We start from the raw sequence: 57,485 nt of genomic DNA, 5'->3' as shown, positions 1-57,485 counted from the left end.
TAAAAATAGTGGCTGGTTGTTAGATGCTATTGGCTATTTTAAAAAGGTAGATGGTATAACTACACAAAGCCAAAGCTTCACCACTAAATACGAATTTGCAAAGGAAAAAGGCAATTATGATGCCTTTGGATTGGAATTCTTATGCCGAAAATCATTCGGAAATTTTAATAGTTGGCTAAGCTACTCTTACATCAATAACACCTATACATTTGAAGCGCTTGAGGATAGAATTTTTCCAAGTAATTTTGATATTACCCACTCAATTACTCTAGGTACAACATTCAGCAACAAATCTTGGAACATTTCTGCTGGCGTTAATTATAGAGTAGGAAAACCAACATCAGTACCGCTAGATGGTAACGAAATCGTCGATGATGCCATAAATTTTGATATCGCTAATAATGAAAGGCTCCTAGACTATTTAAGAATAGATGCTTCCGCCTTATATAAATTTAAAATAAGTAACGCTTTAAGGTCAGAGGTTGGAGCTTCTGTATGGAATATTTCCGATAGAGAAAACGCCATTAACAATTATTATCGGATTAACAACAATGATGTGGTTGACAAATTTTCGAGATTTTCTCTTGGGCTAACGACTAATGCTGTTGTGAGGGTTTACTTTTAGGCTACAATTATCTTAAACCACTTAACACCAATACAGGCATTGTTGTGCTATGAAAATCTTTTTTAAGAATTGTATTTTTTTCCCACAGCTTATTAAAAAATCCTCGCTTACGTCTTATGACACAAAGTAAATCTGGATTGTGGTCTTTGTAGTGCTCTAAAACACCTTGGAACGTTGTAGGTGCTTCGACATTTTCAGCATTAGTTATAAGCGCTTTAAGTTCTTCATTAACCTCAAAATCACCTTCGTTATAATATGGTGTTTTAACAAGCAGTAAATTTATAATTGATTTAAACTGCTCTTTAATAGACTTTAATGGCTGTAACGCTTCACTTTTCTCTAAAGCCACTGATTTTGCTGCCATAAGTATTTTTACAATTGGCTTATAAGCATAACCTTCTGGCACAATTAAGGCTGGTATTTGCGTTTGTTTTATAATCTTACCAGAAGTTTTACCTAAAAAGACTTCTTCTTTTATAGAGTTTGTTCTCGGCTCTAAAAGGATTAGATCTACTTTAAGTGCCTTGCAGGCCAGTCCTATAGTATCAACCAAATTTCCTTTAAAAACTCTAGTAACGACCTCAACACCTTTCTTGTCCACAGATGCAACATGTTCATCGAGAAAAGCCTGACTTTCGCGTTCTAGAATATGGTCTATCTTAATCATAGTTCCTGCTTTGGTATAAACATTATATATTTGAACCACGTAAACTTTAGCGCCAAACGCTTTTGCAAAATCAATGGCGTACTGTAAATGACTTTTTGCATTTTTTGAGGAACCAACAGGGACTAAAATATTTTTCATGTCACTAGAATTTAACACAAAAGTACACATAATTAATGATTCGAAAAGGGAGATTATCGGATATTGAATCGATTATAAAAATGACAAAATCTTGTGCCAGACACATGATTTCTAAAGGAATTTTTCAATGGAACGAGTACTACCCAAATAAAGACGCCTTTATTACGGATGTAAATCGTGGTGAGCTTTACGTATTAGAAATAGATAATGCAATTGCTGGTACTATTGTAATTTCCACAATTATGGATGATGAATATATACCCATTAATTGGCTAACCGAAACTAAAAATAACATCTACATCCATAGATTGGCTGTTGACCCTAAGCATCAAGGAAAAGGCTATGCGCAACAACTTATGGATTTTGCTGAAGGCTTTGCCATAGAAAATAACTATACATCCATACGATTAGATACCTTCTCAGGGAACAAAAGAAATCAAAAGTTTTACGAACTTCGCGGCTATAAACGATTAGGTGATATTTTCTTTCCAAAACAAAGCGAATCGCCTTTTCATTGTTACGAGCTAATCTTAACATAGTAATATTCCACTATTTGCGAAATAAAAATCCACAAATAGTGGAATATTAAAAAATTTATCATATATTTACACTTAAATAAACAATTAATTAATCCATTAAATTAAACATTATGAAAAACTATTTTCCTTCAAAGCGAAGAGCAACAGAGTATTTAAACAATTTAGTACAGAATGAAAAAATCACTACTAGAGAAGTTAGTAATACTTGTCGAAGAACAAGTAGAGAAAGCTGAAACCGAGAAAGAAAGAACTGAAAATATTCAGCTTCTTAAAGAATTAACAGAAGAACAAAAAAACAAAAAACAAAACTTTAGCGACCATTTACTTTGGTCTTTATTAAAAAATTTAGCTACTCATGAAGCCATTGAAGCTATTAAAAGCTTTTTGAGTGGGTAAACTCAAAACTTATGAATATTGGTAAAGCCTTAAGAGATATAAGAAAAGGCAAAAAAATTACTCAAAAAGAGTTAGCAGAGACGGTTGGTATATCAAATACTTACTTGTCTGAAATCGAAAATAACTCAAGAAGACCTAGTATAGATATACTTAAAAAGATTTCAGACAGTCTCGGTGTCAACATATTATATCTTATATTGAAATCATTAGAAGAGAATGATTTAAAAAATGAAAACAAAGCTGAATTCTTAAACAAAGTCAATTCAGAACTTGATAATTTTTCATTTAATTTATAAATCTTCAATCATCTTTCGTTCCTTTGTGATAAATATTTTTTTGTCACAAATTAGCTCCATCTCTTTAAAACATATTAATAAATTAGCCATTCCAGCCTTAATTTCTGGAATTTCAGAGCCTATTTTATCATTAACGGATGCGGCAATAATTGGTAACATGTCATTGAACGCAACGGAGTCTTTGGCGGCGGTAGGTATTGTTTCCACATTTTTATCAATGCTTATTTGGGTTTTAGGGCAAACGCGTAGCGCTATATCTTCTATTGTATCGCAGTATTTAGGTGCTGGCAATGTAGGTGCCGTTAAAAATTTACCCGCACAAGCTATTTTTCTTATTACGGCTTTAAGTGTATTAATCATAGCTTTTACCTATCCATTTGCATCACAGATTTTTAAACTGTACAATGCTTCAAACGTTATACTAGATTACAGTGTTGATTATTATCAAATACGTGTTTTCGGCTTTCCATTTACCTTGTTTACTATTGCAGTATTTGGAACGTTTAGAGGACTTCAAAACACTTATCAGCCAATGCTTATTGCACTAGCAGGTACACTAGCAAACATAGTTTTCGATGTTATACTCGTTTACGGTATTACCGATATAATTCCTGCAATGCACATTAAAGGTGCTGCTTATGCCAGTGTTATTGCTCAAATTCTTATGGCCATATTATCTGCTATTTACCTATTAAAAAAGACGGATATTCCTCTGCTTGTTAAATTCCCGTTTAACCCTGAGATAAAGCGTTTTATTCTTATGATTATTAATTTATTTATAAGAACTATTGCCTTAAATGTTGCACTGTATTTTGCCACTAGTTTTGCGACGTCTTATGGACCTAAATATATTGCCGCTTATACAATTGCAATAAATCTCTGGTTTTTAGGGGCATTTTTAATAGACGGATATGCCAGTGCAGGAAATATCTTATCTGGTAAATTACTTGGCGCAAAAGACTACAAAAACCTTATAGATTTAAGTACCAAACTTATTAAATATGGCATCTTCGTTGGCTTACTTATGGCAGCAGTAGGTGGTTTACTTTATTTTCCAATAGGCCAAATTTTTAGTAATGATTCTGAAGTTTTGAATGCCTTTTACGACGTGTTTTGGATAGTACTCCTTATGCAACCCTTGTGCGCTTTAGCCTTTATATTCGACGGTGTTTTTAAAGGCCTCGGTCGCATGAAATACCTTAGAAATCTTCTCTTGTTTTCAACACTACTGGTCTTTATCCCAGTGATTGTTTACACAGATAGTTTAGACCTAAAGCTACATGGTATTTTTATTGCATTTACCCTTTGGATTTTAGCGCGAGGTCTACCATTAATCATAAAATTTAGGAAAACCTTTAGTCCACTTGCTCAAAACTCTTAAATTTGAGCGATATATCGCGATTTGGCATGCGGTTAATTACAAACGACTATTTTAATGAAACTTTTCATTGCCTTATTACAAAGTACAGACATTGACCAAAAGCTTAAGGAGGCTCCGGATAGCGGTTACGCTATAGGTGTTTTTATAGGAACACTATTACCCTTTTTGGTTTTAGTAGTTATTGCCTATGCTATATACAGAAGCAGAAAGAAAAGATTAAAAGACAATTAAATGGATATCTTAAGTTTTTTTAGTGGAAACGGATTGTTTCTTTTATTAGGTTTGGTACTAGTCATTGTTTATTTTGTAAATAAAAGAAAAGGACGTAGATAACGTTTTATCTGGTTTTTAACCAACCCGTAATGCTCAATCTCGGCGTGTTTACAGGTTTTACCTCGTGCTCTAGTTCTTGGCTCTCAAAAATAACAACCTTTCCAGGAAAAGGATAAATAACCTTTTCTTCATCTTTTAAATACAAGACAAGCTCACCTCCATTTTCTGGTTTCCAGTCTTCACTATTTAAATAACAAACAAAAGACAAGCGCCTTCTATCGTCATTCATAAACGTATCTAAATGCCTTTTGTAATAGGTGTCTTTTGGATAAATAGCGTAGTGAAATTCTTTCTGATTAATACCCAGAAAACAAGTACGGTTAAGATATGTTTTTAGGTCATTAATTTTATTAAAAAACATGAGCTCTGCGGAATTAGCGGAATACTCGTCTATCCATAAAATAATATCGCCACGGATAGATTTTTTTACAACCTCATTGGTTTTGTTGCCAATTGCAGACTTTCTAAATGTATCTTCTTCATACTTCAGAAGTAAGGATTCTCTTAGCGCTAAAACTTCATCTTGCATGAAAAAATCATCAACAATACTATACTTCTGACTCCAAATATCTGCTATAATTTTTTCGTATAACGGATTTTCAGAAAACGGAATAGCTTCAAACAAGCTACTCACCTTAGGTAATACTAAATTTAAAACAACTCATTCTTTCCTATATTTAAAAAAAGTGAGCAAATGTAATCTAAAAAGCAATTCTTTTTACATTTATAATATCTTTGCAGCATTATATTTACGGGCATGAGCAATATTCGCATTACTAAACAATTTTCTTTTGAAACTGGCCATGCGCTTTACGGTTATGATGGTAAGTGCAAAAACGTTCATGGGCATAGCTACAGACTAGATGTCACGGTAATTGGTACGCCTATTTCGGATAACACTAACGTAAAATTTGGGATGGTTATCGATTTTGGTGACCTTAAAAAAATTGTAAAAGCAGAAATCGTTGACGTTTTTGATCATGCTACAGTATTTAACAAAAATACGCCACATGTAGAATTGGCTAAAGAATTAGCGGACCGAGGCCATAATGTCTTGCTTGTAGATTACCAACCAACAAGCGAAATGATGGTTATTGATTTTGCCGAAAAAATAAAGAAACATTTACCAGAAAATATAAAGCTTCATTCTCTAAAATTACAAGAAACTGCTACTAGTTTTGCAGAATGGTTTGCTTCGGATAATTGACGCTTTCGTCATGCTGTCCCGACGCTTCGGGAGTGTTTCAGCATATTAAATATGACTAATAAAATTCAACACATAAAAATCCCTACAGGTAAAAAAATCTATTTTGCTTCAGACAACCATTTAGGTGCACCAACTATAGAAGCTTCTCGCCCTCGCGAAAAGAAGTTTGTAGCTTGGTTAGATGAGGTAAAGCATGATGCTGCTGCAATATTTTTACTTGGCGATTTGTTCGATTTTTGGTTTGAATATAAAACCGTAATACCAAAAGGTTTTACACGAACACTTGGCAAGCTAGCCGAAATTGCAGATTCCGGAATCCCAATCCATTATTTTGTAGGTAATCACGACTTATGGATGAATGGCTATTTTGAAGATGAACTCGGTATTCCTGTATATCATAAACCCAAAGAGTTTAAACTCGGAAATAAAGATTTTTTCATCGGTCACGGTGATGGTCTTGGTCCTGGCGATAAAGGCTACAAACGCATGAAAAAGGTGTTTAAGAGTCCTTTTTTTAATTGGTTATTTAGATGGGGGCATCCAGACATTGGGATGCGTATTGCTCAGTATTTTTCTGTAAAGAACAAACTTATTTCAGGAGACGATGATGCTAAATTTCTTGGCGAAGATATTGAGTGGTTAGCTATTTACAGTAAAAAGAAATTACAGGAAAGACACCGTGATTATTTTGTATTTGGTCATAGACATCTGCCATTGGAAATCCAATTGAATGAAAATTCTAAGTACATTAATCTTGGCGATTGGATTCAGTATTTTACTTATGGTGAATTTGATGGTGAAGACTTCAAACTAAAGGAATATTAGTTCGCTTCACTTTCGTGAATATCTATATCCTCTTGTAAATCCAAATTTCGTAAAGGCTTATTTTTTAAACCCATTACAGCTACGGTAATTAGTGTTACTGTACCACCTAACATTACTGCTAAAGGCGCTCCAAATAACTTAGCTGCGATACCGCTTTCTAATGCGCCAAGTTCGTTAGAAGAGCCAACAAACATGGAGTTTACGGCGCCAACTCTACCACGCATATCATCCGGAGTTTTTAACTGAAGAATGGTTTGGCGTACCACCATAGAAATTCCATCAAAAACACCAGAAAAGAATAATGCTAAAACACTTAACCACATTAATTTTGAAGCACCAAATATTATCATACAAACGCCAAACCCAAATACAGAAACCAAAAGTTTCTTTCCTGTATTTTTTGTAATAGGTATATAGGTTGTCGCCAACATAGTAATAATGCTGCCAGATGATAGCGCCGCATTTAAAAGTCCGAAACCTTTTGGTCCAGCATCTAAAATATCCTTAGCAAATACAGCAAAAATGGCGACGGCACCTCCAAATAACACCGCAATCATATCTAAGGTTAAGGCACCTAGAATAACTTTGTCGTTAAACACAAAGCGGATACCTTTTTCCAAACTCTCTTTTACAGATTCGTTAGTCACCTTATTTAAAATTGGCTTTTTATTAATTTGAAATACCAGCACTAATGCTATCATAACTAATAAAAAAATAATCCCTAGCGTATAGTGTACACCTATCCAAGCGATTAAGAATCCTCCAAATAAAGCACCAAAGACATTAGCACCTTTCCAAGTACTACTGCTCCAAGTTGCTGCATTTGGGTACGCTCTTTTAGGAACAATTAAAGCTATAAGAGAAAAAATGGTTGGGCCAAAAAAGGCACGTAACACGCCTCCAAAAAACACTAAACTATAAATACCGTACAACACAGTATTTGTGCGCCATGTAGATTCTATGGCGTCCGAAGTCAACCAAAACAGACCAAAGCTAATTAAAGAGAACAAAGCAATACACAACATAAACAGGTTTCGCTTTTCTTTTTTATCGACAATATGTCCAGCAAAAGGTGCTAGTAAAAAAGCAGGGAGAAATTCGCATAAGCCTATAATCCCAAGACTTAGCTCATCATTTGTCATAGAATAGACTTGCCACTCAATTACCACAAACTGCATAGACCAACCAAAGACGAGTGCAAAACGAAGTAGAAGAAAAATATTGAATTCTCTAAAGCGCAATGCTGCATATGGGTCGTTCTTTACCAAAGTTTATGCTTTTATATCTTTAAGTTTTAGCTGAAGGCTTACGCTTCCATTCCAATGATTCTCATCAATGGTATAAGCGGCACTGAATGATTGTCTGTCTTTTATGATATCTAACTTATCTCCCAAGCCAAAGCCAATACAAACAAACTTTTCATTAGTGTTCTGTGTCGCCGTAAATCGTAAATGCTTATCATCTTCGCCTACACATTTTCCCCAACCTGTATCTTTTAAATCTTGTGTCATAAACACAGGTGTCATATTTCCTGGGCCAAAAGGTGCAAACTGTTTTAAGATTCGCCATAGTTTTTCATCAATTTGGTTCAAATTGATTTCTAAATCTACTCTGAGTTCTGGAGTCAACAGTTTAGGGTCTATAGTTTCTTTAACAACGGCTTCAAATTTTGCTTTAAATGCGTCGTAATTTTCTGGAAGTAACGTTAAACCTGCAGCATATTTGTGGCCTCCAAATTGCTCGATGTGTTCTGAGCAAGCTTCAAGTGCGTTGTAAACATCAAAACCTTTTACAGAACGTGCCGAAGCCGCTAATTTATCGCCACTTTTTGTAAATACAAGCGTTGGTCGGTAATAGGTTTCTGTTAATCTCGAAGCAACAATACCAATAACGCCTTTGTGCCAGCTTTCGTCATAAACCACTGTAGTGAAACGGTCTTTTTCGTTATTTTCTTCAACCTGAATTAAAGCTTCTTCTGTGATGCGTTGGTCTGCTTCTCGCCTATCAGTATTATATTGGTCGATATCAACGGCATATTCTGCAGCGAGATTAAAATCGGTTTCCGTGAGTAAAGTAACAGCGTGGTTTCCGTGTTTCATTCGGCCAGCAGCATTAATACGTGGTGCTATAATAAAAACAACATCGGTTATGGTTAATTCATCCTTCTTAACCTCAGCGATAATAGCCTTCATTCCTGGTCTTGGATTACTATTAATCACTTGTAATCCAAAATACGCTAATGCTCTATTCTCTCCTACAATAGGTACAATATCAGCTCCAATTGCCATAGCGACTAAATCTAAATATTCGACTAAATCTTCAGGTGATTTTCCGTCTCTCTCGGCTAAAGCCGAAATTAACTTAAACCCAACACCACAACCACAAAGTTCTTTAAATGGATAATCACAATCGCTTCGTTTTGGGTCTAAAACTGCAACAGCATCTGGAATTTTATCGCCTGGTCTGTGATGGTCACAAATAATAAAATCAATACCCTTTTGCTTAGCGTAAGCTACTTTATCAATAGCTTTTATACCACAATCAAGGGCGATAATTAAAGAGAAATCATTGTCCTCGGCAAAATCAATACCCTTGTAAGAAATACCGTAACCTTCATCATATCTATCTGGAATATATGTGGCAACATTTTCGGTTTTTGTTTTTAAATAAGAAGACATTAAAGCTACTGAAGTCGTACCATCGACATCATAATCACCATAAACCAAAATATTTTTACCATTAGAAATGGCGGCTTCAATTCGGGCAACAGCTTTATCCATATCTTTCATTAGAAATGGGTCATGCAAATCGTCGAAACTTGGTCTAAAAAATGTTTTAGCATCTTCAAAAGTTTCGATACCGCGTTGTAACAACAAAGTCGCTACAATATCATCTACTTGTAGTGCTTCTTTAAGCGTTTTTATTTTTTCAGAATCTGGTTTTGGTTTTATGGTCCAACGCATATGATAAATTAGGTGTTGCGTTTTGTTGCAATATGAAAATGATTATAAGTCTCGATTTTGGCGAATTGTCTAAACATTTCCATAACGCCACAATATTTATCAATGGATAATTTAACAGCACGCTCGCACTTGGCTTTATCTAAATCTGAACCGTAAAAATGATAATCAACCCTTACAGAGTGATAATATTTGGGATGCTCATCGGTAAGTTCGCCAGACACTTCAATCTTAAAATCATCGATTGGCGATTTCATCTTATCTAAAATTGAAATCACATCTAAAGCCGAACAGCCAGCCAAAGATGATAACATCATCGCTTTGGGAGATAGGCCAAAACGCTCTTCTTGACCTTCGATACTAGTATCCATTACTACCGTTTTTCCGCTAGGATTGTCAGATTCAAAAGTTAAACCGCCTTTCCAGTGTGTTGTGATTTTATCTGCCATCTTACTAAAGTTGATGAGTTATAAGTGTCTAAAATACTTAAAGTGCCTTTGCAAAACAAACCTATTGCAAAGTGTTTTGATTACGGATTAACTTGTTAACTTTAGACACTCAAAACTCTAAGTACTTAAAAAATGGCATTAGTAACTCCATTATCTCCAGAACACGATTTAGAAACTAAGGAACTAGCAGAATTCTTTAACGAAACCCTAGGGTTTTGCCCTAATTCTGTTTTAACCATGCAGCGCAGACCGGCAATTTCTAAAGCGTTTATAAATTTAAATAAAGCTGTTATGGCCAATGAAGGCCGTGTGACTTCGGCACTAAAACGTATGATTGCTTGGGTAAGTAGTAATTCTACTGGTTGCCGGTATTGCCAAGCGCATGCTATTAGAGCCGCTGAACGTTATGGTGCTGAGCAGGAGCAATTAGATAATATTTGGGAATACCGTACGCATCCAGCATTTTCTGAAGCGGAGCGTGCTGCTTTAGACTTTTCTTTACAAGCTTCAATGGTGCCAAATGCTGTTGATGCCGAAATTAAAGAGCGTCTTTACAAATATTGGGATGAAGGCGAAATCGTAGAAATGCTCGGTGTTATTTCGCTTTTCGGCTATCTTAACCGTTGGAATGATTCTATGGGAACAACCATGGAAGAAGGCGCTATAGAAAGTGGAAATCAATACTTAGGAAAGCATGGTTTTGAGGTTGGGAAGCATGATGGGTCTAGATATTAAATTTGGAAATTACACCTTAAAATGTGCATATTTGCAACAACAATGAGAAAAACTATAGTACATATTGCAGCTAAATCACTGCTTTGTCAGTGGGATTATCCGGGAAATAGTAATGAATTATTTCACCGACAAGGACGCTATGTATCTATTTTTAATCATTAATCATATATGATTTAAACACAAAAACTATAAATAGTAAGAGCGTCCAAGAAATTGGGCGCTTTTTTTATGAAAAAAAATTGAAAAATTTGAAACTAGACTTTAAAAAATAAAATAGCACGTATTGAAGACTAAGCAATTGGAAAACAGAAGCTTAAAGAAACCTTCAAGAATCTACATTAAGTGGACAGGAATTTCTATGCCTGAAATAAAGTGTAAGTTATTGATTTTCAGCAAATTAAATTAAATTTTTATTTGTTTTTTTAAAAATAGTTTTCATCTTTGCACAGCAGAATTACATTAATGATTCGCAATTATATAATTAGTAATAAAACAAGAAGCCATGCTAAAACATAGAGTAGCAATTCAAAATTTAAGTTATGACATCATGTCATTTACAAGGCTTCGGTATTTTCTGTAGATAATTTATTCCTCAGAGAAGAATCCGAAGCAAGCCAACTGTTTCGGATTTTTTAGTTCAAAAAATTTACGATTACAAAAATCTGAACAGCTTAAAAAAGCAACACTTACCATGTTGTATTTAAAACAATGTTGAACAGTAAATTAAAATTATCATGGAAAATAATTTACATAATACATATTTATTCAAAGCGATAGAAGCCTATCCTTATGAATTAGAAAAAGCAGTCGAAGCATTAAACTATGCCTTGTCTTATGACCCCGAAAACACAAAGGCTTTGCATTTAATGGCAAAAGTGCACTATGAGCAATTGGGCGATTACGAAAAGGCAAAAACATATTTTGAACGAGCTTTAGCAGTAAGATTAGACGTACCTGATATATATCCCGATTACATCAGATTGTTAATTAATAATCATGATTTTGACGAGGCTCAGAAATTAATCGATTATGCTAAAACAGTAAAAGGTATCGATAAAGCTGGCATCGCTTTAACACAGGGTCAGTTATATGAAAGCTTGATGTTATTCGCTGAAGCGGAGAAGGTTCTCAAAGATGCGAAGCACTTAGCCTTAAACAATGATTTTATCTTCTATGTTGATGATATTTTATCTCGAATAAAGAAGAAAAAGAAGATTCAAGAAAACGAAAATAGAATCATAGAAAATCAAGCTAAGCAAGAGGCTGAAACCAAACCTAAAACGTGGTTTCAGAATAGGTTAAATAATTTATTATAATTAAAAAGAAAGGAGCATTAAAAATCGGCAAATCTAGGTTTGCCGATTTTATTTTAATTGTTGCTAAAGGTTATTGTAAAATATCAAATATTACTCTATTTAACTTTGGCACAACCAACTCCTCAAACCAAGGATTCTTCGTGCGCCAAAAGCGATTTGTTGGTGATGGATGTGGAATGGGGAAATTTTCGGCTACCTTAACCTTTGGAAAGATTCTATGGGAACAACTATGGAAGAAGGCGCTATAGAAAGTGGCAACCAATACCTTGGTAGGGACGGTTTTGAGGTTGGGAAGCATGATGGGTCGAAATATTAGAAGTTAGAACATAGAGAATAGACCGCCGCGTTGCTACTTTTAGATGAAATAGATTAAACCTTGCCAGAAATGACGAGTTTTTATATAATTATTGTCAAAATGTAAAGTTTTATTTACATTTGTAAAAAACGAATTACTATGAATATTCAAATTTTTCCGAACAAGTTTAAAAAAATAGGTTTGATATTGTCTGTAATTGGATTTTTAATCAGCCTACGCTTCAATATTATTCTTCCAGGAATTTCTGTTAATGAATTGAATGAAAATTATAACCCTCAATTCAATTCAACCACTGATATTTTGACCGCATACAGCGGAGGCATTTATACGATTAGTTTATTTCTATTTCAGATAGTTTCTATGTTTGGCGTTGTAATTTACATGATGTCAAAAGAAAAAATTGAAGACGATTACATAAATAAAATTCGTCTCGAAGCTTTTCAATTAACAACTTTGATATTTGTAGTATTTACAATTTTACTACATTCATTATACCCTTATTTGACCTTCACTTTCAATATAATTTTTCTTTTTATGTGGACTTATCTTATAATCTTTTTCTTAAAAAAGAAATTTCATTTATGAAGAATCTGGTAAAAGTTGAACGCGCAAGATATAATCTGACTCAAGCAGAATTAGCTGAAAAATTAAATGTCTCAAGACAAACAATACATGCTATTGAAAAAGGAAAGTTTAATCCTTCAGTCATCTTAGCTATAAAAATGGCACGTTTATTTAAAGTAACAGTTGAGTATTTATTTGAAGTTGAGGATTAGATTATCTCATTAACTTTCTCTTGCAACTTCGCCACAACTAACTCCTCAAACCAAGGATTTTTAGCACGCCAAAACCGATTTGTTGGTGATGGATGCGGAATTGGGAAATACTTAGGCAAATAGTCTTCAAAATTTGAAACAGTTTCTGTTAAATTTCGTTTCATACTCTCTTTTAAATAGTAGTTCTGAGCATAACTTCCTATTAAAATGTTGAGCTTTACATGTTTAAGCGTGCTTAAAATGGTATCATGCCATAACGGTGCACATTCTTGTCGTGGCGGTAAATCGCCTGTTGTTGCTTTTCCAGGATAGCAAAACCCAATGGGTAAAATGGCAAAGTTATCTGGGTTATAAAACTGTGTTTCGGTAACACCGAGCCATTCCCTTAGTTTTTTACCACTTGGGTCGTCCCAAGCTTTTGACTTTTCATGGGCAATTCTACCTGGTGCTTGGCTAAGGAGAATAATTTTTGATTCTGGCGTAAAACTTACAATCGGATTTGCTCCCAATGGTAAATGCGGCTCACACACTTTACATTGCTTGATATCTTTCAAAAGATATTTCATTTAAAAACTATGACCAATTAGTGAGATTTCTCGACTAGCTCGAAATGACAATTATTTATTCTTTCCCGCAACTACAATAACTATTTCACCTTTTGGTGGTTTGCTAGTATAATGTTGAAGTACCTCTTTTGCCGTTCCTCGAACAGTCTCTTCGTAAAGTTTAGTTAACTCTCTCGATACAGAAACTTGTCGGTCTTCACCAAAATATTCGACAAAATGACCTAAAGTCTTTACCAATTTATGCGGGCTCTCGTAAAAAATCATCGTTCGGGTTTCTTCGGCTAAAAGTAATAATCGGGTTTGGCGGCCTTTTTTTACAGGCAAAAAGCCTTCAAAAACAAACTTGTCGTTTGGCAATCCGCTATTAACTAAAGCTGGTACAAATGCTGTTGCTCCCGGTAAACATTCGATTTCTATGTTGTTTTCTACAGCGGCACGTGTGAGTAAAAATCCTGGGTCAGAAATGGCTGGTGTGCCTGCATCGCTGATAATAGCAATAGACATACCCGATTTTAATTTTTCAATTAAGTTACTTACTGTCTTATGCTCATTATGCATATGGTGGCTTTGCATTTGCGTGGTAATTTCAAAATGCTTGAGGAGCTTTCCAGATGTGCGCGTGTCTTCAGCAAGTATTAAATCGACTTCGTTTAAAACCTCGACAGCTCTAAAGGTCATGTCTTTTAAGTTTCCTATTGGTGTGGGTACGAGGTAGAGTTTAGACATACTAATCGCGGATATATTTACCTAAAAAATAGGATGGAAACAAGGCAATTAGAGCGTATAATGAAAAGCCTATAATACCATCGCCTGCATAATAATGCGCCGCAGTTGCCAAGACCAAATCGAAAAAGAACCCTGCATACGCCCATTCTGTAAGCCATTGGCTTTTTCGCCATAAAATCATAATAACACCAAGTACTTTCAAGACGGCTAACGGAATTACAAAATAGGTTGGGTAATTCATACTTTTAAAATAACCTTCGACCATCTCGGTATTTCTAAAATATAGTTGCGCAGAATAGAGCATAATGCAACAAAGGACAGCTGTTGCCACCCAATAAATGATTTTTTTGGTCAGCATATTTTTAGTCGAATTTTCCCTCAACGATTTCTAGAAAACGCGCTTCATAGTCTTCTTTACCTTCCCAGTTGTTGTAGTCTGGTTTAACCAACTGGTGGATAAAATCTTCGGCCTCTTGAAGTGAGGTAGCCGTATTTATCTGAGAAATAACACGGTCGTAGTCTTCGCTTTTACCATCAAATAAGTGTTTTGTAAACGCAATTTTGTCATTAAGTCCAATTTGTAGTCCGCCAGATTTTAGCTTATCGTTTAAAGATTTTACTTTTGCTTCAGCTTCACGCTTTTTAGCCTCTTCGATAGGTTCAAACTCTGGCAAATTAGCAAAGTCTTGGGTGATATTCTCAAACTCTACTTTCTGGGTTTGTCCGTTGGACTCAACTTTTGCAGATTCCTCTACAGTTTCCGGCTCTGGCATAAATTCTACCATGTCTTTAATCTTATTCATTACAGGCTCCATTATCCCATCATCTTCACGCTCGTCCATGTTAACATAGACTTTGTTTTCAACCTCAATATTATCGCTAATTTTATTGTTGAATGCTGTATCTAACATGCCAAAGAATGAAGAATCGTTACCAATGGTTGGCAAGTCGTCTTCAAAATTCTCTTGTGCAAATTTTAAAACTGTGAGCTTTTCATATAGGGCCGCGACTTCTTCATGCATGCGATTAACATCCTCTTTCCCTGTGAGTTTTAGAATCCTATGCGCTATGCTTATTAATTCTGATTCTAATTTCTTTTTCATGAGTTTATTTTTAATATTTTCTAAGTTAGACGCACTTTCGTTGCGCTATAATACTTATTTCGGCGATTTATTAATAAATGTTTCGTAAGTTTTGCTTTTGATTTTTAATAAATTTGCGCCACCTTTATACAAACGAAAAAATTGTTTCGTTTAGTGCTAAAATTACAAAATGTTTCTCGAAAATACGGTAAATCATAAAGAACAATTTGGATGGATTGAAGTCATCTGCGGATCAATGTTTTCTGGTAAAACTGAAGAATTAATCCGAAGATTAAAACGTGCCCAATTTGCCCGTCAAAAAGTTGAAATCTTTAAACCAGCCGTCGATGTGCGTTACGATGAAGAAAAAGTAGTCTCGCACGATGCTAATGAGATTCGCTCAACGCCGGTTCCTGCGGCAGCTAATATTCCTATTTTGGCAGATGGTTGTGACGTTGTGGGTATTGATGAAGCGCAGTTTTTTGATGATGAAATCGTGAGTGTTTGTAACGATTTAGCCAATAAAGGTATACGTGTTATTGTGGCTGGTTTGGATATGGATTTTAAAGGCAATCCGTTTGGGCCAATGCCAAATCTTATGGCAACAGCAGAGTATGTCACTAAAGTACACGCCGTTTGTACAAAAACAGGGAATTTAGCTCAATACTCTTACAGAAAAGCCAAGAGCGATGATTTGGTTTTATTGGGTGAAGTGGACGAATACGAGCCTTTAAGTAGAGCTGCTTACTATAAATGTATGCTTCGCGAAAAAGTGCGCCAAATGAAGGTAAAAGATGCTGAGGAAATAACCTCGAAAGACAAAAATTCTGATGTCTAAAGCTCAAGAAACCATCTTAGAACTTCACTTAGATGCGCTAACGCATAACTATAACTATTTAAAATCTAAGCTAAAACCAGAAACCAAATTCTTGGCGGTTGTTAAAGCCTTTGCCTACGGAAGTGACTCAATCGAAGTGGCTAAACATTTAGAAAAACTTGCTGTGGACTACTTTGCTGTGGCTTACGCAAGCGAAGGTGTAGCCCTAAGGGACGCAGGTATTACAACACCCATTTTGGTGTTGCATCCTCAGGTGGTTAATTTTAAAACGATTATAGAGCGTTGCCTAGAGCCAAGCATATACAGTCCACGTATTCTAAAGGCATTCATAGCCGTTGCAGAACAAGAAAAACAAAGTAATTATCCGGTTCATATTAAATTTAATACAGGGTTAAATCGTTTAGGTTTTTGGCATAACGATATTGAATTTATAGTTAATCAGCTAAAGAGCACCTCATCTATTGCAGCTAAATCGTTGTTTTCGCATTTGGCAGCAAGTGAAGATGAAAATGAAAAAGATTTCACCTTAAAACAAATTGAAGATTTTAAAAACATTGCCTCAAATTTTGAAACTCAAATAGGTTACCAACCATGGCTTCATCTATGTAATACCTCTGGCGTTATAAATTATCCTGAAGCGCATTTTAATATGGTACGTTGTGGTATTGGTTTATACGGCTTTGGGAACTCTGCAATAGAAGACCAAAATCTAAAACCAATTGCCAAATTAAAGTCGGTCGTTTCTCAAATTCATCAAATAGAAAAAGGCGAAACCGTAGGTTACAACAGGGCTTATGCCGCAAAATATTTTGAAAAAACAGCAACAATCCCCATTGGTCACGCCGACGGAATTTCAAGGCAATTCGGTAACAAAAAAGGCTATGTTTTTATCAATGGACAAAAAGCCCCAATTATAGGAAACGTTTGTATGGACATGATTATGGTTAACATCACCAACATTGATTGTAAAGAAGGTGATGAGGTTATTGTTTTCGATGGAAATTACAAAGCCTCTACACTTGCCGAGTCTGCAAACACCATATCTTACGAGGTTTTAACCGCTATATCTCAACGCGTAAAACGAAAAATAATTAAGTAAGTTTTAGGGGAATTTTATAATTTTTATTGAAGATGTTAAAATTTTAACTAAATTTAGTTTTTATAATACTAACTAATAAAACTTAAAATTATGCTTAAAGAATTTAAAGAGTTTGCAATGAAAGGCAATCTTGTAGACATTGCCGTTGGTTTTGTTATGGGTGCTGCCTTTAACAAAGTTGTAGCTTCATTTACAGGAGGAATTGTATCGCCATTAATTGGCTTAATTTTTAATTCTGATTTCAAAGACTTAAAATACAAACTTAAAGACGGAACTTTAAATGATGCAGGCGAAATGGTGGGCGAAGTTTATTTAGAATATGGTACATTTTTAACTAACGTTATCGACTTTATTATCGTAGCATTTGTAATGTTTATGGTTGTAAAAGGTGTTAACAAAATGAAGAAAAAAGAAGAGCCTGCTCCAGAAGCACCAGCTGGACCAAGCCAAGAAGATCTTTTAGCAGAAATAAGAGATTTACTTAAAAAATAAGAAAGCTAGCTACCGCTACGCTACATATTTTTAACCAAACCCTGATGTAACAGTCAGGGTCTTTTTTGTTATAATTTTTAAAATTACTATTTCACATTTATTGAATAAGCTACTTTTGCTTTCAATTAAATAACTAAGAATGAAAATAGCTATTGTCGGCGCTACTGGACTTGTTGGTAGCGTTATGCTTAAAGTTTTAGAAGAGCGCAATTTCCCAATGGACGAACTTCTGTTGGTGGCTTCAGAGCGCTCCGTTGGTAAGGAAATCACCTATAAAAACACGCCTATAAAAGTTGTTGGTTTGTCTGATGCTGTCGCGCAAAAACCAGATATCGCCTTATTTTCAGCAGGAGGAAGCACGTCCTTAGAATGGGCGCCTAAATTTGCCGAAGCGGGAACGACTGTAATTGATAATTCATCAGCATGGCGTATGGATTTGGATAAAAAACTAGTGGTTCCAGAAATTAATGCTAGCCAATTAACAAAAAATGATAAAATTATTGCCAATCCAAACTGCTCTACCATACAAATGGTAATGGCATTAGCGCCGCTTCATAAAAAATATAAAATTAAACGTATAGTTGTTTCCACCTATCAATCTGTTTCAGGAACGGGTGTAAAAGCTGTAGAACAGCTCGAAAATGAAATTGCAGGTATAAAAGGCGAAATGGCATATCCGTATCCTATTGCTAAAAACGCTATACCACATTGTGATGTTTTTGAAGAAACGGGTTACACCAAAGAAGAAATGAAACTCGTCCGTGAAACCCAAAAAATCCTAAACGACAACACTATTGCTGTAACAGCAACTGCAGTACGTATTCCGACTGCTGGCGGTCATAGCGAATCTGTTAATGTAGAATTTGAAAACGATTTTAATTTAACAGAAGTGCGTGAACTATTAAGTGCCACAGATGGAGTTGTGGTCCAAGACAATACAGATGTCAACACCTATCCTATGCCAATGTATGCTAACGGCAAAGATGATGTTTTTGTAGGGCGTATTCGTAGAGACATGTCACAACCTAACTCTTTAAATATGTGGATTGTTAGTGATAACCTTAGAAAAGGAGCAGCCACTAATACCGTACAAATTGCCGAATATTTGGTGGCTAATGGTTTAGCATAAACGCGATAATCAACACAAAAAAATCTTAAAAAGCACTTTTCGTTAATCGATAGGTGCTTTTTTAGTTAATTTTAGGGTAAACAAAACCTAAAACAATGAAACGTATTCCTTATTTGTTATTAGCATTCGTATTTTTTATGTCTTGTAAAAATGAAAAAGAAACTAAAGAAGTGATTAAAGTTCAATACCCAGAAACGGCTAAGGTGGACCATGTAGACACCTATTTTGGAGAGGAAGTAAAAGACCCATATCGTTGGCTCGAGGACGACCGCAGCGAAGAAACAGAAGATTGGGTTAAGCGTCAAAATGCAGTTACTCAAGATTACTTGGCAAATATTCCGTATCGTGAAAAACTTAAAGAACGTTTATCTAAACTATGGAATTATGAAAAAGTTGGTGCACCATTTATCGAAGGTGATTATACCTATTTCTACAAAAATGATGGACTTCAAAATCAATATGTCATTTACCGTTATAAAAACGATGCCGACCCAAGTACTGCAGAAGTCTTCTTAGACCCAAACACCTTTAAAGAAGACGGAACAATTTCCTTAGGCGGAACAAGTTTCTCCAAAAACGGAAAAATTTTAGCCTACTCTATTTCCGAAGGTGGAAGTGATTGGCGTAAAATATTGGTTATGGATGTTGAGTCTAAAAAAATTGTGGAAGACACGCTTGTAGACATTAAATTCAGTGGCATGTCTTGGTACAAAAACGAAGGTTTTTATTATTCTAGCTATGATAAACCAGAAGGAAGTGAACTTTCTGCCAAAACAGACCAGCATAAAGTATATTATCACAAATTAAGAACACCACAGTCGGAAGATGAACTAATTTACGGTGGCACACCAGAACAAAAGCATCGCTATATTTATGGTGGCGTTACTGAGGATGACCGATATCTTATTATTACACCACGAGTTTCTACATCTGGAAATAAATTATTAATCAAAGATTTAACAAAACCAAATTCAGATTTTGTAACCATTTTAGACCATACCGATAGCGATTCTAACATTATCGAAAATGTCGGGTCTAAACTTTACATAATGACCAATTTAAATGCGCCAAACCAAAAGATTGTAACGGTTGATGCGAGTGACCCAACACCAGAAAATTGGGTAGATTTTATTCCAGAAACCGAAAACGTATTAAGTCCATCTACAGGTGGCGGCTATTTCTTTGCCGAATATATGGTAGACGCTGTTTCTAAGGTTTTACAATACGATTACGACGGGAAACTAATTCGTGAGGTAGAATTACCAGGTGTTGGTTCTGCTGGCGGATTTGGCGCTAAAAAAGAAGATAAAGAATTATACTACTCGTTCACCAATTATGTGACTCCTGGAAGTATCTACAAATACGATATTGAGAAAGGGACTTCAGAACTATTCCGTAAACCAGAGATAGATTTCAATCCAGAAGATTACGAAAGCAATCAAGTTTTTTACACGTCTAAAGATGGTACAAAAGTGCCTATGATTATTACCCATAAAAAAGGGCTTGAGCTTAATGGTAAAAACCCAACCATTCTATATGGCTATGGCGGATTCAATATCAGTCTAACCCCAAGTTTCAGTATCACCAATGCCATTTGGATGGAGCAAGGTGGCATTTACGCCGTGCCAAATCTTCGTGGTGGTGGCGAATACGGAAAAGCATGGCACGATGCAGGGACTCAGCAAAAAAAGCAAAATGTGTTTGATGATTTTATTGCGGCAGCAGAATATTTAATAGAAAACAACTATACCTCATCAGATTATTTAGCCATTAGAGGTGGTTCTAATGGCGGATTATTAGTAGGTGCAACCATGACGCAGCGTCCAGATTTAATGAAAGTTGCGTTGCCTGCTGTTGGTGTTTTAGATATGTTACGTTACCATACGTTTACTGCAGGTGCAGGTTGGGCATATGATTACGGAACAGCTGAGGACAGCAAAGAAATGTTTGAGTATCTTAAAGGCTATTCGCCTGTTCATAATGTGAAAAATGGAACGTCATATCCTGCGACTATGGTCACAACTGGTGATCATGACGATCGTGTGGTGCCTGCGCACAGTTTTAAATTTGCTGCAGAGTTACAAGCAAAGCAAACAGGAGATAACCCAACACTTATAAGAATTGAAACAGATGCAGGACATGGTGCCGGAACGCCAGTAAGCAAAACCATAGAGCAATATGCCGATATTTATGGTTTTACGCTATTTAACATGGGCTTTAAAACCTTGCCAAATCAAGATTTTAAGGATTAAGTACTTGCCAAAGACTATAATAAAATTGACCTACAAAGTGGTAATAGCTTTGTAGGTCTTATTTTTGCATAATGCTTCAAGTAAAACATATAACTTTTGGTTACGATAAAACTCTGGTATTAGATAATATCAGTTTTAATCTTGAAAAAGGTAAAAATCTAGCGATTATTGGCAAAAGTGGCTCTGGAAAAAGCACGCTTTTAAAACTTATTTATGGCGAATATGATGTAGACCAAGGCGACATTTTTTGGAAAGACACCCAAATCCTAGGACCAAAACATAACTTGGTAATCGGTTACGAATTTATGAAGTACGTGGCGCAGGAATTCGATTTGATGCCTTTTATAACTGTCGAAGAAAATATAGGAAAGTATTTATCACGCTTCTATCACGAAGAGAAACAAAAACGCACCACCGAACTCATCAAAGTTGTTGAGCTCGAAGCTTTTGCAAAAACAAAAATTAAAAATCTTAGCGGCGGACAAAAACAGCGTGTAGCTTTAGCTCGTGCCTTAGCCAAACAACCCGAAATTTTATTACTCGACGAGCCATTTAGCCATATCGATAATTTTAAAAAACAATCGCTCCGTAGAAGAGTATTTTCTTATTTAAAAGAAAATAATATTGCATGCATTGTCGCCACGCACGACAATAATGATGTTCTTGGCTTCGCCGATGAAATGCTAGTTTTAGACCAAAAAAAAATCATTGCTAAAGACACACCACAAAACTTATACAACAATCCTAAACTGCCATTAATTGCCTCCTTTTTTGGAGAGTTTAATGTGATTGATGGTAAAATTTATTATGCGCATAAACTCAGAATAGTTGATGAAGATTCGCTTCGAGACACCTCAGCGACCAAAAAAGGGATTGTTAAAGCAAGCTATTTTAATGGAGATTTTTGGTTGGTTGAGGTTGATTGTGACTCAAATACCATATTCATTTATCATAAAACACCAATAGAGCCTGAAACACAGATATTCTTCTCTTTTCAGAAATAAATCATCTATCAAACTTCTTCAACAACGCCGGCAAATAAAAAATATCCGTAATTAAAGCAATAGCAACAGTTGTAGCGCATAACAAGCCGAAATCGCGAACCGATGGCGTGGCACTGCTCGCTATGATTAAAAAGCCACCAACTAAAGCAATTGTGGTCGAAAACAAAGCGCTTCCTGTGTAATGCATGGCTTTATTCATGCGTTCTTCGGCTGTACCTTGTACGCGTTTACTTTTTCGGTATTTGTGTACAAGGTGAATCGTATCATCCATAGCGATACCTAACATGATTGGCGTAATCATCGCCGTGGTAACGTCTAATGGAATGTCTAATAGACTCATTAAAATTGCCAAAACAGTCAGTGGTAAAAGATTGGGGATGAGCACTAAAACCGTTGTTCTAAAGCGTTTAATAAAAAACAATAAGCAAAAGAAAGCCACAACAAATGCAGCAAAAAACGATTTGAATTGTGTTTCTAAAATAAAGTTATTGAGCTGCGCAAAAACCACTGCAAACCCATTAATTTTTAAATCGAATTTCTTAGTATCAAAAGACGATTCAAACGCTAATTTTATATCGTCTAAAACTTTATTGAGTTGAGATGTGCGTCCTTCCATCAGGGTTAAAGTAAAACCTGCCGTAGATAAATCATCCGAGAATAATTTAAAGAATTGATTTTTCTTAGTATCAACCTCAGCCAATGTTTCTTTCAATTTATTTTCCGATACATTAGATTGAAACAAGACTGGCGTTCGCTTTTCTAAGAATTGTTTAATCGTCACCACCGAAACAGGATTAGACATCAATTCGTTTGCCTCAAGTTTTGCTTGAAAATCTTCGAGCTGTTTAAACGCGTCTTTATTCAGAATAACACTTCCGTCAGATGTCGAAATATTTATTTGCAAACGGTTGCTACCGCCAAGTTCTGTTTCAACTTTTCGTAAATCGTGTTTGGCTTTTCCTTCGGCCAAAAGATCACGAGAATTGGTGTCTATTTTCACCTGAAAAATAGAGTAAAACCCAAATATTAAAACCGCTGTAAACCCTACAATAATTCCGTTTTTATAATCGGATGTCACGCGATTCAACCAATCGATAAAAGCAGATTGGTTTAAACGCTTTAAGCTTAATAAGGGTTTTGCTTTTTCAAAATTGAGATTCATATAACTAAATCCAATAATGGTAATGATATACACCAAAATAAAACTGAACACTAGGCCAATACAGGTAAAAACACCCATGTTTTTAAACGCTGGTAATGGCGATAAATACAGTGCAAAATAACCGACAAACGTCGTTAAAGTCGTGTAAAAACATGGCGTAAAACTTTTACGAATGGCTACAGCCAAAAGTTCAACTTTTGTCAACGATTTATTTGTCAGGCCTTCTTTGTGATAAATATTTATGATATGCACTGCATCACTAACACTATAAACCATAAGTATAGTTGGAATGAGCATGGATATCATATTCAGAGCAAATCCAAGCGATGTTATGAGTCCAAAAAGTAAGCTAATCGGTATGGCAACGGATAATAACGAAATAATTAAATAACGTTTACTCGGCAATAAAAACAGCAACATCAACGTAATCACCAAAACGGTTAAAACCCCAAACAGGAGACTCTCCTTATAAATACCTTTACTGTAAGCCTCGTTTAAAACTGGTGGACCTGTGAGGTAATAATTTTTGTAGTTTTCTTCGATAATTTGCCGCATTTCTGCAGCAATGGCTTGGCGCTCTTCTTCAACCGTAGATGTTGGCTTTAGTTGAATATAAAAGAACTGACTTTTATAATCTTTAGACACTAACTGCGATGTGATATTTGGCAGTTTGCTGAATAGATTTTTTAAACCTCTATCGCTTCGTTGGTCATTATATAAATCATCAAAATTAATCTTCTGATTGGCGTAAATAGGGTATTTCGCTTTTGCTAAACTGAAAGAGGTTTGCACGTATGGTAATGCATCAATACGGTTGTGAAGCGCTTTTAAATCTGAAACCTCTTTTTTCCCAATAGCATTTTCGACAGGAAACATAGCAATAAAAATCTCGTCAGACCCAAATTCTTCTTGAAATTTAATGTACGCTTGATAGCTTGGGTCATCTTCTAAAAACCAAATGCCAAGCGAGTTGTCAACGCTTAATTTATTTAGCGTATTATAGCCAGAAAATCCCAAAGCAACTGCCAAAAAAGCAATGATTGCAATTCTGAATTTTATGATTTTTGATATGAGGTTTTCTAATTTTTTCATAGTTATTTCTAGAAAGCAAAAGCGCCAAATCTGCCATGATGTGTCAGGCTCAAATTCATTATTTTAGAATCAAACTTCACAGTCGGAATACCAAATTCTGATTTTTGGAATTCTATAGTGTTGGTCCAAATATTGTCGCTCTTACTAATCCTTTCACTTAGTTTATCTCTTAAAACTTGACGCTGACTTTTTAAATTTTCATCTTTAAAAACTACGAGTTCAGATGTCATTTTATGCGGAATTAATCGCGCTTCAGATACAATGTAATCTGTTGTTTTTTTGATTGAAAGATAACATGAGAACTCTTTGTAATTCACCTTCCAAATTGAAGCATGTGCGACACATTCAAACTGCTTTGGTGCGTAAAACCGACTTGGATGTTTTTGAACATATAGTTTGTAAGCCGCCTCTTTCATGGACCACAACTGCCAAACGGTAATAGTTTTGTCTCCAGAGTTTTTGATAAATTCTTGTTCCTTCTCAGTAAAGAGTTTGTCCAAAAAACGTGGGCGTTGCCAATTAGAGTCTTTCTGGGCTTGTGCGATATCTACAATATCGTTGCCAACCATTAGGCGTCGAGCTTAGCATTTACAATAGCCATTGCCGATTTTACATCGAGCATTTTTTCCATGTCCTCATTTTCTAACCGGATGTCAAATTCGTCTTCAATATCTAAAATGATATCGACCAAATTGGCTGAATTAATCTTTAAATCTTTTACAAAATCCGTGTCTTCGTTAAGGTTTTCAAAAGCCGCTTCATCTTGGATATATGGGGCAATAATGCCTTTAAGTTTTTCTATTAATTCGTTATTGGTCATATTGTTATTTTATATAGTAAAGATAGGGATTTTGATGATGTCAGTTCGAGTGATTTTCAATTTAATAAAATTGAAAATTGTAATTCGACTGCACTCAAGGTGACATTATCTAAACTACTTGAATTTTCTAAAAATCACACAAGCATTCACATCTCCAAATCCAAAACTGGCTTTAGCAATCACATCAAAATTTAGATTCAATTTTTCAGTCGGAATTTGCTCGCGATTCACAATTGCTTCAATATCTGGATGCAAATCTTCGCAATTAATATTTGGTGCTATAAACTGTTCTTCAAGCTGAATAATACTTGCCACGCATTCAATAGCTCCAGCAGCAGCCAAACAATGCCCAACCATAGATTTTGTTGAATTGATATACGGAAAATTGCTTCCATTTCTATGTAAAGCTTTTGTCCAATTTTCGATTTCCAAACCATCTTTTGTCGTTGCGGTAAGATGCCCGTTTATAACATTTATATCATTTGAGGAAACTCCCGAATTCTGAATCGCCTTTGTAATGCAACGTTGCACAGCTTCAGCATTTGGGGCAGTTAAGGTTCCGCCTTGACGTTGTCCGCCAGAGTTGACTTCACCTCCAAGAACCTCAGCATAAATTTTGGCACCGCGTTCTAAAGCGCTTTCAAGAGATTCTAAAACCAGCGCACCCGCGCCACTTCCGGGAACAAAACCTGAAGCTGTTGCACTCATTGGTCGCGATGCTTCTTCAGGTGAATCGTTATGCTTATACGTCATAACGCGCATGGCATCGAATCCGCCCCAAACATAAGGTCCGTGGTCGCTACAACTACCAACCAACATGCGTTTAGCTTTTCCGTTTTGGATGCGCTCAAAACCCATTAAAACAGCTTCGGTTCCTGTTGTACATGCCGAAGAATTTGTAGTGACTTGATTACCAAAACCCAACATTCCGCTTAAATACGCACTGACACCACTTGCCATGGTTTGTAACACAACAGTGCTTCCTAAGCGTCTTACTTGACCTTCATCAAGCTTGTAAATCGCTTCTCGGAATTTCTCAACACCCGAAGTTCCTGTGCCGAAAATTAGTCCCGTATCATAGTCCAATTCGCTATCTGGATTACTGTCGAAGCCTGCGTCTTTCCATGCGTCGATGCCTGCAATGCAACCATATAAAATACCCGAACTATTAAAACCTCGTAACTGTAAATCGGTAAAATATTTTGATTTTAGTTCATCTGAAATAGTTGGAATTCCACCAATTTGACAAGAGAATTTTAAATCTGCTAATTCTTGATGAAACATAATTCCAGATTTACCTTGTTTCAACGCTTTGGTAAATTCTGAAATTCCAACACCATTTGGCGCAACAACGCCTAACCCTGTTATGACAACTCTATTTTTCATGCTTTCATCATTCCTGAAATTAAACCTCTTGCAATCAACTCACCTTTTTCATTTAACATTTTTACCTTGCACTTTAACTTATTAAAACGAAACACTTCTTTTTCTGAAGTCACAGTCACTTTTTCGCCGGGTAAAACTGTCAAATAGAAATCTACTTGATTAGATGTTAAGGCTATTTGCGGTTGATTTTCAGAATTCAATTCGTCTTTTATTAAATAAATGCCTAAACACACCAAACCAATTTGCGCCATGCATTCCGTTAGGATAACACCTGGTGTAATAGGGTTGTTTTTAAAGTGACCTTCGTAGAAAAACTCATCTGGTTTGAAGGTGTAATGACCTTTTATTCCATCTTCTGAAATTTGATTGATACCATCCACAAACAAAAAGGGGTTTTGATATGGTAAGAGTGATATGATTTGTTCTGGGTTCATTCTATTAAACAAATCTCTTTTAAGTGATAATTTAAAAACTCTAAACTTGGTTGACTTCTTATTGGTTTTCTAAATTTTAAAGGTTCAAGTATTCTTTTTATTGTCAAATCTGCCTTTTTTGAAAAGACAATATTATAACTAGAATCTAACCCAAAATAACCTTTGTCGAATAACTTATCATGTAAAACACATAAACAAATTGCGTTAGTTGCTTTCAATCTATCTTCGATTGAGATTGCCCAAGGCTTTATATGGCTGCATATCAATAAATCTTCTTTATCAATTTCACAAAAAGCACATTTACAATAATAATTTGATAATACTATCCTCCTTAGTTTATCTTGAAAAACTCTAGCTTTAACTTGACTAATTCTATCAGTTATTATATTGTTGTCTATTTCAGAAAATGAGTTAAAATATTTTTCAGACTCTTCATAAGAAGAGTCTAACTCTATTAATAAATCTAAACCCCGATTAAACTTTTTATCTTTAATTTCATATAATTCATCTATAGATTTATTTTTTAAAATTCCTTTCTTTTCTTTCTTAATATTATAGCTATGCAATATCTCCATTGCCACAAAACCGCCACCTCTAGCCAAATACGGAATATCTAAAATGTCTTTTTCTATTTGTCTGTGACTTAAAGAGTCTTTCAAAAAAGCCTTTAAAACTTTGGCCTTTGTATATGAATCAAATGTTTTTTTCATACTAACATAAATGTTCTCCACCGTCAACAGGAATAACTGTTCCTGTAATCCAAGCGGCTTCATCTTTACTTAATAAGTAAACAGCGTTAGCTACATCTTCTGGTAAGGTTAAGCGTTTGTTTGGATTTCTTATTAAACTGTGCTCTAAAATTTTTTCGCTTCCAGGAATCATCCGTAATGATGACGTGTCTGTAACTCCTGCTTGGATGCAATTGGCTTTTATCCCGAATGGCGCAAACTCTAAAGCAATGTTTCTGGTAATGGCCTCTAAGGTCACTTTTGCAGCCGAAACTGCGGCATAATTTTGCCACGCTTTGCTATTGCCTTCGCTTGTAAAACTTATAATTCTGGTGTCTTCAGCAAAAAGTTTAGCGTCAAAAAGTGCTTTTGTCCAATCGTATAAACTAATACCCATTGCCTTAATGGTCAAAGCAAAATCATCGTGTTTTAAAAAGGGGTTATCTTCTGAAACCATTGGTTTTAAATTTCCTTTTGCAACGCTGTGAACTAAAGTTTTTATTTTGTGTTTATCTCCAAACTCAGATTGTAAAGCTTCGATTACAGCGGTTCTTTTTTCGGGTTTAAAAGCGTCTGTGTTGAAGGATTTAAAAGCAACGCCTTCTTGTTTTATGGTTTCGAATTCAGTTTGAATCGCTTCTTCTTGCATTCGCGGATTGCGATGTACAATGCAAATGTTCATGCCGTGTTTGGCTAACTTTTTTGCAGTTGCTAAACCTAAGCCTGAGCTTCCGCCAAGGATTAATGCCCATTGGTTTTTATTTTGAAATTCTTTAGTCATTTACTTTTCAATTTATGAGATGCTGAAAGAACACTTCGACTGCGCTCAGTGTGACAGTTCAGCATGACAAAATAAATTTTGTCACCATTCTAATAAAATTCGTTGCGCCGAGAAACCAGGCCCAAAACTAAGCATGACGCCTTTATTTCCTTTTGGTAAATCTCTATCCATAAAACGCTCCAACACATACAAAACGGTAGCACTACTCATATTTCCATAAAGTCGTAAAACCTCTTTGGTGTCGTCTATATTTTTACCTAATTCTCCGAATAAATCTTCAACGGTTTGCACTATTTTTTTTCCTCCTGGATGAAATACCAAATGGTCTATATCTTCAATTTTTAAATTGTTTTTCTCTAAAAATGGATGAATAATCTTCGGGAAATGGTCTGCAATTGTTTGCGGTACCGATTGGTCTAAGACCATTTGCAAACCTGTATTTCTGAGTTTGAAGCCCATCATGTGATTCGCATCATAAAAATGATACATGGCTTCGTCTTTAATTTCTGGTCCTTTTTCATCTTCATAAGACGATAAAATTACACTCGCACATCCATCACCAAAAATAGCTGCACTGACAATGTTTACCATGGAATAATCTTCTAGTTGAAAGGTGGCTGTTGGCGACTCAACTGCAATCACAGCAGCGCGTTTGTTGGGATTTGCTTTAAGAAAATTCTTCGCATATATAATTCCCGAAACTCCTGCCGCGCAACCCATTTCTGTTACAGGCAAACGCACAATATCTTGTTTCATTTTGAGACTATTAATCAAATACGCATCTAGAGACGGAATCATAATCCCAGTACAACTTACGGTGATGATATAGTCGATATCAGTAGCTTTTAAGCTTGCTTTATCTAAAGCTTTTACTAAACTTTTTTCAGCAAGTTTTATGCATTCTCTGATGTAAATGTCGTTTTTTTCTTCAAAAGACGTTTTAAGAAAAACCTCTTCTGGTCCCATAATAGAATAGCGCTTATCGACCGCAGCATTTTCAAAAATCTTAAGCACTTTTCGCTTAAAACGTTCGTCTTGACCATCGAGCCAAAGCTCGACAAAAGGCAGAATATCTTTAGTTTCTCTTGTATGTTCTGGCAACTGTTTTGCCACTGATGTAATGCGTACCGCCATCTATGTTTTTATTAACCATTGGTAACGGAATGCCCATTTCCAACGGATTTCTGATTTGAGGTTTAATTTTTTTGTTAGGTTTTCTAAGTCTTTTCTTTTGAAGGCTCTTAAAATTGAAGTTAACCCATCTTCAACTATCATTTGATTAGAAATTACCAAACTTAACAGCCTAAACAAACCGTAAGCCATTTCACTTCTGTGCAAATCGTTAATTACTAACCCTAATCTTGCTTTGCCCGATAATTGCTTCAATAACACTTCTAATTCTTCGGTTTTAAAATGATGCAAAAACAAAGTCGCTAGAGCGATATCGTAATCTAAGTTTTTAAATTCTTCCGAAAAAATATCATGGTTTTCGAATGTGATTTCGGGATAATCCACCGACAATTCCGTAGCATAATCAATCGCATCTTGATTGGCATCTATACCTATTAATCGTAACAGATAACCGTTTTTTCTTCCAAAGTCCGCAACTAGCCTCAAAATATCTCCATGTCCGCAACCCAAATCAATAATAGTGTATGTTTGGTCTTTGGATTGATGTTTTAACAATTGCGAAACACCATCTAAAGTCACTCGATTGCCTCCTAGCCATTTGTTTATTTTTCCTAGCTTGTCTAAAGTGTCGCGCAGCAGGTCGCCTTTCATGGAAAAGTCGTCCATAATTTCGGTTTTGTTGCTGCGGTATGTGGTGTTTATAAACAATACTTTCAATTAATTAGTTCTCGACTGCGCTCGAACAGACAGACTTTTTTTTGACTTCGACTCTACTCAGTCATCCATTTATCTTGTTTTTCGTGGCTTCGAGAACCTTAGCCACCAGATTTACTTTAAACTTTCATAGGCTTGCCATGCGTCATTTTAATAATTTGCGGTACCAAAAATGGAAACCACCTTAACAGTACCAAAAGCTTTGGCGCTAACCAATTTTGCCGAAATAAATACGCGATTGTATGTCCCGCTTTTAATCTTAAACTAAAGGTTTTTTTCCAGCGTTTGGTATAAGCATTTTCAAAATTTGCTCGACTGTCGAATTTTCCTTCAAGATAATCAATTATTAGCTCAGATGCTATTTGCGCACTACGAATCGCCATTCCCATGCCATTGCCACATAAGGGATGAATCATTCCAGCGGTATCTCCGCACATAATCATATGATTTTCAACCGGATTTTTAGTTTCAAACGAAATCTGACTAATGGTTAAAGGTTTTTTAAACTCTGGTTTTGAGTTTTGAAATATCTGTTTTAAAGCTTCATTTTTAAACAATACCTCGTCCTGGAACGCATTAATATCTTTAAACTTCTTAAAGGCTTTAAAATTGGTAATGTAGCATAAATTGATGTGGTCATTTTCTACTTTAGATACACCGCAATAGCCGCCTTTAAAGTTATGAAGTGCTACTTTTTCCTCAGGAAATTCTCCTGAAGCATGAATTTTCACACCTAAATATGGCGACTTCTTTTGAATAAATTTCCGTTGAAATTTTGCATCTAAATTTGAGCGTTTTCCGAAGGCACCTATAATAATTTTAGACTGAAACGTTTGATTTTCTTTGGTTTCAACTTGAAAACTATCGTTATTGAAATGTACATCTTCCACAGTGTCCTGAAGCACTTTAACACCGTTTTTTAATGCCAATTGGTACAACTGAAAATCCATTTCGTGCCGACTCATCCCAAAACCTCCAAGTGGTAATTTTGCAGTAATGTTTTTGTTGTTATGGGTCGTTAATTCAAATTCTGAAATGCGTTTTGCACCAAATTCAAAAGGATTAAAACCTAAAAAATTGAAATACGGCAAAACTTCGTTAGATACATACTCGCCACAGACTTTATGCTTTGGATAGCCGTTTTTTTCGATAAGTAAAACCTTAAAACCTTTTTTAGACAAATGAATGGCACTCGTTAATCCGGCTAAACCACCACCAATAACAATTACATCTATCTCGGTTTTATTCATTGAAAGGTTTCTATATGCACAACTTTAATTTTCACAGTTTTACTCATTACAAAACTTCCACCTCCGACATTAAAATCTCTACGGTTAATTTCAAACTCAGATGTTATTTTACGCTGAGAATCTGTGATTTCAACCTTTAATGGAATTGTAATTTGTTTTGCCTTTCCTTTAATCCTAAGATTAACTTTTGCAGAATATCTATTTTCAGCTTTTTTATACAACTCCACAACATCCATGGTAATTAATGGATACTTTGATACGTAAAAATAGTCTTCCTTAAGAAGATGCTCGTCTCTACTTTCTATTCCTGTTTCTATAGAATTAGCCTTGATTTCTCCTGTAAAATCTTGGAGATTATTGGCGTCATCAAAGGTTGTGGTTACTGTAAAGCTTTTAAAAAAACCATCAACGTTAACGCCAAGGTTTCTTATTACAAAATCTATTGATGATGTATTTTGAGCAAAAACCTTAACTCCAAAACATAAGAAAATCAAAACTATTAAACGTATTCTCATAGTAAATTTTATTGTGAAGTTATGACAATATTCTAAAGGCTCATAAGAGAAAAACGACAAATTAATGTACATAGCAGAAGCAATCCGTTTTTAAAACGGTCTTTTTTCCTAGATAATCTCTATAATTGTGAACTGTTGCGCCCTAAACTGAACGCTGTCGCCAACTTGTTTGGAAAGAAGTAGTTGACCAATAGGTGTTGCAGCAGAAATGGCGAAAAACAACTCATTATTGAGCTTAATTTCGCCAATGCTAACAGCAATAAAATAGTTTGCTGAAGACGTTTTGACTATACTGCCTAAAGCTACTTTGGTGTGTGTTTGTTCTGGATTGATTTTATGAAGGAGCTCTTGTTGTTTTTGAAGTTCTGCCAATTGCTGCCCTGCTTTCTCACGTTCTAATTGCAACATGGCTCTTCCCGTTTCGTGCTTATCGCCAGCCGTACTTTTTGTTTCGGATTGCAATGAATTTTGAATGTCTGCAATTTTATTCTTGATGACTTCTAAGCGTGCGCCAAGTTGTGCTTGGCATTGGTTGTATAGGTTTTGTTTTATGTTCTCGGTCATCTTTATCTATATGTCTGGTTGAGCGCAGTGGAAACCTTTTTGAAACTGGATTTAATAGTTCTCGACTGCGCTCGAACTGACAAAATTATGGTAAATCTGCCAAATCTTTACCTATTATGCTACCAATAGCAACACCCATTCCACCAAGTCTTACTCCGCAAAACACATTATTACTTAGTTGTTTTACGATTGGCTTTTTCTGGATACCAACGCCCATGATACCTGACCAATAATGATCAATCTTTACATCTTTGTTTGGTAAAATAGTTGTTTTTAGAAGTTCTTCTAGCTTGTTTTTTACCAATTGAGTTTGTCCAAATTCGGAAGTCTCTTCAGTTTTAAAATCGAGGTTTCGACCACCACCGAAAAGAATGCGATTGTCTATATTTCTGAAATAGTAGTAGCCTTTATCGAGATGAAACGTGCCTTTAATGTTTAAGTTTTCTATTGGCTCTGTGATAAGAACTTGAGCGCGTGCAGGCTTAACGTTTTCATCAATTAATTTTGAAGCGAAACCATTTGTAGCAATGAGTAGTTTTTGTGTTGAAAATTCAAAATGATTAGCTTTTATTTTTACTGAATTTGCATCTTCTGAAAACGATAAAACTTCAGTAGAATTAATAATTTTGATATCTTTTTGATGCGCTTTTTGAAATAAAGCTGCCATCATTTTACCTGTATCTATTTGCCCTTCAAACTGATTAAAACCAAACGTATCTTGAACATTTTGAAATCCAAATTGATTATCCTTAAAACTAAAAACCTCAGCATTGAAAATAGGTCTTAGTAAATCATTAATCTCATTTTTTCGACTTAAGCATTCCTCATAAAGTGCTTTGTCTTCTTTTGTAAATAATTCGTAGCCGCCAAGTTGTTGATAATCTATAGCCTTATCTCCGAGTGTTTCTCTTGATAATTTAAGTCCGTCCACACGCTGTTTTACCAAACTAAAAACTTCTTGTTCTGAGTGTGTCTCTAAGTCTGAAATCAACTCGCTTAAACTCCCAAAACAGGCAAAACCTGCATTTTTAGTACTTGCGCCTTGTGGTAAAATGCCTTTTTCGAGGATTAGAATATTTGCTTTAGGATGTTTTTCTCGTAACTGAAGTGCACAGTTTAGCCCAACAATACCACTACCGATGATAGTGAAATCGACGTTAGCTAACCATGATTTTATTTCCCAGTAGCTTAGATTCATCTTATAAAAAAGCCTCTAAAATTTAGAGGCTTCAAAGTATAAAATATAATTGAGCTATACCCTAATCATTCAATTTTAAAACTGCCATAAACGCTTGCTGAGGAATTTCTACGTTACCCACTTGGCGCATACGTTTCTTTCCTTTTTTCTGCTTTTCTAAGAGTTTTCGTTTACGTGAGATATCACCGCCGTAACATTTGGCAGTTACATCTTTACGAAGCGCTTTAATCGTTTCGCGCGCAATAATTTTAGCACCTATTGCCGCTTGTACCGGAATATCAAATTGTTGACGTGGTATTAATTCGCGAAGCTTTTCGGTCATTTTTTTACCAATATTATAGGCATTATCTGCATGAATTAATGCTGAAAGCGCATCTACCGTTTGTCCATTTAATAAAATATCGACACGCACCAATTTAGAGGCGCGCATTCCAATTGGCGAATAGTCGAAAGAGGCGTAGCCTTTAGAAACCGTCTTTAATCTATCGTAAAAATCGAATACAATCTCTGCCAACGGCATATCAAAACTCAACTCTACTCGCTCTGTTGTTAGGTAGGTCTGGTTAGTGATTTGTCCTCGTTTTTCGATACATAAACTCATTACTGGACCTACGAAATCGGCTTTGGTAATAATTGTTGCTTTAATGTAAGGTTCTTCAACACGGTTTAGGGTTGAAGGTTCAGGTAAATCAGACGGATTATTTACAATGATGATATCGTCCGGATGTTTATTGGTGAAAGCGTGGTAACTTACATTTGGTACGGTAGTAATCACCGTCATATTAAACTCACGCTCCAGGCGTTCTTGAATAATTTCGAGATGTAACATTCCTAAGAATCCACAACGGAAACCAAAGCCTAAAGCGGCAGAGCTTTCTGGCTCAAATACAAGTGAGGCATCGTTAAGCTGAAGCTTTTCCATAGATGCTCTGAGCTCTTCATAATCTTCGGTATCTACAGGATAAATACCAGCAAAAACCATTGGCTTTACATCCTCAAACCCTTCAATGGCATTTGTTGTTGGTGTTTTAGCGTCGGTAATGGTATCTCCTACTTTTACTTCACGAGCATCTTTTATTCCCGTAATTAAGTAGCCAACATCGCCAGCTTTTATCTCTTGTTTTTTAACTTGATTCAATTTTAGCGTACCGACCTCATCTGCAAAATAGGTGTTGCCCGTTGCAATGAATTTAATCTGTTGGCCTTTTCTAATTTTTCCGTTAATAACTCTAAAGTAAGTCTCAACACCACGAAATGGGTTATAAACCGAATCGAAAATTAAGGCTTGTAAAGGCTCGTCTTCGTTGCCTTTAGGTGCGGGTACACGCTCGATAATAGCTTTAAGAATATTGTCGACTCCAAAACCTGTTTTTCCACTGGCGTGAATGACTTCTTCTGGGTCACAACCTAATAAATCTACGATATCATCAGTAACTTCTTCTGGGTTTGCGCTTGGTAAATCAACTTTGTTAAGTACAGGAATAATTTCTAAATCATTTTCAAGTGCTAAATATAAGTTTGAAATCGTTTGTGCCTGTATGCTTTGCGCCGCATCAACAATAAGTAATGCGCCTTCGCAAGCTGCAATAGAACGTGACACTTCATAGGAAAAATCTACGTGACCAGGTGTGTCAATAAGATTTAAAACATAGTCCTGACCTTCGAACTTGTAATCCATTTGTATGGCGTGGGACTTAATGGTGATGCCTCGCTCACGCTCCAAATCCATGTTGTCCAATAATTGATCTTGCTTTTCCCTATCGGTAACAGAACCTGTGTAATCTAATAAGCGGTCTGCTAACGTACTCTTTCCGTGATCAATGTGTGCAATGATGCAAAAATTTCTAATGTTCTTCATGTATTCTTCTTTAGCAATTTTTCCCGAAACTTCGGGATGCAAATATAAGTGTTTTATAAACCTTTAGTACTCCTTAAGTTACAAGAAAACTGCTATTAAATGTATATTTTCATCGATTTTAAGTAAAAAACTATTTATATCTTGTACCAACTTACTAACTAAATCAAAAAATCAAATTGAAGCCCCTATTTACTGCGATTTTTTTCGCGTTAAGTTTGTCCTTATTTTCTCAAGAATTTTCTTTGAAAGGAACTGTTGTTGACGAGAACCAAAAACCATTGTCTTATGTAAATGTTGTTGTTTTAAGTTCTGCGGACGAATCGTTTGTCAATGGTACAAGTACTAATGATAATGGGCAATTTGAAATAGAATCTTTAGCTGAAGGCGACTATATTTTGAAAGTAAGTTTTATTGGTTTTAAAACCGTTTCTCAGTCGATTTCTTTAAAAAGTGATTTGAGTCTATCTAAAATTACCTTAATTGAAGATGCGGAATCTTTAGACGCCATAACGGTAACTGCAAAACGCCCAACTGTAGTCAGAAAACCAGACCGTCTTACCTTTAATGTTGAAGATACCGCATTAACAGAAGGTACAACACTTCAGGTGTTAAAGAGTACACCAGGTGTTATTGTTTCAGACGGAACTATTAACATAAAAAGCGAGTCTGCTACGATTTTTATAAATAATCGTCGCGTACAATTGACGTCATCGGAGTTAATTCAGCTTTTAGAAAGTTCACCTGCAAACAGCATAAAGTCTATCGATGTTATTACAAATCCACCAGCAAGCTACGATGCAGATAGTGGTTCAGTGATTAATATTATAATGAGTAAAAACCTTGTAACGGGCTACCGCGGAAGTGTCTCAGCTGGCTATACACAAGGTGTCTTTCCAAGATATAATGCAGCAACTAGTCATTATTTTAAGAACGATAAAATAAATCTTAACATTAATTACAGCCATACTGGTCAGAAAATAGATAGAGAAGAAATCGCCGAGGTAGATTTTTTAGATTCTAATAATTCGATACAAGAAATCTGGAATTCGGGCATAGACCGAAACACAAAATCTAAAACGCACAACCTGAATCTAAATTTAGATTACTACCTAAGTGAAAACACAACGCTAAGTTTTACCTCAACAGCACTTTACACCCCAATTTTTGATTACAGAATTAAGAATAACACGGTAATTACTGACGCAAATAGCGTCTTTGATGGTCGTTTTACTGCCGATAACAACTCCGATGACGACAAGTTAAATATTGGTAGTGATTTAGGTCTTAATACTAATTTTAAAAACGGAAGTAGCCTAAACATCAGCGGCCATTTTACGATTTACAGTTATGAGCGAGACCAGAATGTATTTAGTAATTTTTTCGATGAAAATAACACCTTTACCAATTTTTCAGAGTTTAATACGCTAGCAAATCAAGACACCAATATCTATAATGCTAAAGTTGATTATTCAATTCCATTTAACGATACTTCTGCTTTTGATGCGGGTTTAAAATTTTCGAATGTTACTACAGAAAGTGCAATAACTCGCGTAGATATTATTAACGGTAACGAAGTTATTAATACTGCAAATAGCAATGCGTTTGACTATGACGAAAATGTATTTGCAGCCTATATAAATTACAGTAAATCTTGGGATAAATGGGATATTGTTTTAGGCTTGCGCACAGAACAAACAAATATCGAAGGATTTTCTCCGACGTTAAATCAAACAAACACACAAGACTATCTGGAGTGGTTTCCAAACGCTAGTATTTCCCTTACTGTTTCAGATAATTTTAGCCTTTACGGAAATTACAAGCGTAGCATTACACGACCTAATTATACCAACTTAAACCCCTTTACATTCTTTTTAAATGAAAATTCGATAGTGGTGGGAAACCCAGACCTTCTGCCAACATTTAAAGACCATTTTGTAATAGGAACAAACTTCTATAAATACTTTACAATCGAAGCCTATTACATCAATTACAAAGGTGCGATTAACGAAATTCCGCGACAAGATAACACCACCAACATTGTTGCCTACACGCCAGTAAATATTGATAAAACGATAGATTTTGGGTTCGATTTTCTTTTTGATTATTCCCCAACAAATCGATGGTACTTATCATTTGGAACCTCATTTTACAATATTTCTGAAGAAACCGACTTTGGAAACGATATTGTAGACCTCAGTCAATGGTCTAATTACTCGTATTTATCTAACGATTTAACATTGTTGGAAGACAATAGCCTAAATCTAAATCTTACGTTTACATATGTTGGAAAGAATCTAATAGCTTTAAATATTATTGAAGACCAATTCTTCTCTGAGTTAAGTGTGTCTAAAAATATATTTAAAAATAAAGGCACCTTATCACTAGGTGTTTCAGATTTTTTCAATCTTCAAGACCAAAAGTTCGCTACGCGATATCTTAATCAGTCTGGTAGAAGGGAAATCGATTTAGACAATCGCTTCGTAAAATTAGGTTTCCGTTACAAATTTGGAAACACCAAGCTTAATACCAACGAGCGCACAACCGATGCTGAGGAACGCGAGAGAATTAAGGATTTAGATTAAAAAATCCCATCCTAAATCCTTCCCAAAGGGAAGGACTTTTTAATCTTGCCACTCGGCAACAAACAAATTGGTATCGCGTCCGCCACCATTGTTTCTGTTACTTGAAAATGCTAAATATTTACCATCGTTAGAAAATACTGGAAAAGCGTCAAACGTTTCGCCATGGGTAATGCGCTTTAGGTTTTTTCCGTCAGTATCAATCATGTACAAGTTAAAAGGAAAACCACGTTCTGCTTCAAAATTTGATGAGAATAACACCTTGTCACCACTTGGCAAAAAGAACGGACTCCAATTGGCATTTCCTAAATCTGTAAGTTGACGCAGATTGCTGCCGTCAGCATTGCAGATATACAATTCCATTTCGGTAGGCTCTACTAAACCTTCTGCTAATAGCTCTTTGTATTCCTTGATTTCCTGCTCAGTTTTAGGACGAGACGAACGAAAAATTAACTGACTTCCGTCTGGCGAAAAGAAGGCGCCACCATCGTAACCCAATTCGTTTGTAATTTGTTTTACATCCGTTCCATCGATGTTCATAGTGTACAATTCCAAATCGCCACTTCTGGTAGATGTAAATACAATTTTATCTCCCTTTGGAGAAACTGTTGGCTCGGCATCGTAGCCGATTTCGTTAGTTAATTGTTTTACAATATTACCTTCTAAATCTGCGACAAAAATATCGTAGCTGTCGTAGATTGGCCAGATGTATTTTCCGTTTTTACGTAATGGTGTATCTGGGCATTCGTCTTGTTTTAAGTGCGTCGACGCATAAATAATATGTTTATTATCTGGTAGAAAATAAGCGCAAGTCGTTCGGCCTTTTCCTGTACTAATCATTGGAGGTACTTTGTCTTTAAACGTTTCATCAGCATTCATTAAAAACATTTGGTCGCAGCCTACATTCCAAGCGGCATTGTTAGATTGAAACACGAGTTGTTTATCGTCAAAACTCCAATACGCTTCGGCATTATCACCTCCAAAAGTGACTTGTCTGATAGATTTAAAATGTACTTCTTCTGGATAAATTAATGGGTCATTTCCTGCAACCAATTTTTTCTCTGCTGGTTTAGTTTCAGTTTTATTGACTTCATTTTTACAAGAAAAAATTGAAAAACAAATCAAAAGAATAACACCTAATCGCTTCATAACTATAATTTTTAATGCCTAATTTTGTTATTCCTATGCGTAAAGCTTCGGAATTTTGAGACAAAAATAAGATAAACCAATGAAAAAGATTGCCTTATTATTTATAGTATTATTTGTATTTGCCTGCAAAAACGAACCAAAACAAGCTGAAAACAAAATAAAAGACGATGTTACTTTTTTAGCCGATGATAAGCTCGAAGGGCGACAAACTGGCACTCCAGGAGAAAAAGCGGCTTCAGATTATATTTCTGAACGCTTTAAAGACATTGGGCTATTGCCAAAAGGAACTGAGGGTTTTATCCAATCGTTTAGTTTTAAACCAAAAACTGACCCACACAAAGAAGTTGAGTTTACAACCAACGCAGATAGCACAATTACGGGCAGAAACGTGATTGGTTTTATAGATAATAATGCAGAAAACACCATTGTAATTGGCGCACATTACGACCATTTGGGCTTTGGTGGCGAAGGTTCTTTATACCGCGAAAAAGACAAAGCCGTACACAACGGTGCTGATGATAACGCCAGTGGTGTTGCCGTGATGCTGAATTTGGCCGACCGTTTAAAAGTGCGAAACGAAACTGCTGAAACAAAAGACAACAATAACTATTTATTTATGGCATTTTCGGGGGAAGAAATGGGCTTATTAGGCTCTAATTACTTCTCTAAAAACCCAACAATTGATACCAAATCCATTAACTACATGATTAATATGGATATGGTTGGCCGAATGAAAGCCGATAGTACATTAGCTGTCTATGGTGTTGGTACGTCTCCGATGTTTAAACAAACTTTAAAAGCAAATAACGAAAAGTTTAAATTGGTAGAAAACGAAAGTGGTGTTGGCCCAAGTGACCACACAAGTTTTTACTTGATTGATATTCCAGTACTACATTTTTTCACGGGTCAGCATGAAGATTACCACAAACCAGGCGATGATTCTGAAAAGCTAAATTATGGTGGTATGAATCTCATTTCAGATTACATTTTTACCATCATCACTGATTTAAATGATAACGGAAAACTCGCCTTTAGAAAAACAAAAAACGAAAGTGAAGAAGTTCCGCGTTTTAAAGTTGGTCTTGGCGTTGTCCCAGATTATCTATTCGACGGAAAAGGTATGCGTATTGATGGCACTCGCGAAGATACACCTGCCTCTAATGCAGGCTTACAAAAAGGTGATATTGTTATAAAACTTGGTGATGCAGACGTAACAGACATGATGAGTTATATGAAGGCGCTTTCTACTTTTGAAAAAGGTGACGAAACTTCGATTAGTGTGAAGCGAGGCGAAGACATTATTGAGACTACGGTGAAGTTTTAAAAAGCCCATCCTAAATCCTTCCCAAAGGGAAGGACTTTCACTCAGACGGCAAAGCCATGACTAAAAAAGAAATTATTCTCAAAATTCATTTGGTAATATCTGTTATTATCGTTTTTCCCGTAGCTATTAGTTATGGGTTTTTTCCAGATTTGGAATTCGAATTATTTCCAAAAACCATTGATGAGCATAATTTCTACAAGGCTATTATGGGATTGTATATAGCTTGCGCTTTTATTTGGATATTAGGAATATTTAAAACTAATTACCTAAAAACAGCCTTGATAACCAACGTTGTATTTATGCTCGGTTTGGGTTTTGGTAGAATTACAAGTATGCTTATTGATGGCTTACCAACACAAGGTTACGTTATTGGTACATTTTTAGAATTGTTTTTAGGGTGCTACGGAATTTGGGTTTTAGTATCCCAACATCAACGTACCGCAAATACCAAGACTAATGAGTAAGTAAAGCCCCGCCAAAATAAAAAGAATCTTGGCTGCCTTTTTATTATTCTTGTAAAGGGCAAAACCTATAATAGCTAAAAGAATGGCTGGTCCAAACATTATGGCTAGTATTAAAATGACTAAGCCATCTAAATTTCCTGGTTCTAAAACTAAACTCATCATATTTCGTTTCTAAGTTCTTCTAATCGTGCTTTTTTATCGTCTCGGTAAAATAGATTCATGGTCTCAAACGGTATGATTTTATTGTCCTTATCTACAATGTGAACACATGATTTCTTTATCGCTCGTACGTCAAAATTATAAGCATCTATAAACTGCATAATTATTACCCTAAACAAATTATCATAGCCCAAATTTGGTGCATCAATATTTGGTAAGCAGCACATTATTGATTTTAAGTTTTCTTCTGCAACCTCAACAGAATTTCCTGTGCTAAACAGCTCTATCATTTTTCCATGAAGCTGTTCGTCTTGCTCGTAAATAATCGTGTTTTTGCTATTATCTAATAAATCAGCGGGGTTAATATAACGTGTCAACGGAAAAACCTCTCCTTCTAATTTAAGTGCATAACCCATAACCAAAGCATCTGGATTACAAGGTACCGGCAACAAATCATCTGGATTAAAAATAGTGGTTTGCTCCATTATTTTTCGTCGCACTTCGGTTAAAGTCATTCTGTCCGTTTCAGGATTAAAATTTTCTAACCGACCTGCAATTTGCGTTGGTTGCAAAGTCACACCACGTACGCATTTTTGCTTTAAAGCATAATCAATAATTTTTCCAATTTCATGGTCATTTAATCCTTTTTGAAGCGTCACTACCAAAGTGGTTGAAAGATTAAGTTTATTTAAATTTTCGAGCGCTTGCTTACGAATGTCATTTAAATCTGCTCCTCGCAATTCTTGTAAGACGGAATTTTCAAACGAATCGAATTGTAAGTAAATTTCAAAATCTGGAGAATACGTTTTTAACTTTTCAGCGAAAGCGAAATCTTTAGCAATTTTAATACCGTTGGTATTTAACATTAAATGCCGAATTGGCAACGATTTTGCATAATCCATAATCTCCCAAAACTGCGGATGTATTGTAGGCTCACCACCAGAAATTTGCACCACATCTGGCTCTTTTTCATTTTTAACAATGGTGTCTAGCATCGTTTTTACCTCTTCCAAAGTTCGATGTCTTCCGTAAGTTGGCGAAGAACCTGCATAACAGGTTGGGCAAGTTAAGTTGCACCTATCCGTAACCTCAACAACCGTTAAGCAGCTATGTTGCTCGTGGTCGGGACATAAGCCACAATCGTACGGACAACCATAATGTGTTTTGGTATTAAAAGTGTATGGCGTTTCGCTGGGTTTATTATAATTTCTTATGTTTTTATAATACTCAATATCATCTGCAATAAGCACCTTAGAACTACCATGCTCATTACAACGTTTCAGCATGTAAACGTTCTCGTTTTCAAAAACAATCTTTGCATCAACACGCCTTAAACATTCTGGGCAAAGACTCAAGGTAAAATCGTAATAGGTATATTTTCTAACGGGCATACTTTAGTTTCTGAAAGATAAATTTGTAATAATACAACCAACAAATTAGACATAATATTTGGATTGTGCTTAGCCCAAGAACATAAAATACATTAGGTTTTAAAAACTCTATAAAAAATCGAAAACCAAAGTAAAACAACATAAAAAGCTTAAAAAGCTCACCGTTTTTTAATGAATAGTTATTCAGAATGTATTTTAAACTGAAAAATAGAATGACTAAAAACACAAGTTCGTAAAGTGATGTAGGATGCCGTTGTAAGCCATCTCCCAAATCCATTCCTGTAAAAAAAGAGGTCTGTTTGCCGTAGGTAAACTCTTTGACTCCTGATAAAAAGCAGCCAATACGTCCGATAAAAATTCCAAGAATAATCGGAAAGACAAACAAATCGCCAGAGGATTGCTTTTCTCCAATAATTTTTTTGGCTAATTCTACACCTAGCAGTCCTCCAAATAAACCACCCATTATGGTTTTTGTGTTTAATAGCTGAATAAGATTCTGCTCCGTAAATTCTACAAAAGGATTTTCTAAAACGCCCACCAGCCTAGAGCCTATTAAGGCGCCCAACGTTGCACCGAGAATAATAGATAGTCGGTTGTTGGAGTTAATATGGTCAGTCTCCTTTCGTCTTAAGATTATGTAATATCGAAACGCTAAAAAGAACGCTAAATATTCGAGGATTAAATGACTATTTATGGTTGTATTAAAAAGTTCTGGCTCGAATGGTATTTGCAACGCAACTTCAAAATTTGTTAAACTATATTGAAGATACACACATTAGTTAAAAAGATGTAATTTTGCAGCAAATTAATTGAGTTTGGTAAAAATTGGCGACATAGAATTAGGTGAATTTCCTCTGCTTTTAGCACCGATGGAAGACGTAAGCGACCCACCATTTCGTGCCCTTTGTAAAGAGCAAGGCGCCGACGTGGTTTATACCGAATTTGTAAGTAGTGAAGGCTTAATCCGTAATGCTGCAAAAAGCGTTATGAAGCTCGACATCTACGAAAAAGAGCGACCGGTTGGCATTCAGATTTTTGGTGCTAATATGGAGAGTATGCTCCAAACCATTGATATTGTTGAGAAATCCAAGCCAGACATTATAGATATTAATTTTGGTTGCCCTGTAAAAAAAGTGGTAAGTAAAGGTGCTGGTGCTGGAATTCTTAAGGATGTTTGCCTTATGGAAAAGCTCACTGCCGAAATGGTAAAACGTACCAATTTACCAGTTACTGTTAAGACACGTTTAGGTTGGGACCACGACTCTATAAAAATTGTTGAAGTCGCCGAACGCCTCCAAGACGTTGGTATTAAGTCTATTGCGATTCACGGACGTACACGCGCGCAAATGTATAAAGGTAATGCCGATTGGAAACCCATTGCCGACGTAAAAAACAATCCTCGAATGCACATTCCAGTATTTGGAAATGGTGATGTAAACACTCCAGAAATGGCGGTGAAAATGCGAGACGAATATGGCTTAGACGGTGCTATGATTGGTCGTGCTACTATTGGTAATCCTTGGTTTTTTAAGCAAGTAAAGCACTTCTTTAAAACAGGAGAGCATTTAGCGCCTATTTCTTTAGCAGAACGTGTTGAAGCTGCACGTCGTCACCTGCAAATGTCCATAGATTGGAAAGGCGAAAAGCTTGGTGTTTTTGAAACTCGACGCCACTACACGAACTACTTTAAAGGTATCCCTAACTTTAAAGAATACCGCATGAAAATGGTAACTAGCGATGAATCAAAAGATGTGTTTGCTGCTTTTGATGAAGTTCTTGAAAAATTTGGGGATTATCAGTTTGTTTAGGCTACCGTTTTAATCAAATCTTTTGTGATTCGTTGTGATGCTAACTTAGAGGCTATAATTCCAAGTCCAAATATGGTAATCACCACAATCACAATATTTTCTAGCTTCAGACTTACAGGATAAGGAAAATCTGAGGTTAGCATTATCCACTCGAACTGCAGCTGCGAAAAAATAATTAGAAGTCCAATACCAATTCCTATAAGGCCACTAAGCACAGTCATTAAAGTGCCTTGGAGAAAGAAAATAGATTTTATTAGTTTAGGTTCTGCACCCAAATTAAATAAGGTATTTAGAGATTTTTTTCGGTCTAAAATCATCATTATTATGGCGCCAATAACATTAAAAAGGGCAATGATGATGACTAGTGTAAAAATGAGATAAACCGCTAAGTTTTCGGTATTCAACATTTTAAAAAGTGCATCATTTAATTGCTCTCTATTTTTAATAATAAATGTATTGGGGAATAACTTTTCGATTTGTTCTTTTACTTCAGTTTCATCAGCTTCTGGTTTCAACTTTACTTCAATAGATGAGAATTGATTGGGCGTGTAATTGAGCAATGCCCGTGCTAGTTCAATATCCGCAAATACATATTCGTTATCTATCTTTTCGTTGATATTAAACAATCCAACATTTGTAACCACTTCAGAATTAAAATAGCTTCGCAAACTACTGCCTTGACCTTTACCTGGCTTAGGCACGTAAATGGTTAAGGGCTTTAAATAATTAAAAATTCCGAAAGACAAATTATTAGAGATTCCCCAACCCGAAACTACCTCATTACTCCCAGATGAAATCCATTCACCTTGCGAAATCATACTATCAATTTTTGTGACAACTCTGTAGTTATCATCAACGCCTTTTAAAGTTGCTAGCAGGTTCTTATTTTCAGATTTAATAACAACGCGTTCTTCCAAAATTTTAGAGAAGAGTGCTACACCTTCAATTGATGTTAAAGTGTTCAGCTCTTTTTCAGAAAAGAAAAAGGACTTTCCTTCTAATGGTAATAGTTTTAAATCAGGGTCTGTGTAATTCGAAAAATCTAAGCTAAACTCTTTAAGACCTGCAAAAACCGAAAGTACGATAAGAAGTGCAGCAGAGGCTACGATAACACCACCAGAAGCAATATAGCTCATTATATTTATGGCATTATTACTGCTTCTAGAAAACAAGTAACGCTTTGCGATGTAAAAAGAGGTATTCATGTATTACAGCCTTGGCATAAAATTAGGGATAAAAAGACTGTGCAACTCAAAATTTTAAAAAGCCTTAAGATTTTTTTCTTCGCCCTAATAAATCTTCGTCTTTTATAGGGTCTTCTTCGCCTTTAAGCGATTTTTCGATATTGTCGATATACTCCAAAGAGTCATCAATAAAAAACTCTAAAGTTGGCATACGACGTAACTGATGTCTTGTGCGCTGTGCTAATTCGTGACGTATTAAGGGCGTATTAGAACGAATGCCCTTTAGTAGTTCTTGCGCTTCTTTATTTGGGAAAATACTAAGGTAAACCTTAGCAATAGACAAATCGGTGGTTACACTTACCTTAGATACAGAAATTATAACACCTCGTAGTCCTCCATCAGATGCCGCGCGTTGTAGAATATCAACTAAATCTTGTTGAATGATTCCTGCTATTTTTTTCTGTCTTTGTGTTTCCATGCTGCAAAAATAGTAGATATTTAAACATTAGAAGGGCTTTACAGATAAAAATCATATTTTATGATTTTAAATTTTACGTTCTTTGAAAAATAAATTTTTACAATATGAAAAAAATAGAACATATAGGCATCGCAGTTAAAGATTTAGAGCATTCTAATAGCTTGTTTGCCTCACTTTTTGGAGAAGAACATTATAAAATTGAAGAAGTAAAAAGTGAAAACGTATTAACATCTTTCTTTAAGTGCGGACCAAATAAGATTGAATTATTACAAGGCACTTCTGAAGATAGTCCAATTACTAAGTTTATTGAAAAAAAGGGTGAAGGTATCCATCATATCGCGTTTGCAGTAGATAATATTGAAGCTGAAATAGAGCGCTTAACTAAAGAGGGTTTTAGAATGATACATGAAAAACCAAAGAAGGGAGCGGATAATAAATTGATTGCCTTTTTACATCCAAAATCTACAAACGGCGTTCTTATTGAGTTGTGCCAAGATATCAAAGATTAAATTGAATTAAATTTCTTGTAGAGTATTAAAATATATAGTAATATTGCACACTCTTTCTTAACGAAGAGTATGATATATTTTATCAGGTCCTATAACTCAGTTGGTTAGAGTATCTGACTCATAATCAGAAAGTCCCTGGTTCGAGCCCAGGTGGGACCACAAAAACAAAACCTGTTTCTATATTTAGAAGCAGGTTTTTTTATGTTGTTAGCTATTAACAATTTAGTAATTATTAATGTTAATAGCTTTTTGGTTTGGTAAAGCTACAGATAGCATATAATGATATTTTAGTGGTAAATAAAATTAGAAAAAAACAATAAGTAAGAAAAAGAATACAAAAACAATATTTTTCAATAAAAATATGCTTTTTATCGGACTTTTTTACGTTTAAAAGGTGGTTTTTAGTGTTTTAAATTTTGTTGGCATACTTTTTTTTATACATTTGCGTTAGCTATTAATACAAAATATGAAGATTGCCTCAATAATCTATAGTCTTATCCTGTTTATTCAAGGGCCTTGCGCCGGATGTCCTTCGGGAAATCCATGTGCTCCTTGTTGTAGTACACCTTCAGGATGTGGTGGCGGTCCTCCGCCTCCACCAGGTTTTGCAATAGACCATTATATCTACGTCCTCTTTTTCGCAGCTTTGGTGCTAGGTGTTTATTTTATAAGAAAGCAACAACGCCAGTTCTAAGACCTTAATTCATTTAGGCGTTTTACGTATTTTCCAATAACATCAAATTCTAAGTTTACAATATCGCCTTTTTGTAAATTTTTAAACGTTGTGTGCTCATAAGTGTAGGGTATTATCGCAACAGAAAAGTAATCAATACCTGAATCGACAACCGTTAAGCTCACGCCATTTACAGTAATAGACCCTTTTTCTATCGTAATATTACTTAACGCTTTATCATATTTAAACGTATAAGACCAGCTTCCGTTTTCCTCACTTACATTAGTGCAAATTGCGGTTTGGTCCACATGACCTTGTACAATGTGCCCATCTAATCTATCGCCAAGCTTCATGGCGCGTTCTAAGTTAACAACGTCTCCTACTTTTAGGGTCCCAATATTTGTTTTATCTAAGGTCTCTTTTATCGCAGTTACAACGTAAGTGTTATTATTAATAGAAACTACAGTTAAACAAACACCATTATGTGCAACAGATTGGTCAACTTTTAATTCGGAAGTCATATTACTTTCTACAGTGATATGTAAGTTCCCTTTTTCTGTTTCTAGCTGTTTTACATTCCCTAAATCTTCGATGATACCTGTAAACATAGTTCTATTTAAATGGTTAAATTTGTAACGCAAAGTTAAGGACAAAAAAGAAGGCAGTTTCAAAAAATTGTCCTAATAAAATTTAGATATAATGAAAAAAGACGAAATGATTAAAGTTGGAATATCTATTGGCGATTTAAATGGTATAGGTCCAGAAATAATACTGAAAACATTCGAAGACCCACGGTCTTTAGAGTTGTGTACTCCTATTATTTTTGCTTCATCTAAAATACTTAACTTCTACAGAAAGCATTTTTCTAGTAAGATTAATTTTCATGAAATTAATTCGTTAGATAAAATTAGTAATGGAAAAGTTAATGTTCTTAATGTTTGGAAAGAACCTGTTAATATTCAGTTTGGTCAAGAAGATAAGCAAATAGGAGAATATGCTATAAAATCTCTAGAAGCGGCAGTTTCTGCACTAAAAGAAGATCTGGTTGATGTACTCGTTACGGCACCAATAAACAAAAGTAATATTCAATCAGAAAAGTTTAATTTTCCTGGACACACCAACTACTTAGAGCAAGAGCTTGATGGCGATAGTCTTATGTTTATGATTTCCGAGCATCTTAGAGTTGGCTTACTCACTGACCACGTTCCGGTAAAGGATGTGGCAAATCACATAAACGAGGACTTAATAAGACAAAAAATTGCAACAGTCTCTCACTCTTTAAAACAGGATTTTGCCATTAGTAAGCCAAAAATTGCCGTATTAGCTATAAATCCGCACGCTGGCGATAACGGAGTTATAGGTAACGAAGATGACACAGTGTTAAAACCTGCAATAGAAAATCTAAGAAATGAAGGGCATTTAGTCTACGGACCATATTCGGCAGACAGTTTCTTTGGTTCTAATAGTTATCTAAATTTTAATGCCGTAATTGCCTCTTACCACGATCAAGGTTTAATTCCATTTAAAACTATCACCTTTGGTACCGGTGTTAATTTTACAGCTGGACTCAACAAAGTGCGAACGTCACCTGATCATGGTACGGCCTATGAAATTGCCGGAAAGGGCAAGGCAGATGAAAGCTCTTTTAAACGTGCTGTATTTATGGCAATAGAGATTTATAGACGCCGAAAGGACTACACCTTTTATTCAAAAAATCCACTAAAAAAGATGAGTAGGTAGATATTAACATTTTTTGTTGATATCTAGGCTTCTATATAGAAAAAAGTATTATATTTGCACGCTCAAAATGAATGTGATAATGAAAGCAATGAAAGCGTATACAATACCATTTGTAGGGCTAAAAGTAGGAAAACATCATTTTGATTATCAAATTGATAATACGTTCTTTTTAGAGTTTGATTATAACGAGTTCAACGCCGCCAATCTTAATGTTGATTTGCTTTTCGAAAAGAAAACAACATTATTAGAATTAACTTTTACTGCCACCGGCATAGTAAATGTAAATTGCGACGTCACTAACGAGCCTTTCGATTTACATGTCGAAGACTCATTTAAACTTGTTGTTAAGTTTGGCGAAGACTATAATGATGATAATGAGGAAATTTTAATAGTGCCTCATGGAGAGTATCAAATTAACGTTGCACAGTATATTTATGAGCTTATCGTTTTAGCTCTACCAGCAAAGAAAGTACATCCAGGAATTGAAGACGGTACATTAAAATCAGATATACTAACTAAACTTGAAGAGTTAAGCCCTAAAGAAAACAAAACAAAAGAAGATAACATAGAGGAAACAGATCCTCGTTGGGATACATTAAAAAAACTATTAACGGATAAATAACATTTACAATGGCACATCCAAAACGTAAAATATCTAGAACAAGAAGAGACAAAAGAAGAACACACTATAAAGCAACTGTTCCTCAAATAGCAACTTGCCCTACAACTGGTGAGCCACACTTATACCACAGAGCTCACTGGCACGAAGGAAAGCTTTACTACAGAGGCCAAGTTCTAATAGATAACTCTGCTGAAGAAGAAAATTTAGCATAAGTATTATGCACGCATATAATAAAACGCCCAATGTTTGGGCGTTTTTTTTGTTTTAATGCTCCAAATCGAGTAAAAACCATTTTATTTGCATAATTATTTGCCAAAAAGTGCTGAAAATGGTTAAAATTAATCGCATTTTAATCATTTTTCGATATTTTTAATTAATCTAAACGCTAATAATGAGTAAAATCACAGCGGCTATAACAGCTGTAGGAGGCTATCTTCCTGATTTCGTTTTATCTAACAAAGTTCTTGAAACAATGGTAGATACTAACGACGAATGGATTACTACACGAACAGGAATTAAAGAAAGACGTATTTTAAAAGAAGAAGGTAAAGGTTCTTCATTCTTAGCTATAAAAGCAGCAGAAAATCTTATCGAAAAATCGGGCATAAACCCAGAAGACATCGATTTAGTTATTGTAGCTACTGCCACTCCAGACATGAAGGCTGCGTCCACAGCAGCTTATACAGCGACTCAGATAGGCGCTGTTAATGCGTTTTCTTACGATTTAGAGGCAGCATGCTCTAGCTTTTTATTTGGGATGTCAACCGCATCCGCATATATCGAGAGTGGGCGCTACAAAAAGATACTTTTAATAGGAGCAGATAAAAATTCGTCTTTTATAAATTACAAAGACAGAGCAACATGCATCATTTTTGGTGATGGCGCTGGCGCAGTGTTATTCGAGCCTAATGAAGAAGGTCTTGGTCTACAGGATGAGTTATTACGAAGTAATGGTGAAGGACGAGAATTTTTAAGAGCACAGCGTGGCGGTTCTTCTTATCCAATTAATGCAGACACATTTGCTGAGGGTTCGCATTACGTTTTTCAGGATGGAAAAACAGTATTTAAAAACGCTGTCTTTAATATGGCTGATGTTGCAGAACGTATCCTAAAAAGAAATAATCTTACTAATGACGATGTTCAGTGGTTAGCTGCACACCAAGCTAATAAAAGAATCATCGATGCTACGGCCAACAGAATTAATCTTGAAGACGAAAAAGTAATGATGAATATACAGAAGTACGGTAATACGACTTCTGCAACGCTTCCGCTTTTGCTGTGGGATTACGAAAAACAGTTAAAAAAAGGAGATACAATTATATTCGCTGCCTTTGGTGGAGGATTTACATGGGGTTCTATTTATTTTAAATGGGCCTATAACTCATAAAAAACTAACTAATTATAACAACTGAATATTATGGATTTAAAGGAAATTCAAAACTTAATCAAATTTGTGGCTAAATCTGGCGCAAGCGAAGTTAAGTTAGAAATGGATGATGTTAAAATTACCATTAAAACTGGTTCTGAAGAAACAACAATCCTTCAACAAATGCCTGTACAAGCAGCTCCTGTAATGCAGCAAGCTGCTCCAGCGCCTGTTGCTCAAGCAACAACTGAAGCCGCTCCCTCTTCAGCTGCGGCACCTGCATCAGATGATTCAAAATATGTAACTATAAAATCTCCAATAATAGGTACATTCTACCGTAAACCTTCACCTGACAAGCCTGTGTTTGTAGAGGTAGGAACGGATGTTAAAGAAGGAGACGTGCTTTGTGTTATCGAAGCTATGAAACTGTTTAACGAAATTGAATCTGAAATTTCAGGTAAAATCGTTAAAGTATTAGTAGACGATGCTTCTCCTGTAGAATTTGACCAACCTTTGTTCTTGGTTGACCCATCATAATATAAATCCCAATTTTCAATTCCCAAACTCTAATAAGATTATGTAGTTTTTGGTTTTTGAATATTGAAAATTTGAAGAATTTATGTTTAAAAAAATATTAGTTGCCAACAGAGGTGAAATAGCCCTGCGCGTAATCAGAACCTGTAAAGAAATGGGCATCAAAACTGTTGCTGTTTATTCAACAGCAGATGCAGACAGTTTGCCAGTAAAGTTTGCTGACGAAGCTGTATGTATTGGTCCTGCACCAAGCCCAGAGTCGTATTTAAAAATGGCAAACATTATTGCCGCAGCAGAAATTACCAATGCCGATGCCATTCACCCTGGCTATGGTTTCCTTTCTGAAAATGCAAAATTTTCTAAAATTTGCGAAGAACATGGTATTAAATTTATTGGTGCTTCGGAAGAAATGATTGCTAAAATGGGAGATAAAGCTACTGCAAAAGCTACAATGAAAGCAGCTGGTGTGCCCTGTGTACCTGGTAGCGACGGAATCATTGCAGATTTTAAAGAGTGTGAAAAGCTTGCTTTAGAAGTTGGTTATCCTGTTATGCTAAAAGCTACTGCAGGCGGTGGCGGAAAGGGAATGCGAGCCGTTTGGAAGCCAGAAAATTTAAAAGCTGCTTGGGATTCTGCAAGACAAGAATCTAAAGCTGCGTTTGGAAATGACGATATGTATATGGAGAAGCTGATTGAAGAGCCTCGCCATATCGAAATTCAAATTGTAGGAGATTCAACAGGAAAAGCTTGTCATCTTTCAGAGCGTGATTGTTCTGTACAACGCCGTCATCAAAAATTAACAGAAGAAGTGCCCTCTCCTTTTATGACCAAAGCGTTACGCAAGAAAATGGGAGATGCTGCTGTAAAAGCCGCAGAGTTTATTAAATATGAAGGCGCTGGTACTGTCGAGTTTTTAGTAGATAAACATCGTAATTTCTACTTTATGGAAATGAATACGCGTATTCAGGTGGAGCATCCTATTACAGAGCAAGTGATTGACTTTGATTTAATCAGAGAGCAAATTAAAGTTGCTGCTGGTGTACCAATTTCTGGTAAGAATTATGAACCAAACCTACATTCTATCGAATGTAGAATAAACGCCGAAGATCCTTATAACGATTTTAGACCGTCTCCAGGTAAGATAACTACTTTGCATGCTCCTGGTGGCCATGGTGTTAGATTAGATACGCACGTTTATGCTGGTTATAGTATTCCGCCTAACTACGACTCTATGATTGCAAAATTAATTACCACGGCACAAACTCGTGAAGAAGCTATCAATAAGATGAAAAGAGCTTTGGATGAGTTTGTAATCGAGGGTATTAAAACTACGATACCATTTCACAGAGCGTTGATGGACCATCCAGATTATTTAGCTGGTAATTATACCACAAAATTTATGGAGGATTTTAAAATGCCAGAAAATGACTAATTATAAAAAAGCCCTCGATTGAGGGCTTTTTTATTCATCTTCTTTATTGATTGGTTTGCCTAAATAAGCTAACAACCAACCTTCTTTAATCTTATCTAAAATCGCTTCGTTAGAAGAAATGACATGAAGCTCACCGTCGTTATCCTTTAAAAATAATGGAATAATTTCTGTGTCGTCCATCATGGTCTGAAACACCTTCTTATAATGGTCTTTATCTTTTATTTCTACCTCATGAATATTAGGATGAAGCCTACTCACAGTATTCAGTGTATCGAAATCTCCAAAAGGTGAAAATAAGACCTCGTTAGGCTTTTTAGACTTTGACTTCTTCTCCTCTGGGCTTATTAATCTAAATGAACCGTTTTCACCAAATTGTTTACTAAATTTTGTAATAGCATATTTGTTAATATCTGGGCTGGCAGTTAAAGCTAATAGATAACCAACATCATTAAGTTCAATATTATCCATTAAGGTATTGGAATAAATATTGGTTTCTATGGCTTCTAAACCAAGATTTTTAGTGTTTTCTATATTTGCCTGATTACTATCAATTAAAACAACATGGCGACCATTATCTTCTAAATATTGTCCAATTAACTGCGAAATCTTTGATGCACCAACGATTAATATACCTTCTGATTTTTTCAAAAACACACCAACAATCTTAGCAAAAAGCCTTGCGGTAGTTGCATTTAATAGTACCGTGCCTAAAACAATCATAAACACAAGCGGCGTGATGTATTCTGCGCCTTCAACACCTTGCTTAATAAGTTTACTCCCAAACAGGGAAGCTATACCTGCAGCCACAATTCCTCGTGGTCCTACCCAACTAACAAAAAGCCGTTCATTTAGTTTTAAAGATGAATTAAAGGTGCTTGTAAAAACAGCTAACGGGCGTATAACTAAAACAACAATTAAAAAAAGAGCTACAGTTTTCCAGTTGTAGAGTAGTGTTAAGTCTTTATAATCAATATTAGCAGCTAGTAGTATGAATAAAATTGAAATTAAAAGCACGCTCAACGATTCTTTAAAATAAAGGAGCTCTTTTATATTTTCTAGCTTTCCGTTCCCCAAAACCATTCCCATTACTACAACGGCCAAAAGCCCAGACTCATGGGCAAAAATCTCTGACTCCACAAATACCAATAGAACAACCGAAAGCGAAACCACATTAAGTAAATAATGTGGAATTAGTTTTTTGTTAATAGCAAATGCAAGACCGTGAGCAAAGGTGAAGCCAAAGGTGGTTCCAAATAAAATAATCTTTCCAAACTCTAAAAAGGCTGTTTTGGTAAAGCCACTATCACCTTCGACACTTATAAATTCAAAAACCAATACTGCAACCAAAGCTCCGATTGGGTCAATTAGTATGCCTTCCCATTTTAGTACCGCAGATAGGTCTTTTTTTAATGGAATGTTTCTTAGTATCGGTGTAATTACTGTTGGGCCAGTAACAATGATTAAGGCAGAAAATAGAAAAGAAAGCTCCCAAGTTAGATTAAATATATAGTGCGCAACAATACCCGCACCAAAAAAAGTAATTGCAGAACCTACTGTTATAAGCTTTGTAATAACAGGCCCTACATTTTTTATTTCGCTCCGCTTTAGGGTGAGTCCACCTTCAAAAAGAATGATGCTAATTGCTAGAGACACAAAGTAGTATAAACTTTCTCCTGGAAACAGACCTTTTTCGCCGTTCCATATAGGCTCTATCCATTTTGTTTTGTCTTCACTTAAATATTCTGCAGCAATAGGGCCAACCAACAAACCAATAAGGATTAAAGGTAGTATTGCTGGTATTTTAAATTTCCACGCCACCCATTGCGCTAAAATTCCGAGAATAATAATACCTGCTAATTCTATCATCTAATTTGTAATAATTTTAAAAAAAGATAAAGATACACTAAAAAACACATCTAAATATGCCTCGCTAGCTACGCTCAAAAAAACCTTAATAAACTGCAAAGAATAAATAATAATCTTAGCATATTTATTATTTTGCATACCGTATGAATTTCTATCCAATAGAAGCCGGAAATTTTAAGCTAGACGGTGGCGCCATGTTTGGTGTTGTGCCAAAATCGCTATGGCAACGCACCAATCCTGCCGATAATAATAATATGATTGATATTGCTGCGCGCTGCTTATTGATTGAAGATGGTAATCGTCTTATTCTAATAGATACTGGGATGGGGAATAAGCAAAGTGATAAATTCTACGGCTATTATCATTTATGGGGTGATGATACGATTGAAAAATCCCTTAAAAAATATGGTTTTCATCAAGATGATGTAACAGATGTATTTATGACGCATTTGCACTTCGATCATTGTGGGGGCAGTATTCAATACAATAAAGACAAAACGCTTTTAGAGCCTGCTTTTAAAAACGCACATTTTTGGAGTAATAAAAACCATTGGAAATGGGCAACCCAACCAAACCGCAGAGAAAAAGCATCATTTTTAAAAGAAAATATTTTACCGATGGAAGAAAGTGGACAATTAAAATTTACCTCACTTCCATCCGACTCAATTTTAAGAGACTCTGCGTTAGGTTTTGATATCTTTTTTGCTAATGGTCATACCGAAAAACAAATGATTCCCATGATTAATTACAAAGGAAAAACTATTTGTTTTATGGCAGATTTATTGCCAACAGCTGGCCACTTACCTATTCCTTTTGTAATGGGTTACGACACAAGACCTTTGTTAACATTAGACGAAAAAGAGCAATTCTTAAAGATGGCTGCAGACCACAATTTTTATCTATTTTTAGAGCACGATGCACACAACCAAATTATAACTGTAAAACATACAGAAAAAGGTGTAAGACTAGATGAAGTCTATACTTGCGAAGATATTTTTAACAACTAAGATAAAATTTATTAATACATGAAAAAAAATAGAAATTTTAAAATTATTTATGCATTTGCTGCATTACTATTAATGGGTTGCGGAGGTTCGCCTTTAATTTCAACACCTATTGAAAATATTGACACTTCTCCTCTAAAGGTAGCAGAACTCACCAAAGAAGAAAAAGAAAATTGGGGACATCTAGACCTAGAAAAGGACACCATTCCAGGTATGGGTGTAGATCGTGCTTATGCTGAAATTATTAAAGGTAAAAAAGGCAAAAAAGTTATTGTTGCGGTAATTGATTCTGGTATTGATATTGACCACGAAGATTTAGATGGTGTCATTTGGACAAATAAAGATGAAATTCCTAACAATGGAAAGGACGATGATAAGAACGGATACGTTGACGACATGCATGGATGGAATTTTCTTGGCGATGCTTACAACGAACAACTAGAATACGTTAGAATTATTGCTGCGGGCGATAAAAGCGCGCCTAGATACGCTGAGGCAGAAAAACTACATGCAGAGGAATACCAAACGTGGTTAGGTAGAAAAACACAGTACGAGCAAATTTATCAGCAAGTTCTTAATAATGATGAAATCCTTTCTAAACACCTAGGCAAAAAAGACTACACTAAAGAAGATGTAAACGGAATTAAATCCTCTGACGCTTCCGTTCAAGGCGCAGTACAGTTTGCTAATTTTATCTACTCAAACGGTATAGAATCAATGGCTGACGCTAAAAAAGAATTGGCTGACGCATTAGAGTCAATCAACGACAGAGTTAATTATAATCTAAAAAAGGACTTTAAAGGTCGTACAACTGGTGATAACCCAGACGACTTTAACGATAAACCCGGTTATGGAAACGGAAACGTGAAACCCGTAAAAAAATCTGAAAGTCACGGTACGCACGTTGCAGGTATTATTGCTGCTGAGCGCAACAACGGAAAAGGTGCAAATGGTGTGGCAAATAATGTAGAAATTATGTCAATTAGAGCCGTGCCAAACGGAGATGAATACGACAAGGATGTGGCAAAGGCCATACGATATGCCGTAGATAATGGTGCAAAGGTTATTAATGGTAGCTTTGGTAAGTCTTTTTCACCACATAGCGATTGGGTTCGTGATGCTATAAAGTATGCCGCAGATAACGATGTACTAATCGTACATGCCGCTGGTAACGATAGTAAAGATATTGACATAGAGCCAAATTTTCCTGCAGACAACATTAATGGACAAGAAGTGGCAAATAACTATATTTCTGTCGGTGCGTTAGGTCCAAAATATGGAAGTAAAATGGTGGCGAGCTTTTCAAACTACGGTGACCAGAATGTAGATATTTTTGCGCCTGGAGCTCAGGTCTATTCTACAACACCAGAGAATGAGTACGACACTAAAGGAGGTACGTCTATGGCAGCTCCTGCAGTTGCTG

The 57,485-nt window shown here is 35.6% G+C and carries 61 protein-coding genes, 1 tRNA gene and 1 pseudogene (2 of these 63 running past the window's edge); 33 read left to right on the top strand and 30 right to left on the bottom strand.

Annotation, left to right across the window (positions count from 1 at the left end):
* A protein-coding gene (locus DFQ05_RS08430) for a TonB-dependent receptor (protein ID WP_132704946.1) crosses the window boundary here: on the top strand, positions 1-625 show its end. 1,880 nt of this gene lie to the left of the window's left edge; 625 of the gene's 2,505 nt are visible here — the last part of the coding sequence; its start codon lies beyond the left edge, outside the window; it ends in the stop codon at positions 623-625.
* A gap of 7 nt (positions 626-632) precedes the next feature.
* Here DFQ05_RS08430 and DFQ05_RS08425 read toward each other — a convergent pair whose 3' ends face one another.
* A complete protein-coding gene (locus tag DFQ05_RS08425) occupies positions 633-1,430 on the bottom strand; it encodes a universal stress protein (protein ID WP_132704945.1) in 798 nt (265 codons plus the stop codon).
* Positions 1,431-1,465: 35 nt separating this feature from the next.
* Between DFQ05_RS08425 and DFQ05_RS08420 the strand changes: the two genes are divergently transcribed.
* From DFQ05_RS08420 to DFQ05_RS13670, 5 genes are all read left to right on the top strand, one after another.
* Positions 1,466-1,969 carry a GNAT family N-acetyltransferase gene (locus DFQ05_RS08420; RefSeq protein WP_132704944.1) on the top strand — a complete coding sequence of 168 codons (504 nt, stop codon included), beginning with the start codon at positions 1,466-1,468 and terminating at the stop codon, positions 1,967-1,969.
* Positions 1,970-2,140: 171 nt separating this feature from the next.
* Positions 2,141-2,365: a hypothetical protein gene (locus tag DFQ05_RS08415; protein WP_132704943.1), complete on the top strand. Its 225-nt coding sequence runs from the start codon at positions 2,141-2,143 to the stop codon at positions 2,363-2,365.
* Between the two features lie 11 nt (positions 2,366-2,376).
* Complete coding sequence (locus DFQ05_RS08410) at positions 2,377-2,661, top strand: helix-turn-helix domain-containing protein (protein WP_132704942.1); 285 nt, start codon at positions 2,377-2,379, stop codon at positions 2,659-2,661.
* A 40-nt stretch (positions 2,662-2,701) separates the two neighbouring features.
* Positions 2,702-4,042, top strand: a complete 1,341-nt coding sequence (locus DFQ05_RS08405; protein ID WP_241974233.1) for an MATE family efflux transporter — start codon at positions 2,702-2,704, stop codon at positions 4,040-4,042.
* 54 nt (positions 4,043-4,096) lie between these two features.
* Entirely contained in the window at positions 4,097-4,273 is a 177-nt protein-coding gene (locus DFQ05_RS13670; RefSeq protein ID WP_199221975.1) for a hypothetical protein, read from the top strand.
* Positions 4,274-4,379: 106 nt separating this feature from the next.
* Here DFQ05_RS13670 and DFQ05_RS08400 read toward each other — a convergent pair whose 3' ends face one another.
* A complete protein-coding gene (locus DFQ05_RS08400) occupies positions 4,380-5,009 on the bottom strand; it encodes a 2OG-Fe(II) oxygenase (RefSeq protein ID WP_132704940.1) in 630 nt (209 codons plus the stop codon).
* Between the two features lie 123 nt (positions 5,010-5,132).
* Between DFQ05_RS08400 and DFQ05_RS08395 the strand changes: the two genes are divergently transcribed.
* Together DFQ05_RS08395 and DFQ05_RS08390 are read left to right on the top strand one after the other, a co-directional pair.
* Positions 5,133-5,582: a 6-pyruvoyl trahydropterin synthase family protein gene (locus DFQ05_RS08395; RefSeq protein WP_132704939.1), complete on the top strand. Its 450-nt coding sequence runs from the start codon at positions 5,133-5,135 to the stop codon at positions 5,580-5,582.
* Positions 5,583-5,654: 72 nt separating this feature from the next.
* Entirely contained in the window at positions 5,655-6,407 is a 753-nt protein-coding gene (locus DFQ05_RS08390; protein WP_132705116.1) for a UDP-2,3-diacylglucosamine diphosphatase, read from the top strand.
* Here the strand turns inward: DFQ05_RS08390 and DFQ05_RS08385 are convergent.
* The 3 genes from DFQ05_RS08385 to DFQ05_RS08375 are packed head-to-tail and all read right to left on the bottom strand — an operon-like array spanning position 6,404 to position 9,816.
* Positions 6,404-7,675, bottom strand: a complete 1,272-nt coding sequence (locus DFQ05_RS08385) for an MFS transporter (RefSeq protein ID WP_132704938.1) — start codon at positions 7,673-7,675, stop codon at positions 6,404-6,406. The two genes, DFQ05_RS08390 and DFQ05_RS08385, sit on opposite strands and share 4 nt — an antisense overlap.
* A 3-nt stretch (positions 7,676-7,678) precedes the next feature.
* Complete coding sequence (gene recJ, locus DFQ05_RS08380; RefSeq protein ID WP_132704937.1) at positions 7,679-9,370, bottom strand: single-stranded-DNA-specific exonuclease RecJ; 1,692 nt, start codon at positions 9,368-9,370, stop codon at positions 7,679-7,681.
* Positions 9,371-9,378: 8 nt separating this feature from the next.
* Positions 9,379-9,816: an OsmC family protein gene (locus DFQ05_RS08375; RefSeq protein WP_132704936.1), complete on the bottom strand. Its 438-nt coding sequence runs from the start codon at positions 9,814-9,816 to the stop codon at positions 9,379-9,381.
* Positions 9,817-9,948: 132 nt separating this feature from the next.
* On the opposite strand from DFQ05_RS08375, the gene DFQ05_RS08370 reads away from it, so the two are divergent.
* The 4 genes and pseudogenes from DFQ05_RS08370 to DFQ05_RS08350 all read left to right on the top strand — a co-directional run bounded on the left by DFQ05_RS08370 (position 9,949) and on the right by DFQ05_RS08350 (position 12,959).
* Positions 9,949-10,551: a carboxymuconolactone decarboxylase family protein gene (locus DFQ05_RS08370; protein ID WP_073084017.1), complete on the top strand. Its 603-nt coding sequence runs from the start codon at positions 9,949-9,951 to the stop codon at positions 10,549-10,551.
* A gap of 734 nt (positions 10,552-11,285) precedes the next feature.
* Complete coding sequence (locus DFQ05_RS08365) at positions 11,286-11,867, top strand: tetratricopeptide repeat protein (protein WP_132704935.1); 582 nt, start codon at positions 11,286-11,288, stop codon at positions 11,865-11,867.
* Positions 11,868-12,051: 184 nt separating this feature from the next.
* Positions 12,052-12,183, top strand: a pseudogene (locus tag DFQ05_RS08355) (carboxymuconolactone decarboxylase family protein); the annotation flags it as partial.
* Between the two features lie 581 nt (positions 12,184-12,764).
* Positions 12,765-12,959, top strand: a complete 195-nt coding sequence (locus DFQ05_RS08350) for a helix-turn-helix transcriptional regulator (protein ID WP_132704934.1) — start codon at positions 12,765-12,767, stop codon at positions 12,957-12,959.
* On the opposite strand, the gene DFQ05_RS08345 is transcribed toward DFQ05_RS08350, so the two are convergent.
* The 4 genes from DFQ05_RS08345 to DFQ05_RS08330 are packed head-to-tail and all read right to left on the bottom strand — an operon-like array spanning position 12,956 to position 15,354.
* Positions 12,956-13,525 carry a uracil-DNA glycosylase family protein gene (locus DFQ05_RS08345; protein ID WP_132704933.1) on the bottom strand — a complete coding sequence of 190 codons (570 nt, stop codon included), beginning with the start codon at positions 13,523-13,525 and terminating at the stop codon, positions 12,956-12,958. The two genes, DFQ05_RS08350 and DFQ05_RS08345, sit on opposite strands and share 4 nt — an antisense overlap.
* A 51-nt stretch (positions 13,526-13,576) precedes the next feature.
* Positions 13,577-14,251, bottom strand: coding sequence for a 16S rRNA (cytidine(1402)-2'-O)-methyltransferase (gene rsmI, locus DFQ05_RS08340; protein ID WP_132704932.1), 675 nt, complete (start codon positions 14,249-14,251; stop codon positions 13,577-13,579).
* A gap of 1 nt (position 14,252) precedes the next feature.
* Positions 14,253-14,609 carry a DoxX family protein gene (locus DFQ05_RS08335; protein WP_132704931.1) on the bottom strand — a complete coding sequence of 119 codons (357 nt, stop codon included), beginning with the start codon at positions 14,607-14,609 and terminating at the stop codon, positions 14,253-14,255.
* Between the two features lie 4 nt (positions 14,610-14,613).
* Positions 14,614-15,354, bottom strand: coding sequence for a hypothetical protein (locus DFQ05_RS08330; protein WP_132704930.1), 741 nt, complete (start codon positions 15,352-15,354; stop codon positions 14,614-14,616).
* Positions 15,355-15,523: 169 nt separating this feature from the next.
* Between DFQ05_RS08330 and DFQ05_RS08325 the strand changes: the two genes are divergently transcribed.
* From DFQ05_RS08325 to DFQ05_RS08300, 6 genes are all read left to right on the top strand, one after another.
* On the top strand, positions 15,524-16,171 hold the full coding sequence (locus DFQ05_RS08325) for a thymidine kinase (RefSeq protein ID WP_132704929.1): 648 nt from the start codon (positions 15,524-15,526) through the stop codon (positions 16,169-16,171).
* On the top strand, positions 16,164-17,270 hold the full coding sequence (gene alr, locus DFQ05_RS08320; RefSeq protein ID WP_132704928.1) for an alanine racemase: 1,107 nt from the start codon (positions 16,164-16,166) through the stop codon (positions 17,268-17,270). Before DFQ05_RS08325 ends, alr begins: the two co-directional genes overlap by 8 nt.
* Positions 17,271-17,360: 90 nt before the next feature.
* Complete coding sequence (gene mscL, locus DFQ05_RS08315; protein ID WP_132704927.1) at positions 17,361-17,762, top strand: large-conductance mechanosensitive channel protein MscL; 402 nt, start codon at positions 17,361-17,363, stop codon at positions 17,760-17,762.
* A 139-nt stretch (positions 17,763-17,901) separates the two neighbouring features.
* Entirely contained in the window at positions 17,902-18,891 is a 990-nt protein-coding gene (locus DFQ05_RS08310) for an aspartate-semialdehyde dehydrogenase (RefSeq protein WP_132704926.1), read from the top strand.
* A gap of 95 nt (positions 18,892-18,986) precedes the next feature.
* Positions 18,987-21,143 carry a prolyl oligopeptidase family serine peptidase gene (locus tag DFQ05_RS08305; protein ID WP_132704925.1) on the top strand — a complete coding sequence of 719 codons (2,157 nt, stop codon included), beginning with the start codon at positions 18,987-18,989 and terminating at the stop codon, positions 21,141-21,143.
* A gap of 71 nt (positions 21,144-21,214) precedes the next feature.
* Positions 21,215-22,147 carry an ABC transporter ATP-binding protein gene (locus DFQ05_RS08300; RefSeq protein WP_132704924.1) on the top strand — a complete coding sequence of 311 codons (933 nt, stop codon included), beginning with the start codon at positions 21,215-21,217 and terminating at the stop codon, positions 22,145-22,147.
* 1 nt (position 22,148) lies between these two features.
* Here the strand turns inward: DFQ05_RS08300 and DFQ05_RS08295 are convergent, their stop codons facing one another.
* From DFQ05_RS08295 to lepA, 14 genes are all read right to left on the bottom strand, one after another.
* Positions 22,149-24,401 (bottom strand): efflux RND transporter permease subunit, encoded by a 2,253-nt coding sequence (locus DFQ05_RS08295; RefSeq protein ID WP_132704923.1) that lies wholly within the window; start codon positions 24,399-24,401, stop codon positions 22,149-22,151.
* An 8-nt stretch (positions 24,402-24,409) separates the two neighbouring features.
* Complete coding sequence (locus DFQ05_RS08290) at positions 24,410-24,970, bottom strand: 4'-phosphopantetheinyl transferase superfamily protein (protein ID WP_132704922.1); 561 nt, start codon at positions 24,968-24,970, stop codon at positions 24,410-24,412.
* On the bottom strand, positions 24,970-25,221 hold the full coding sequence (locus tag DFQ05_RS08285; protein WP_132704921.1) for an acyl carrier protein: 252 nt from the start codon (positions 25,219-25,221) through the stop codon (positions 24,970-24,972). Before DFQ05_RS08285 ends, DFQ05_RS08290 begins: the two co-directional genes overlap by 1 nt.
* 114 nt (positions 25,222-25,335) lie before the next feature.
* A complete protein-coding gene (locus tag DFQ05_RS08280; RefSeq protein ID WP_132704920.1) occupies positions 25,336-26,607 on the bottom strand; it encodes a beta-ketoacyl-[acyl-carrier-protein] synthase family protein in 1,272 nt (423 codons plus the stop codon).
* Complete coding sequence (locus DFQ05_RS08275; protein WP_132704919.1) at positions 26,604-27,041, bottom strand: 3-hydroxyacyl-ACP dehydratase FabZ family protein; 438 nt, start codon at positions 27,039-27,041, stop codon at positions 26,604-26,606. Before DFQ05_RS08275 ends, DFQ05_RS08280 begins: the two co-directional genes overlap by 4 nt.
* Positions 27,038-27,751 carry an HNH endonuclease gene (locus DFQ05_RS08270; protein WP_158281901.1) on the bottom strand — a complete coding sequence of 238 codons (714 nt, stop codon included), beginning with the start codon at positions 27,749-27,751 and terminating at the stop codon, positions 27,038-27,040. The genes DFQ05_RS08275 and DFQ05_RS08270 overlap by 4 nt, the downstream gene beginning before the upstream one ends.
* Before the next feature lies 1 nt (position 27,752).
* Complete coding sequence (locus DFQ05_RS08265; RefSeq protein ID WP_132704917.1) at positions 27,753-28,550, bottom strand: enoyl-ACP reductase FabI; 798 nt, start codon at positions 28,548-28,550, stop codon at positions 27,753-27,755.
* Positions 28,551-28,631: 81 nt separating this feature from the next.
* Positions 28,632-29,684, bottom strand: a complete 1,053-nt coding sequence (locus DFQ05_RS08260) for a type III polyketide synthase (RefSeq protein ID WP_132704916.1) — start codon at positions 29,682-29,684, stop codon at positions 28,632-28,634.
* A complete protein-coding gene (locus tag DFQ05_RS08255; RefSeq protein ID WP_132704915.1) occupies positions 29,685-30,347 on the bottom strand; it encodes a methyltransferase domain-containing protein in 663 nt (220 codons plus the stop codon).
* Between the two features lie 167 nt (positions 30,348-30,514).
* Positions 30,515-31,645, bottom strand: a complete 1,131-nt coding sequence (locus DFQ05_RS08250; RefSeq protein WP_132704914.1) for an NAD(P)/FAD-dependent oxidoreductase — start codon at positions 31,643-31,645, stop codon at positions 30,515-30,517.
* Complete coding sequence (locus DFQ05_RS08245) at positions 31,642-32,160, bottom strand: YceI family protein (RefSeq protein WP_158281900.1); 519 nt, start codon at positions 32,158-32,160, stop codon at positions 31,642-31,644. The genes DFQ05_RS08250 and DFQ05_RS08245 overlap by 4 nt, the downstream gene beginning before the upstream one ends.
* 108 nt (positions 32,161-32,268) lie before the next feature.
* Positions 32,269-32,724 (bottom strand): GreA/GreB family elongation factor, encoded by a 456-nt coding sequence (locus DFQ05_RS08240; RefSeq protein ID WP_132704912.1) that lies wholly within the window; start codon positions 32,722-32,724, stop codon positions 32,269-32,271.
* 85 nt (positions 32,725-32,809) lie between these two features.
* Entirely contained in the window at positions 32,810-33,922 is a 1,113-nt protein-coding gene (locus DFQ05_RS08235) for an NAD(P)/FAD-dependent oxidoreductase (RefSeq protein ID WP_132704911.1), read from the bottom strand.
* A gap of 61 nt (positions 33,923-33,983) precedes the next feature.
* The gene (gene lepA, locus DFQ05_RS08230) at positions 33,984-35,780 is read right to left on the bottom strand and encodes a translation elongation factor 4 (RefSeq protein WP_132705115.1); all 1,797 of its coding nucleotides are present in this window, start codon (positions 35,778-35,780) and stop codon (positions 33,984-33,986) included.
* Positions 35,781-36,022: 242 nt separating this feature from the next.
* Between lepA and DFQ05_RS08225 the strand changes: the two genes are divergently transcribed.
* Positions 36,023-38,362 carry a TonB-dependent receptor domain-containing protein gene (locus DFQ05_RS08225; RefSeq protein ID WP_241974232.1) on the top strand — a complete coding sequence of 780 codons (2,340 nt, stop codon included), beginning with the start codon at positions 36,023-36,025 and terminating at the stop codon, positions 38,360-38,362.
* A 39-nt stretch (positions 38,363-38,401) separates the two neighbouring features.
* Here DFQ05_RS08225 and DFQ05_RS08220 read toward each other — a convergent pair whose 3' ends face one another.
* The gene (locus DFQ05_RS08220; RefSeq protein WP_132704909.1) at positions 38,402-39,508 is read right to left on the bottom strand and encodes a TolB family protein; all 1,107 of its coding nucleotides are present in this window, start codon (positions 39,506-39,508) and stop codon (positions 38,402-38,404) included.
* 79 nt (positions 39,509-39,587) lie between these two features.
* On the opposite strand from DFQ05_RS08220, the gene DFQ05_RS08215 reads away from it, so the two are divergent.
* Both DFQ05_RS08215 and DFQ05_RS08210 read left to right on the top strand, forming a co-directional pair.
* Positions 39,588-40,832, top strand: a complete 1,245-nt coding sequence (locus DFQ05_RS08215; RefSeq protein ID WP_132704908.1) for a M28 family peptidase — start codon at positions 39,588-39,590, stop codon at positions 40,830-40,832.
* A gap of 56 nt (positions 40,833-40,888) precedes the next feature.
* Positions 40,889-41,296: a DUF4345 domain-containing protein gene (locus tag DFQ05_RS08210; RefSeq protein WP_132704907.1), complete on the top strand. Its 408-nt coding sequence runs from the start codon at positions 40,889-40,891 to the stop codon at positions 41,294-41,296.
* 158 nt (positions 41,297-41,454) lie between these two features.
* Here DFQ05_RS08210 and DFQ05_RS08200 read toward each other — a convergent pair whose 3' ends face one another.
* Together DFQ05_RS08200 and DFQ05_RS08195 are read right to left on the bottom strand one after the other, a co-directional pair.
* The gene (locus DFQ05_RS08200; protein WP_132704905.1) at positions 41,455-42,846 is read right to left on the bottom strand and encodes a radical SAM protein; all 1,392 of its coding nucleotides are present in this window, start codon (positions 42,844-42,846) and stop codon (positions 41,455-41,457) included.
* Complete coding sequence (locus DFQ05_RS08195; protein WP_132704904.1) at positions 42,836-43,579, bottom strand: prolipoprotein diacylglyceryl transferase; 744 nt, start codon at positions 43,577-43,579, stop codon at positions 42,836-42,838. Before DFQ05_RS08195 ends, DFQ05_RS08200 begins: the two co-directional genes overlap by 11 nt.
* Before the next feature lie 82 nt (positions 43,580-43,661).
* On the opposite strand from DFQ05_RS08195, the gene dusB reads away from it, so the two are divergent.
* Positions 43,662-44,654, top strand: a complete 993-nt coding sequence (dusB, locus tag DFQ05_RS08190) for a tRNA dihydrouridine synthase DusB (RefSeq protein ID WP_132705114.1) — start codon at positions 43,662-43,664, stop codon at positions 44,652-44,654.
* Here dusB and DFQ05_RS08185 read toward each other — a convergent pair.
* Positions 44,651-45,859, bottom strand: a complete 1,209-nt coding sequence (locus tag DFQ05_RS08185) for an ABC transporter permease (RefSeq protein ID WP_132704903.1) — start codon at positions 45,857-45,859, stop codon at positions 44,651-44,653. The two genes, dusB and DFQ05_RS08185, sit on opposite strands and share 4 nt — an antisense overlap.
* A 64-nt stretch (positions 45,860-45,923) precedes the next feature.
* On the bottom strand, positions 45,924-46,316 hold the full coding sequence (gene rbfA, locus DFQ05_RS08180) for a 30S ribosome-binding factor RbfA (protein WP_132704902.1): 393 nt from the start codon (positions 46,314-46,316) through the stop codon (positions 45,924-45,926).
* Positions 46,317-46,420: 104 nt separating this feature from the next.
* Between rbfA and mce the strand changes: the two genes are divergently transcribed.
* From mce to DFQ05_RS08165, 3 genes are all read left to right on the top strand, one after another.
* Positions 46,421-46,825: a methylmalonyl-CoA epimerase gene (gene mce, locus DFQ05_RS08175; protein ID WP_132704901.1), complete on the top strand. Its 405-nt coding sequence runs from the start codon at positions 46,421-46,423 to the stop codon at positions 46,823-46,825.
* Between the two features lie 85 nt (positions 46,826-46,910).
* Positions 46,911-46,984 (top strand) — tRNA-Ile (locus DFQ05_RS08170).
* Positions 46,985-47,291: 307 nt separating this feature from the next.
* Positions 47,292-47,519 (top strand): hypothetical protein, encoded by a 228-nt coding sequence (locus tag DFQ05_RS08165; RefSeq protein WP_132704900.1) that lies wholly within the window; start codon positions 47,292-47,294, stop codon positions 47,517-47,519.
* On the opposite strand, the gene DFQ05_RS08160 is transcribed toward DFQ05_RS08165, so the two are convergent.
* A complete protein-coding gene (locus DFQ05_RS08160; protein ID WP_132704899.1) occupies positions 47,516-48,106 on the bottom strand; it encodes a riboflavin synthase in 591 nt (196 codons plus the stop codon). The genes DFQ05_RS08165 and DFQ05_RS08160 overlap by 4 nt on opposite strands.
* Before the next feature lie 91 nt (positions 48,107-48,197).
* Between DFQ05_RS08160 and pdxA the strand changes: the two genes are divergently transcribed.
* The 6 genes from pdxA (at position 48,198) to accC (ending at position 53,192) form a co-directional block, all read left to right on the top strand.
* Positions 48,198-49,238, top strand: a complete 1,041-nt coding sequence (gene pdxA, locus DFQ05_RS08155; RefSeq protein WP_132704898.1) for a 4-hydroxythreonine-4-phosphate dehydrogenase PdxA — start codon at positions 48,198-48,200, stop codon at positions 49,236-49,238.
* Between the two features lie 79 nt (positions 49,239-49,317).
* Positions 49,318-49,860 (top strand): YceD family protein, encoded by a 543-nt coding sequence (locus tag DFQ05_RS08150; protein WP_132704897.1) that lies wholly within the window; start codon positions 49,318-49,320, stop codon positions 49,858-49,860.
* 8 nt (positions 49,861-49,868) lie between these two features.
* Positions 49,869-50,072, top strand: coding sequence for a 50S ribosomal protein L32 (gene rpmF / locus DFQ05_RS08145; protein WP_132704896.1), 204 nt, complete (start codon positions 49,869-49,871; stop codon positions 50,070-50,072).
* A gap of 179 nt (positions 50,073-50,251) precedes the next feature.
* The gene (locus DFQ05_RS08140) at positions 50,252-51,247 is read left to right on the top strand and encodes a beta-ketoacyl-ACP synthase III (protein WP_132704895.1); all 996 of its coding nucleotides are present in this window, start codon (positions 50,252-50,254) and stop codon (positions 51,245-51,247) included.
* A gap of 30 nt (positions 51,248-51,277) precedes the next feature.
* Positions 51,278-51,763 carry an acetyl-CoA carboxylase biotin carboxyl carrier protein gene (accB, locus tag DFQ05_RS08135; RefSeq protein WP_132704894.1) on the top strand — a complete coding sequence of 162 codons (486 nt, stop codon included), beginning with the start codon at positions 51,278-51,280 and terminating at the stop codon, positions 51,761-51,763.
* A gap of 82 nt (positions 51,764-51,845) precedes the next feature.
* Positions 51,846-53,192: an acetyl-CoA carboxylase biotin carboxylase subunit gene (gene accC / locus DFQ05_RS08130; protein WP_132704893.1), complete on the top strand. Its 1,347-nt coding sequence runs from the start codon at positions 51,846-51,848 to the stop codon at positions 53,190-53,192.
* A 30-nt stretch (positions 53,193-53,222) separates the two neighbouring features.
* Here the strand turns inward: accC and DFQ05_RS08125 are convergent, their stop codons facing one another.
* Entirely contained in the window at positions 53,223-55,058 is a 1,836-nt protein-coding gene (locus DFQ05_RS08125) for a cation:proton antiporter (protein ID WP_132704892.1), read from the bottom strand.
* Positions 55,059-55,201: 143 nt separating this feature from the next.
* On the opposite strand from DFQ05_RS08125, the gene DFQ05_RS08120 reads away from it, so the two are divergent.
* Both DFQ05_RS08120 and DFQ05_RS08115 read left to right on the top strand, forming a co-directional pair.
* Positions 55,202-56,065 (top strand): MBL fold metallo-hydrolase, encoded by an 864-nt coding sequence (locus tag DFQ05_RS08120; RefSeq protein ID WP_132704891.1) that lies wholly within the window; start codon positions 55,202-55,204, stop codon positions 56,063-56,065.
* Positions 56,066-56,083: 18 nt separating this feature from the next.
* Positions 56,084-57,485 carry the 5' portion of a S8 family peptidase gene (locus tag DFQ05_RS08115; protein WP_132704890.1) on the top strand. It continues 203 nt past the right edge of the window, so 1,402 of the gene's 1,605 nt are visible here — the first part of the coding sequence; the start codon lies at positions 56,084-56,086; the stop codon falls past the right edge of the window.

It is taken from the genome of Winogradskyella wandonensis, assembly GCF_004346845.1.
Classification (GTDB): domain Bacteria; phylum Bacteroidota; class Bacteroidia; order Flavobacteriales; family Flavobacteriaceae; genus Winogradskyella; species Winogradskyella wandonensis.
The sequence above is the reverse complement of the archived record's forward strand: the minus strand, read 5'-3'. Positions and strand labels throughout refer to the sequence as shown.

Excerpts from the sequence above, each read along its gene's own strand:
- DFQ05_RS08425 (WP_132704945.1), bottom strand. The coding sequence starts at position 1,430 with ATGAAAAATATTTTAGTCCCTGTTGGTTCCTCAAAAAATGCAAAAAGT.
- DFQ05_RS08420 (WP_132704944.1), top strand. The coding sequence starts at position 1,466 with ATGATTCGAAAAGGGAGATTATCGGATATTGAATCGATTATAAAAATG.
- DFQ05_RS08415 (WP_132704943.1), top strand. The coding sequence starts at position 2,141 with ATGAAAAAATCACTACTAGAGAAGTTAGTAATACTTGTCGAAGAACAA.
- DFQ05_RS08410 (WP_132704942.1), top strand. The coding sequence starts at position 2,377 with ATGAATATTGGTAAAGCCTTAAGAGATATAAGAAAAGGCAAAAAAATT.
- DFQ05_RS13670 (WP_199221975.1), top strand. The coding sequence starts at position 4,097 with ATGAAACTTTTCATTGCCTTATTACAAAGTACAGACATTGACCAAAAG.
- DFQ05_RS08395 (WP_132704939.1), top strand. The coding sequence starts at position 5,133 with ATGAGCAATATTCGCATTACTAAACAATTTTCTTTTGAAACTGGCCAT.
- recJ (WP_132704937.1), bottom strand. The coding sequence starts at position 9,370 with ATGCGTTGGACCATAAAACCAAAACCAGATTCTGAAAAAATAAAAACG.
- DFQ05_RS08375 (WP_132704936.1), bottom strand. The coding sequence starts at position 9,816 with ATGGCAGATAAAATCACAACACACTGGAAAGGCGGTTTAACTTTTGAA.
- DFQ05_RS08370 (WP_073084017.1), top strand. The coding sequence starts at position 9,949 with ATGGCATTAGTAACTCCATTATCTCCAGAACACGATTTAGAAACTAAG.
- DFQ05_RS08365 (WP_132704935.1), top strand. The coding sequence starts at position 11,286 with ATGGAAAATAATTTACATAATACATATTTATTCAAAGCGATAGAAGCC.
- DFQ05_RS08350 (WP_132704934.1), top strand. The coding sequence starts at position 12,765 with ATGAAGAATCTGGTAAAAGTTGAACGCGCAAGATATAATCTGACTCAA.
- DFQ05_RS08345 (WP_132704933.1), bottom strand. The coding sequence starts at position 13,525 with ATGAAATATCTTTTGAAAGATATCAAGCAATGTAAAGTGTGTGAGCCG.
- rsmI (WP_132704932.1), bottom strand. The coding sequence starts at position 14,251 with ATGTCTAAACTCTACCTCGTACCCACACCAATAGGAAACTTAAAAGAC.
- DFQ05_RS08335 (WP_132704931.1), bottom strand. The coding sequence starts at position 14,609 with ATGCTGACCAAAAAAATCATTTATTGGGTGGCAACAGCTGTCCTTTGT.
- DFQ05_RS08330 (WP_132704930.1), bottom strand. The coding sequence starts at position 15,354 with ATGAAAAAGAAATTAGAATCAGAATTAATAAGCATAGCGCATAGGATT.
- DFQ05_RS08325 (WP_132704929.1), top strand. The coding sequence starts at position 15,524 with ATGTTTCTCGAAAATACGGTAAATCATAAAGAACAATTTGGATGGATT.
- alr (WP_132704928.1), top strand. The coding sequence starts at position 16,164 with ATGTCTAAAGCTCAAGAAACCATCTTAGAACTTCACTTAGATGCGCTA.
- mscL (WP_132704927.1), top strand. The coding sequence starts at position 17,361 with ATGCTTAAAGAATTTAAAGAGTTTGCAATGAAAGGCAATCTTGTAGAC.
- DFQ05_RS08310 (WP_132704926.1), top strand. The coding sequence starts at position 17,902 with ATGAAAATAGCTATTGTCGGCGCTACTGGACTTGTTGGTAGCGTTATG.
- DFQ05_RS08305 (WP_132704925.1), top strand. The coding sequence starts at position 18,987 with ATGAAACGTATTCCTTATTTGTTATTAGCATTCGTATTTTTTATGTCT.
- DFQ05_RS08300 (WP_132704924.1), top strand. The coding sequence starts at position 21,215 with ATGCTTCAAGTAAAACATATAACTTTTGGTTACGATAAAACTCTGGTA.
- DFQ05_RS08295 (WP_132704923.1), bottom strand. The coding sequence starts at position 24,401 with ATGAAAAAATTAGAAAACCTCATATCAAAAATCATAAAATTCAGAATT.
- DFQ05_RS08290 (WP_132704922.1), bottom strand. The coding sequence starts at position 24,970 with ATGGTTGGCAACGATATTGTAGATATCGCACAAGCCCAGAAAGACTCT.
- DFQ05_RS08285 (WP_132704921.1), bottom strand. The coding sequence starts at position 25,221 with ATGACCAATAACGAATTAATAGAAAAACTTAAAGGCATTATTGCCCCA.
- DFQ05_RS08280 (WP_132704920.1), bottom strand. The coding sequence starts at position 26,607 with ATGAAAAATAGAGTTGTCATAACAGGGTTAGGCGTTGTTGCGCCAAAT.
- DFQ05_RS08275 (WP_132704919.1), bottom strand. The coding sequence starts at position 27,041 with ATGAACCCAGAACAAATCATATCACTCTTACCATATCAAAACCCCTTT.
- DFQ05_RS08270 (WP_158281901.1), bottom strand. The coding sequence starts at position 27,751 with ATGAAAAAAACATTTGATTCATATACAAAGGCCAAAGTTTTAAAGGCT.
- DFQ05_RS08265 (WP_132704917.1), bottom strand. The coding sequence starts at position 28,550 with ATGACTAAAGAATTTCAAAATAAAAACCAATGGGCATTAATCCTTGGC.
- DFQ05_RS08260 (WP_132704916.1), bottom strand. The coding sequence starts at position 29,684 with ATGGCGGTACGCATTACATCAGTGGCAAAACAGTTGCCAGAACATACA.
- DFQ05_RS08255 (WP_132704915.1), bottom strand. The coding sequence starts at position 30,347 with ATGGACGACTTTTCCATGAAAGGCGACCTGCTGCGCGACACTTTAGAC.
- DFQ05_RS08250 (WP_132704914.1), bottom strand. The coding sequence starts at position 31,645 with ATGAATAAAACCGAGATAGATGTAATTGTTATTGGTGGTGGTTTAGCC.
- DFQ05_RS08245 (WP_158281900.1), bottom strand. The coding sequence starts at position 32,160 with ATGAGAATACGTTTAATAGTTTTGATTTTCTTATGTTTTGGAGTTAAG.
- DFQ05_RS08240 (WP_132704912.1), bottom strand. The coding sequence starts at position 32,724 with ATGACCGAGAACATAAAACAAAACCTATACAACCAATGCCAAGCACAA.
- DFQ05_RS08235 (WP_132704911.1), bottom strand. The coding sequence starts at position 33,922 with ATGAATCTAAGCTACTGGGAAATAAAATCATGGTTAGCTAACGTCGAT.
- lepA (WP_132705115.1), bottom strand. The coding sequence starts at position 35,780 with ATGAAGAACATTAGAAATTTTTGCATCATTGCACACATTGATCACGGA.
- DFQ05_RS08220 (WP_132704909.1), bottom strand. The coding sequence starts at position 39,508 with ATGAAGCGATTAGGTGTTATTCTTTTGATTTGTTTTTCAATTTTTTCT.
- DFQ05_RS08215 (WP_132704908.1), top strand. The coding sequence starts at position 39,588 with ATGAAAAAGATTGCCTTATTATTTATAGTATTATTTGTATTTGCCTGC.
- DFQ05_RS08210 (WP_132704907.1), top strand. The coding sequence starts at position 40,889 with ATGACTAAAAAAGAAATTATTCTCAAAATTCATTTGGTAATATCTGTT.
- DFQ05_RS08200 (WP_132704905.1), bottom strand. The coding sequence starts at position 42,846 with ATGCCCGTTAGAAAATATACCTATTACGATTTTACCTTGAGTCTTTGC.
- DFQ05_RS08185 (WP_132704903.1), bottom strand. The coding sequence starts at position 45,859 with ATGAATACCTCTTTTTACATCGCAAAGCGTTACTTGTTTTCTAGAAGC.
- rbfA (WP_132704902.1), bottom strand. The coding sequence starts at position 46,316 with ATGGAAACACAAAGACAGAAAAAAATAGCAGGAATCATTCAACAAGAT.
- mce (WP_132704901.1), top strand. The coding sequence starts at position 46,421 with ATGAAAAAAATAGAACATATAGGCATCGCAGTTAAAGATTTAGAGCAT.
- DFQ05_RS08165 (WP_132704900.1), top strand. The coding sequence starts at position 47,292 with ATGAAGATTGCCTCAATAATCTATAGTCTTATCCTGTTTATTCAAGGG.
- DFQ05_RS08160 (WP_132704899.1), bottom strand. The coding sequence starts at position 48,106 with ATGTTTACAGGTATCATCGAAGATTTAGGGAATGTAAAACAGCTAGAA.
- pdxA (WP_132704898.1), top strand. The coding sequence starts at position 48,198 with ATGAAAAAAGACGAAATGATTAAAGTTGGAATATCTATTGGCGATTTA.
- DFQ05_RS08150 (WP_132704897.1), top strand. The coding sequence starts at position 49,318 with ATGAAAGCAATGAAAGCGTATACAATACCATTTGTAGGGCTAAAAGTA.
- rpmF (WP_132704896.1), top strand. The coding sequence starts at position 49,869 with ATGGCACATCCAAAACGTAAAATATCTAGAACAAGAAGAGACAAAAGA.
- DFQ05_RS08140 (WP_132704895.1), top strand. The coding sequence starts at position 50,252 with ATGAGTAAAATCACAGCGGCTATAACAGCTGTAGGAGGCTATCTTCCT.
- accB (WP_132704894.1), top strand. The coding sequence starts at position 51,278 with ATGGATTTAAAGGAAATTCAAAACTTAATCAAATTTGTGGCTAAATCT.
- accC (WP_132704893.1), top strand. The coding sequence starts at position 51,846 with ATGTTTAAAAAAATATTAGTTGCCAACAGAGGTGAAATAGCCCTGCGC.
- DFQ05_RS08125 (WP_132704892.1), bottom strand. The coding sequence starts at position 55,058 with ATGATAGAATTAGCAGGTATTATTATTCTCGGAATTTTAGCGCAATGG.
- DFQ05_RS08120 (WP_132704891.1), top strand. The coding sequence starts at position 55,202 with ATGAATTTCTATCCAATAGAAGCCGGAAATTTTAAGCTAGACGGTGGC.